Source organism: Niabella drilacis (assembly GCF_900101395.1).
Taxonomy (GTDB): Bacteria; Bacteroidota; Bacteroidia; order Chitinophagales; family Chitinophagaceae; genus Niabella; species Niabella drilacis.
In genome coordinates this window covers 21,339-74,759 of record NZ_FMZO01000020.1, presented here as the reverse complement: position 1 = coordinate 74,759, position 53,421 = coordinate 21,339, and the positions used below count along the sequence as shown (strand labels likewise).

General features: G+C 46.4%; 39 protein-coding genes and 6 tRNA genes. 10 read left to right on the top strand and 35 right to left on the bottom strand.

Features of this window, described 5'->3' with window-relative positions; genetic code table 11:
* Positions 1-422 precede the first annotated feature (422 nt).
* From BLS44_RS23160 to BLS44_RS23135, 7 genes are all read right to left on the bottom strand, one after another.
* Positions 423-878, bottom strand: a complete 456-nt coding sequence (locus tag BLS44_RS23160; RefSeq protein WP_176954526.1) for an RES family NAD+ phosphorylase — start codon at positions 876-878, stop codon at positions 423-425.
* Positions 878-1,333, bottom strand: a complete 456-nt coding sequence (locus BLS44_RS26705) for an antitoxin Xre-like helix-turn-helix domain-containing protein (RefSeq protein WP_176954525.1) — start codon at positions 1,331-1,333, stop codon at positions 878-880. The genes BLS44_RS23160 and BLS44_RS26705 overlap by 1 nt, the downstream gene beginning before the upstream one ends.
* 56 nt (positions 1,334-1,389) lie before the next feature.
* Positions 1,390-2,121, bottom strand: coding sequence for a hypothetical protein (locus BLS44_RS23155; protein ID WP_090392911.1), 732 nt, complete (start codon positions 2,119-2,121; stop codon positions 1,390-1,392).
* 36 nt (positions 2,122-2,157) lie between these two features.
* A complete protein-coding gene (locus tag BLS44_RS23150) occupies positions 2,158-3,147 on the bottom strand; it encodes an aldo/keto reductase (protein WP_090392909.1) in 990 nt (329 codons plus the stop codon).
* Positions 3,148-3,416: 269 nt separating this feature from the next.
* A complete protein-coding gene (locus BLS44_RS23145; RefSeq protein WP_143019898.1) occupies positions 3,417-5,636 on the bottom strand; it encodes a S41 family peptidase in 2,220 nt (739 codons plus the stop codon).
* A gap of 96 nt (positions 5,637-5,732) precedes the next feature.
* A complete protein-coding gene (gene dacB, locus BLS44_RS23140; RefSeq protein ID WP_176954524.1) occupies positions 5,733-7,106 on the bottom strand; it encodes a D-alanyl-D-alanine carboxypeptidase/D-alanyl-D-alanine endopeptidase in 1,374 nt (457 codons plus the stop codon).
* 292 nt (positions 7,107-7,398) lie between these two features.
* A complete protein-coding gene (locus BLS44_RS23135) occupies positions 7,399-8,397 on the bottom strand; it encodes an acyl-CoA synthetase family protein (protein WP_245729373.1) in 999 nt (332 codons plus the stop codon).
* Positions 8,398-8,457: 60 nt separating this feature from the next.
* Here BLS44_RS23135 and BLS44_RS23130 point away from each other — a divergent pair, with 60 nt between their 5' ends.
* The 3 genes from BLS44_RS23130 to BLS44_RS23120 are packed head-to-tail and all read left to right on the top strand — an operon-like array spanning position 8,458 to position 10,383.
* Positions 8,458-9,327 carry a UbiA prenyltransferase family protein gene (locus BLS44_RS23130; RefSeq protein ID WP_090392905.1) on the top strand — a complete coding sequence of 290 codons (870 nt, stop codon included), beginning with the start codon at positions 8,458-8,460 and terminating at the stop codon, positions 9,325-9,327.
* Positions 9,328-9,356: 29 nt separating this feature from the next.
* Positions 9,357-9,629, top strand: coding sequence for a hypothetical protein (locus tag BLS44_RS23125; RefSeq protein WP_090392903.1), 273 nt, complete (start codon positions 9,357-9,359; stop codon positions 9,627-9,629).
* Between the two features lie 22 nt (positions 9,630-9,651).
* On the top strand, positions 9,652-10,383 hold the full coding sequence (locus BLS44_RS23120) for a pyridoxine 5'-phosphate synthase (protein WP_090392901.1): 732 nt from the start codon (positions 9,652-9,654) through the stop codon (positions 10,381-10,383).
* 83 nt (positions 10,384-10,466) lie between these two features.
* Here the strand turns inward: BLS44_RS23120 and BLS44_RS23115 are convergent, their stop codons facing one another.
* From BLS44_RS23115 to BLS44_RS23050, 14 genes are all read right to left on the bottom strand, one after another.
* Entirely contained in the window at positions 10,467-11,015 is a 549-nt protein-coding gene (locus tag BLS44_RS23115; protein WP_245729371.1) for a hypothetical protein, read from the bottom strand.
* Between the two features lie 71 nt (positions 11,016-11,086).
* Positions 11,087-12,607 carry an APC family permease gene (locus tag BLS44_RS23110; RefSeq protein WP_090392899.1) on the bottom strand — a complete coding sequence of 507 codons (1,521 nt, stop codon included), beginning with the start codon at positions 12,605-12,607 and terminating at the stop codon, positions 11,087-11,089.
* Between the two features lie 281 nt (positions 12,608-12,888).
* Positions 12,889-13,491 carry an OmpH/Skp family outer membrane protein gene (locus BLS44_RS23105; RefSeq protein ID WP_090392897.1) on the bottom strand — a complete coding sequence of 201 codons (603 nt, stop codon included), beginning with the start codon at positions 13,489-13,491 and terminating at the stop codon, positions 12,889-12,891.
* Between the two features lie 159 nt (positions 13,492-13,650).
* Positions 13,651-14,244 (bottom strand): transcription termination/antitermination protein NusG, encoded by a 594-nt coding sequence (nusG, locus tag BLS44_RS23100; RefSeq protein WP_090392896.1) that lies wholly within the window; start codon positions 14,242-14,244, stop codon positions 13,651-13,653.
* Between the two features lie 3 nt (positions 14,245-14,247).
* Positions 14,248-14,445, bottom strand: a complete 198-nt coding sequence (gene secE / locus BLS44_RS23095; RefSeq protein WP_090392893.1) for a preprotein translocase subunit SecE — start codon at positions 14,443-14,445, stop codon at positions 14,248-14,250.
* 87 nt (positions 14,446-14,532) lie between these two features.
* Positions 14,533-14,603: transfer RNA gene (locus BLS44_RS23090), tRNA-Trp, on the bottom strand.
* Between the two features lie 123 nt (positions 14,604-14,726).
* A complete protein-coding gene (gene tuf, locus BLS44_RS23085) occupies positions 14,727-15,914 on the bottom strand; it encodes an elongation factor Tu (protein WP_090392891.1) in 1,188 nt (395 codons plus the stop codon).
* Between the two features lie 165 nt (positions 15,915-16,079).
* Positions 16,080-16,151: transfer RNA gene (locus BLS44_RS23080), tRNA-Thr, on the bottom strand.
* Between the two features lie 75 nt (positions 16,152-16,226).
* Positions 16,227-16,299: transfer RNA gene (locus tag BLS44_RS23075), tRNA-Gly, on the bottom strand.
* 130 nt (positions 16,300-16,429) lie between these two features.
* A tRNA-Tyr gene (locus BLS44_RS23070) sits at positions 16,430-16,512 on the bottom strand.
* 32 nt (positions 16,513-16,544) lie between these two features.
* Positions 16,545-16,617, bottom strand: a tRNA-Thr gene (locus BLS44_RS23065).
* Positions 16,618-16,645: 28 nt separating this feature from the next.
* Positions 16,646-16,718 (bottom strand) — tRNA-Thr (locus BLS44_RS23060).
* Positions 16,719-17,585: 867 nt separating this feature from the next.
* On the bottom strand, positions 17,586-17,765 hold the full coding sequence (locus BLS44_RS23055; RefSeq protein ID WP_090392889.1) for a hypothetical protein: 180 nt from the start codon (positions 17,763-17,765) through the stop codon (positions 17,586-17,588).
* Positions 17,766-17,774: 9 nt separating this feature from the next.
* Positions 17,775-18,335, bottom strand: a complete 561-nt coding sequence (locus tag BLS44_RS23050) for a hypothetical protein (protein ID WP_090392887.1) — start codon at positions 18,333-18,335, stop codon at positions 17,775-17,777.
* 275 nt (positions 18,336-18,610) lie between these two features.
* On the opposite strand from BLS44_RS23050, the gene BLS44_RS23045 reads away from it, so the two are divergent.
* Positions 18,611-20,338: a sensor histidine kinase gene (locus BLS44_RS23045; protein ID WP_090392885.1), complete on the top strand. Its 1,728-nt coding sequence runs from the start codon at positions 18,611-18,613 to the stop codon at positions 20,336-20,338.
* The gene (locus BLS44_RS23040) at positions 20,310-21,077 is read left to right on the top strand and encodes a LytR/AlgR family response regulator transcription factor (protein ID WP_090392882.1); all 768 of its coding nucleotides are present in this window, start codon (positions 20,310-20,312) and stop codon (positions 21,075-21,077) included. The genes BLS44_RS23045 and BLS44_RS23040 overlap by 29 nt, the downstream gene beginning before the upstream one ends.
* Positions 21,078-21,138: 61 nt before the next feature.
* Here BLS44_RS23040 and rpoC read toward each other — a convergent pair whose 3' ends face one another.
* From rpoC to BLS44_RS23020, 4 genes are all read right to left on the bottom strand, one after another.
* Positions 21,139-25,434: a DNA-directed RNA polymerase subunit beta' gene (gene rpoC / locus BLS44_RS23035; protein WP_090392880.1), complete on the bottom strand. Its 4,296-nt coding sequence runs from the start codon at positions 25,432-25,434 to the stop codon at positions 21,139-21,141.
* Between the two features lie 163 nt (positions 25,435-25,597).
* On the bottom strand, positions 25,598-29,401 hold the full coding sequence (gene rpoB, locus BLS44_RS23030) for a DNA-directed RNA polymerase subunit beta (protein WP_090392878.1): 3,804 nt from the start codon (positions 29,399-29,401) through the stop codon (positions 25,598-25,600).
* A gap of 298 nt (positions 29,402-29,699) precedes the next feature.
* Positions 29,700-30,713, bottom strand: a complete 1,014-nt coding sequence (locus tag BLS44_RS23025) for a hypothetical protein (RefSeq protein WP_090392876.1) — start codon at positions 30,711-30,713, stop codon at positions 29,700-29,702.
* Positions 30,714-30,739: 26 nt separating this feature from the next.
* Positions 30,740-35,359 carry an Ig-like domain-containing protein gene (locus tag BLS44_RS23020; protein WP_143019897.1) on the bottom strand — a complete coding sequence of 1,540 codons (4,620 nt, stop codon included), beginning with the start codon at positions 35,357-35,359 and terminating at the stop codon, positions 30,740-30,742.
* A gap of 491 nt (positions 35,360-35,850) precedes the next feature.
* Here BLS44_RS23020 and BLS44_RS23015 point away from each other — a divergent pair, with 491 nt between their 5' ends.
* Positions 35,851-36,762: a helix-hairpin-helix domain-containing protein gene (locus BLS44_RS23015; protein WP_090392871.1), complete on the top strand. Its 912-nt coding sequence runs from the start codon at positions 35,851-35,853 to the stop codon at positions 36,760-36,762.
* Between the two features lie 77 nt (positions 36,763-36,839).
* The gene (locus tag BLS44_RS23010; RefSeq protein WP_090392869.1) at positions 36,840-37,238 is read left to right on the top strand and encodes a GxxExxY protein; all 399 of its coding nucleotides are present in this window, start codon (positions 36,840-36,842) and stop codon (positions 37,236-37,238) included.
* A gap of 158 nt (positions 37,239-37,396) precedes the next feature.
* Here BLS44_RS23010 and rplL read toward each other — a convergent pair whose 3' ends face one another.
* From rplL to BLS44_RS22975, 5 genes are all read right to left on the bottom strand, one after another.
* Entirely contained in the window at positions 37,397-37,771 is a 375-nt protein-coding gene (gene rplL / locus BLS44_RS23005; protein ID WP_090392867.1) for a 50S ribosomal protein L7/L12, read from the bottom strand.
* A gap of 117 nt (positions 37,772-37,888) precedes the next feature.
* Entirely contained in the window at positions 37,889-38,482 is a 594-nt protein-coding gene (gene rplJ, locus BLS44_RS23000; RefSeq protein ID WP_090392865.1) for a 50S ribosomal protein L10, read from the bottom strand.
* 50 nt (positions 38,483-38,532) lie between these two features.
* The gene (gene rplA / locus BLS44_RS22995) at positions 38,533-39,228 is read right to left on the bottom strand and encodes a 50S ribosomal protein L1 (RefSeq protein ID WP_090392863.1); all 696 of its coding nucleotides are present in this window, start codon (positions 39,226-39,228) and stop codon (positions 38,533-38,535) included.
* 58 nt (positions 39,229-39,286) lie between these two features.
* The gene (rplK, locus tag BLS44_RS22990; RefSeq protein ID WP_090392861.1) at positions 39,287-39,730 is read right to left on the bottom strand and encodes a 50S ribosomal protein L11; all 444 of its coding nucleotides are present in this window, start codon (positions 39,728-39,730) and stop codon (positions 39,287-39,289) included.
* Between the two features lie 1,632 nt (positions 39,731-41,362).
* Positions 41,363-43,177, bottom strand: a complete 1,815-nt coding sequence (locus BLS44_RS22975) for an ABC transporter ATP-binding protein (protein ID WP_090392855.1) — start codon at positions 43,175-43,177, stop codon at positions 41,363-41,365.
* Between the two features lie 706 nt (positions 43,178-43,883).
* Between BLS44_RS22975 and BLS44_RS22970 the strand changes: the two genes are divergently transcribed.
* Positions 43,884-44,780 carry a glycosyltransferase gene (locus BLS44_RS22970; protein ID WP_090392853.1) on the top strand — a complete coding sequence of 299 codons (897 nt, stop codon included), beginning with the start codon at positions 43,884-43,886 and terminating at the stop codon, positions 44,778-44,780.
* Positions 44,781-44,838: 58 nt separating this feature from the next.
* Here the strand turns inward: BLS44_RS22970 and BLS44_RS22965 are convergent, their stop codons facing one another.
* From BLS44_RS22965 to BLS44_RS22955, 3 genes are all read right to left on the bottom strand, one after another.
* A complete protein-coding gene (locus tag BLS44_RS22965; protein ID WP_090392852.1) occupies positions 44,839-45,960 on the bottom strand; it encodes a glycosyltransferase WbsX family protein in 1,122 nt (373 codons plus the stop codon).
* 92 nt (positions 45,961-46,052) lie between these two features.
* The gene (locus tag BLS44_RS22960; RefSeq protein WP_090392850.1) at positions 46,053-47,021 is read right to left on the bottom strand and encodes a glycosyltransferase family A protein; all 969 of its coding nucleotides are present in this window, start codon (positions 47,019-47,021) and stop codon (positions 46,053-46,055) included.
* Positions 47,022-47,033: 12 nt separating this feature from the next.
* Entirely contained in the window at positions 47,034-47,834 is an 801-nt protein-coding gene (locus BLS44_RS22955) for a glycosyltransferase family 2 protein (RefSeq protein ID WP_090392917.1), read from the bottom strand.
* A 368-nt stretch (positions 47,835-48,202) separates the two neighbouring features.
* On the opposite strand from BLS44_RS22955, the gene BLS44_RS22945 reads away from it, so the two are divergent.
* Positions 48,203-49,075, top strand: a complete 873-nt coding sequence (locus BLS44_RS22945; RefSeq protein ID WP_090392916.1) for a cupin-like domain-containing protein — start codon at positions 48,203-48,205, stop codon at positions 49,073-49,075.
* Between the two features lie 128 nt (positions 49,076-49,203).
* On the opposite strand, the gene BLS44_RS22940 is transcribed toward BLS44_RS22945, so the two are convergent.
* Positions 49,204-49,935 (bottom strand): shikimate dehydrogenase family protein, encoded by a 732-nt coding sequence (locus tag BLS44_RS22940; protein WP_090392846.1) that lies wholly within the window; start codon positions 49,933-49,935, stop codon positions 49,204-49,206.
* Entirely contained in the window at positions 49,935-50,708 is a 774-nt protein-coding gene (locus tag BLS44_RS22935) for a phosphosulfolactate synthase (RefSeq protein WP_090392845.1), read from the bottom strand. The genes BLS44_RS22940 and BLS44_RS22935 overlap by 1 nt, the downstream gene beginning before the upstream one ends.
* Before the next feature lie 204 nt (positions 50,709-50,912).
* Here BLS44_RS22935 and BLS44_RS22930 point away from each other — a divergent pair, with 204 nt between their 5' ends.
* Positions 50,913-53,360 carry a penicillin-binding protein 1A gene (locus tag BLS44_RS22930; RefSeq protein WP_090392843.1) on the top strand — a complete coding sequence of 816 codons (2,448 nt, stop codon included), beginning with the start codon at positions 50,913-50,915 and terminating at the stop codon, positions 53,358-53,360.
* The last annotated feature ends 61 nt before the right edge of the window (positions 53,361-53,421 follow it).

The window sequence follows — 53,421 nt, the reverse complement described above, 5'->3', positions numbered from 1 at the left end:
CTCCCGGTTATAGACTTCAGGTTGAGCCGGGGTAAAAACGCAGATAGTTCATACTCCACAGAATCGGTAAAACCATGAACAATCTTCAGGACAATGGATGAAAAGCTAAGTTTGGTGTTACGGGTAAAATCAACCGAACGGTTAAGATATTGCTTATCCAGAACGGGGCGCTCAACAAAAGAAAAGATTTTTTTTAGAGCCTTCGCTACTGCGCGCTCCTTCAGATTTTGTTACTTTTGACATATATTTTAGTTTTCAAACACAAAATAAGGCGTTTTTCCCCATAAGGTGATTATACGCCTTATTTTAATAGCATTGGTGAGGACACAAACCACTGCCCACGCCACGGTCTGTGTCCTCACTGACTGAGAAAAGAAATAATTTTGATGCCGGCTTATTATGAAACAACCATTGGAATCTGCCTACCCAAACAACCGGTTATCCAATCCATAGGGCCGGGAGTCTGTAATTTTTATTTTCCTGAAATCAGGGTGCTGTGGGTTCAACAGCAGGTTTGATTCTTCGGGGATCACCGCAGAGGGTACCCTTAAAGCAAGATGCGACTGCTGCTGCAGGAACTGGTCGCCCATAAAGCGGGTATATTCAAAATCCTCCGCCCATTTTTCTTTTAATACGTTTTGCTGGATCTGTACCATCCGGCTCTCCGGTACTTTCAGGGTCAGGAGATAGTACTCCGGCAGCATTTTATACAGGCTCCTGTCGTAGTTTACAACAATTTCCAATGCAGCAAGGGAAATATGTTCAGAGGTGTATAATGCATATACCCCTTTTGAGTTCCAGCGCCCTCCGAACAAAAAGGCCCCAAAACCGGATATATCTTCTCTGTAGGGTGCATGCACCAGGCGATAAACAAGCATCAGGCAGAAATTCCGTGTTCCATACGATGAAGCAGACCAATAACCTCCTGGATACCGGTATGAGTGGAGAGCAACTCCTGTACCATTGCCCCGTTTAATGAAAAGGGGTGGCTGTGCAGCCATTGGCGAAAACCATCCTTCCCAAAAAATTCATTGCCGATATCAATGAGCTTTGCAAGTAAAAGGATCCGTTCAATTTGCAAACCATTAAAACCTCCGTCTTCTTTCGCATACCGGTGCAGCGAACGTTCGGAGATATAAAGAAGATCAGCCCACTCATTCAGACTAAACGGTGCCCGGTCCGCTATTTTTCTGAAATGGGCATAGGTAAAATCTTTCACTGCAGGTGCTCTTTTTGTGGCTTTATCCGGCACCTGATAAATAGCCTCAAAATCTGAAACAAGTGAAAGTGGGGGATCTTCTGCAACAGGATATCGCTTTACGTTTTTTTTCATAGTACGACATTTGTCACAAAGGTATGTGTTTTTTGCCGAAATTAAAAATCATTCCCCTACCGCTCGCTTTCCGCAGTTTTGGACCACACTTCATAGATCGGGTCGCCTTTGGAACTCAATCCCGTATGTACCCAGTCGGGGCCATCCAGCCGGTCATTAAATTCCAGCTTCATCCCAACCCTTGAGCTGTCTCTTGAGAAAAAGCCGATCGTTTCGGTATAGACCCCATCCTTAAATGTATAAGTGCCGCCGCCGGTGCCCGAAAATTCTCCCGTCTCCACATTAATAGCAGCCCATTGAAACCGGTCATTGGTGAGGAATTTAAGGGTACGCCTCGGCGCCAGTTTTATGTCCTTAAGATCATTGCCCTCCCTGCGTTTGGTGATACGCCAGATCCCTGTCATCCTATTATTGGCTTCCCCTACTTTAACCCATTCGCCGGTTTCCCCGGATAGATCACTTTGTGCCTTTCCGCCTTTTACATTCCAGGTAAAAACATCCCGGGTACCGGTCTTGCTTTTATCATCCGAATGAAAACGGTAGTTCAGCTGTAGCTTGCCCTTCTCGATACGCTGAAACCCGCCAAAGGTTTTGAAAAACCTTTTCCCGGTAGCGTCATAGTGTGCGATCATGCAGTAATTATCTGCTGCCATCAGTATCCAGGTCTCATTTCCCCGGGTATGCATCCAGCTTCCGGTTACCGGGGTCTTTGTATCCAGCCCTGTAAACCCGGCAAACAGGATCAGGCAAAACATGCTCCATAAAGGGAGTTGATATTTTAATTTCATCAGAAATGATTTTAAAATAAACAGATCCGTCAATACCTATATTTCTCTCAGAATACGCCCGATCCGGCTCAGTTCTTCCTTACTAAAGGTACTGTTTTTCAAGCAACCAACAGAATCCAGCAACTGAGCACTGCTACTGGCTCCTACCAGCACAGAAGTAACTCCGGGATCTTTCAAAAGCCAGGCCAGGGCCATTTGAGCAAGGGTTTGGCCGCGTTCAACAGCCAGCGTATTCAGCTGCTGCACCTGCTGCAGGCGCTCCTTTGTGATCTGGTCCTTCTGAAGAAAGCCATGCTTTTTGGCAGCCCTGGAGTTCCTGGGGATCCCTTTCAGGTACTTGTTGGTCAGCAAACCCTGTGCCAGCGGAGAAAAAGGGATACAGCCTACACCTTCTTTTTCCAGCAGCTCCAGCAAACCATCTTCTACCCAACGTTCGAACATCGAGTACTTGGGCTGATGGATGAGGCAAGGGGTACCCAGTTTTTTTAATATCTTAAAAGCCTTTGCAGCCTCTTCCCTGCGATAATTAGAGAGCCCCACATACAGGGCCTTTCCCTGCCTCACGATCAGGTCCAGCGCCGTCATGGTCTCTTCCAGCGGTGTTTCCGGATCGGGTCGGTGATGATAAAAAATATCGACATATTCCAGCTTCATCCGCCGCAGGCTTTGATCCAGGCTCGAAACCAGGTATTTTTTAGATCCCCAATCCCCGTAAGGACCGTCCCACATGGTGTAACCGGCCTTTGTGGAAATGATCAGTTCGTCCCTGTGCTTTTTGAAATCGGTATGCAGGAGCTTTCCAAAATTGGTCTCTGCAGAACCCGGGGGAGGTCCGTAGTTGTTAGCCAGGTCAAAATGCGTGATGCCTGCGTCAAAAGCGCTGTGCAGGGTTTTGCGGTAAACGTTTTCATCATCTACATCGCCGAAATTATGCCACAAGCCCAGCGAAATAGCCGGCAATTTCAAACCCGATAAACCGCACCTGCGGTATTCCATTTCTGCGTATCTCGAGGGATTAAATTTCATCAGTTTATTATTTTGCTATTATTGTTATCCAACTAAAGTAGTAAAAAAAATGGTTCGGAGGAGCCGCCGTCCGTGAATAGAGCAGGAGGCGTTGTGCGAATTGAATTACCTGCTAACTGTGGTTTCGGATAAAGTCGCAATCTTTACCGGCAGTTTTGAAATGACAGAACAAAAACAGGATTTGTCACCCAGATGAAGGATAATGGCGTTTTTCAAAGAATATTGAAGGGCGGCCTTATAGACCTATACGAGTATCAGATATACGATCTTTATTTCGATAACAGTTGAATGGCTTTCTCCAATACCTCATCTTTATTGCTGATGATTCCGGCTATCGTGGGTTTTACTACTATATCAGGTACGATTCCCGTTCTTTGTGTGGGCGTTCCATCAGGGTAACAGATCCCGATACCGCTGAATCTTGTTTTGATATTGCCCGGGAGCATCATTTCGGATACATTCCCATCTGCACCGGCCGTATTTGAACCCATTACAACGCAATTGGGATAGGTTCTGTATGCCATAGCGTGAAATTCAGAGGAACTTTGGGTTGTTTCATTCACCAGCAGCACTACTCTTCCGGTATAAGGTTTGGTGACAGGTCCTGAAAAGGGGCTGCCTACTTTCATCGGAGGCGCATAATAAAATGAACCCGGTTGGGCAATTTGAGGCATCAGGAATTTTACAAAGGGCGCCTCCTTTGACAAGAGATAATGAGGAATAGTATACGCTAAATTGTCTGAAGGATAATTCCTGAGATCGATTATAATGCCTTTGGCGCTTTTAAATTCGGTAAAAATTTTTTCAACATCATCGCGTTTCAGTTTGCCATTATTAATATACCCTATTCCATTGGCCACCCATTTATAAACAGAGGCCGACACTGCACTAAAAGCCTCTCCAAATTGTAATTTATCGCCCCCATAGCTGGAAACCTTGCGGCTTATTTTCTTCCCGTTTCGTAAAGTTTCCACCTGCAGCGTACTGTCATTTGTCCTGGTGATATTGCGGGCAATATCCCTCAGCTGTGTCCACCGGTTAGATGCGGGCGTATATGTTGCAAGATGCTCAATGACCGCTTCAACCGGCTGGTTATTTATTTTTGTTATTTGATCACCAATCTGAAAGCCGTTTTTTATAGCTAACTCTTTATTAAGATACCCGGCAACTATGGGTTTTTCATCAACAAATTGAACCTTTACGGGTATATACCGGGTACCAAAAAAATGATATAAAGCATAATCTTGATTCACCTGAGCATGGGTATCATGTATTTGCCCGCAAAGTTCAAGCACCGCTAATTTGTATTCCAGTTCATTACTGGCATTCAGGAATTTTGGAATAAATTTTCGCAGGGTATTTTTCCAATCTTCTCCGATCAGATCCCTGTACGGAAAAAAATATTGCACCATGTTCCAGTAGCGGTACAGCGCCAACAGCTGAAACCCGTCGTCCGTGTAGGGGAGGTACTGATACGGTCGTTCATTTTTAAAAACCACGTTGCCTGCCGGTCCTTTTGTTACATAATATTGCTCCGTTCCTGGTCTTTCAGCATTTTTTACGTTCCATAGTGATGCCTGAAGCTTTTCGGAAAAACCAGATTGAGTTATCCATGCCAGGTCTGTTTTTAATATGGAACTGTCAATGGTCTGCTGCTTCCCGGCACTTTTTAAAGCCCCCAGTGTATCGATCCAGTTGCATAAAAGCGCATCTTTTCCTGCTTCAGATGCATTTAATATTTTTGGCAATACCCTAAAAAGTGCATAATCCCAGTTATAATCACCTTTAGCAATGCCGGGATGATAATATTTTAAAAAGCCCCAGATCAGGCCTACCTGGTACAGGGTATTTATCTTATTGCTATCCAAACTGCTTATCTCTATCCGGGAACCGGGGGTATATTCATGATCCTTGTAAGCCGGCGTATTATCAATGGGCTTTAGTTCAGCAATATCCTTTCCGTCAATGGATATTTTAAGGCTGTCCATCCACATTTTCCCTTTTCCCGACAATATGCCGCCAAATAGAATTCTTTCCTGCTTTTCAGGGAATAGAGGAAGTGTTATCTTATATTCTGTCCAGTCGGTGGTGCCTTTTACGCCTTTATTACTCATATTATCGAAAGCCAATCCTCGTTCTACCCCCAAAAACAATCCGGCAAAACCATCTGTTACATTCTCTGTTTTAATAAAGCCGGAGAGTGTAATACTGTCGCCCGCGTATTTTTCACGTATAGCACTCCTCCAGGTGGCAAAACCGGGTTTGCCACCTTTATATCTAATGGACGCAGCATAACGTCCGTCTTTGACGGTTTCAGCATCTAATGCAGCCTCATATATTGAGCTGTCATTCCGGCTATTAGCCTGCCACCCAATGGCAGAATCTCCAGAGACGTTTTCAAAACTAAGGTTGCGGGAGCTTGTTTGGCTTTGTGATTTACAGGAAATTAAAATCGGGAATGATAAGACAACAGATATAAATAATCTCATACGGTTTATTTTGGAAAACAATGTTCCACTAAATCAATGCAAAAAGAGGGCATCCATGATTTCCGCCTCCCTATTCACCATTCCCCGTACACGCCCCTACTTCAGCTCATCCAGCACTTTATACATTTTACGCACCAGGTTATAAGCACTGCCGTTATAATTATTGACGAGGAATGAAAAGATATAATCCTTCCCGTCCTTTGCCTTCTGATACCCGGAAAATCCCTTTACCCGGTTAATGGTGCCGCTTTTCATCTTCATATCATTGTAGAGTGGAAAGCCTTCGTAGTAATCCGCAAACCAGGGTTGCCGGCGGGCATAGTTCAGGATAGTTACCTGTGCTCTTGTGGTGATCCGGTTCTGGGGCGACAGCCCCGATCCATCGTATAAATGCAGTTCATCCGGTGCCACACCTTTATCCTTCCAATGTTCCTGCAACGCGGCAATCCCATTGTCTGTTGTAGCCATCCCCTTTTGGGCGCCACCCACGGTCCGGAGCAATACTTCTCCATAAAGATTTATGCTCTTCCGCAGAAACCAGTAAATGATCTTTGAAAGCTCGGGAGAGCTGTTGGTATAGATCCATTTTACATCCTTCGCCTCTTTATCGGTTGTACTTACTTTATCCCGGGAAAAACGGACCATACCTTTAAGACTGTTGATCACTGTTTTTGCAAACTGGTTGGCCGGATCATAGATCGATCCGGAAACCGCAAAACTGCTTTGCCCGGCAGGAATGGTTCCGGTTAACACACCTGCCTGCCGGCCCATAGAAGGATAGTACAGGATACTGTTATCGCCCGAATTCTTTTCAGCAGCGGTAGCCAGCGATGTGATCCGGTAGTCATACAGATAGGGCACCGTTTTTACCACCGAAACCGGGCTGCCCACCGTGCTGCCGGACTTCAACACCAGATCAAACTGGTTCTCGCGCCAGTTAAGCGCCTGTGCACCTGCGCCGTAGTAGTTCCCCAGGTCCTGCCAGATCCATCCATCCGGGATGGTTTCATTTCCCCATTTGCCGGTATAGATCAGGATACCATTCAGTTCTTTAATACCAGATTCTTTTATGGCCGCTTTCAACCTTGTCAGAAAAGCCATATCCTTTGTTTCCTCCCAACGCCAGCTGGCCAGCGTGGGATCTCCGGAAGGGTCTACATATAAGCTCTTCCCTCCGGGAGTATTAACGATACCGAAACGGGTTTCATACCGGTGGTCCTTTCCTAAAATGTCAAAAGCAGTAGCGGCCGTTACGATTTTCTCGGTAGATGCTGTGGCCATACCTACATTGCTGTTCTGATCAAAAACCACTTTCCCTGTTTCCGCCTCTATTACATAAAGGGAACTTAAAGCATACTTTAGCTGTGTATCTGCATTAAATGTTTCCATTGCAACGGAGAGCCGGGATGATAGCTGGCCCTGTGCAGTCAGCCATCCCAGGGTAAACCATAAAAGAGCAAAAAAACGCATAGAAAATACCATTGAGAAGGGAAAATACAACATTTACCTGAAGTCAGACCGCATTTCCCGTAAACGGGTGCATAACATTTCAGGATCTTTGTTTTTGAATGAGCCGGCTTATAGAATTGGGTACAAAGTCCTGCCGCTTTTTCGCCGATAGCGCGCATAGTAAAAACAGGGCGGGCTGATTGCCTGTACAGTTCTGCAGGATCCGCGAAAGGTAAGCGCTCATGGATTGCCGGGGTAAACACAGATGCAGCAAAGTAATGCCTCTGCCGATATTTCCACCGCCTTTGATGATTCAGAGCGCCAACAGGCTGCAGCCGCGGATATCACTGTTGTCGCGCCGGCCCAGTACTTCAAAGCCACCGTCGGCATGCACAACACCCAGGTCATCGGTTGCGATGAAACTGCAGGAATAAAGATTTGCCAGGTCAACAATATTGAGCACTCCCCGTTCCGGCCGGGTAACTACGGAAAGCGGATCGTCTTCCTCCCGCAGCACCGCACGCATCCAGGGCGGGGTAAAAAAGATACCATCGCCTTTTGAATACGCCTGCGAAAGTAATTCCGTCATGCCATATTCAGAGTGAACGACCGGTACCTCAAAACATTGTTTCAGCCGGTTGTGCACTTCCGCCCGGATCAGCTCCTTCCGCCTTCCCTTCATCCCTCCTGTTTCCATGATAGTGGTATGTTGCAACGGCATCGGGAATTGCTCTGCAAAGTCAAGCAATGCATAGGTTACCCCGATGAGCAGCGTTTTTTGACCGTTTTTTTCCAAAACCTCAAGGGTCCGGGCCAGGGTTTCAAGATCATGAAGATAAAAGCCGCTGCGGGGATGCCGGCTGTCACGGATCAGTTGATCTACCATATAGACCAGTGAAGAGTGCCCCCGCTCCAGGTAGGACGGCAACAGGCCCAGGATACAGTAATTTTCTGCATGCCCGTAAAAAAGTTCAAATGCTTTTGTAAAACTGCTTACATACAGGCCTGCGTCCTTTACCAGGTGCCGGCTGTTGACGGTTTCTGTAGTGCCGCTGCTTTCAAAAAGAACGCCGGGCTCAAACGTAGTAGCCGTAACCGCGTGTGTTTTAAAAAAACGGATCGGTAAAAAAGGGATATCGGACAAACAGGAAACGGCAGATACCCTGCAGCCGATAGCATCTGTATAATTCCTGTAGATGTTATTTTGCTGATACTGAAACAAAAAAACCTCCTTTGCAATGGATTCAAAGCCAGCTGCATCAACCTCAAATATAGCTTCTCTTAACGCTTCCACTTCCATAAGATAAGCCACAAAAATACAAATAGGGCGCAGATAAATAAAGGATTAAGTTTGCAGCAGAATTGGGTTCTTATGGCTACAAAGGGCAAGGTGTTTTTTGATTTTATTATTTTCAGCAACCTGTTTATTGCATGCTGCGCAGTAGCCATGTGTTTGAGTACGGTCGCCTTCTTTAACCTGGGGAAACTGCCCTCCAACTATGTAGCCTTTGTTTTCTTCTCTACGCTTTCCAGCTACAGCATTCACTGGTACCTGACCAACGAGGAGGTAGAAACCACTGCCAGCCGTACCGACTGGCTCCGGCAACATAAAAAAGTTCACGCTTTTTTTTTCCTGGTCAGTGCGATAGGCACACTGATCTTCCTGATCCGGTTAAAGCCCTACTGGATCTATATCCTGCCTGCCGTGGGACTTACCCTTTTATATACAGCTCCAAAATTTCCGCATCGTTTTTTCCGGTCGCTGCAGCGGTATATACTCGGCAAAACCTTTTTGCTGGCGGCTATGTGGACCTATGTAACTACTGCACTGACTTTTTTTGTTCAGCAGGTTGCCTGGCAAACTTCGCATTTCGTCTATGTTGCGGCCCGGTTTGCCCTGATCTTTGCGATTTGCATTCTTTTTGATTTAAGAGACAAACAGTTCGACCGGCAGACCGGCATCAAAAGCCTTGTAACCATACTGCCTCTCGAAAAAATAAAAATAATTTTCACGCTGTTTATTATTGTCAACATAGCAGGCGCTTACATACTATATACTTATACTCAGGACATTATACATTTTGTATTTCTTTCGTTGCCGGCACTGCTCACATACCTCCTATACCCCTTTGCAATAAAATCTAAAAATGATTACCTTTTTTATTTTATTTTAGACGGCCTGATGGCGCTGACATCCGTATTGTACTTTATGAAAACCGTTTTTGAGATGTACATACAATAAGTTAGCACAAAAATTGATAGATATAACTTATGCATACTTCATTTAATAAAATTGTACACTTCACCCGCCTGATAAAGATCAATGGCCGTTTAAGAGAATTCAATTACCGGAAAAATAACAATGCCGGCAGCTATGTTTTTGACGTGGATACCGCAGACGACCGCGGCAACCGCTTATTTTTCAGACTTCTGAAAGAAGATAATGAATGGGCGCTTACCTCCAAGATGTCGATACCGGAATGGGTTACCGACAACAGGGAGTTACTGATTACCGAACTGGAAGAAGGTGTTCTGAACAATTAACGGTCCCCCACCACCTATTGCTATGACAAAATTGTCGGTTAATATTAATAAAATCGCCACCCTCCGCAATTCACGGGGTGGCAACAACCCGGATCTGGTCAAAATGGCGCTGGATGCGGAAAATTTCGGTACCGATGGTATTACCGTGCATCCCAGGCCGGATGAACGGCATATCCGTTACCAGGATGTCTATGACCTTAAGCCCGTTCTTACAACCGAGCTCAATATTGAGGGGAATAGCAGGGAACAAAAATTTGTAGACCTGGTGCTGGATATAAAACCGCACCAGGTAACGCTGGTCCCTGATGCAACGGGGCAGCTGACATCGGACCATGGATGGAATACCATTCAGCATAAAGACTATCTAAAAGATATTATCCGGGTCTTTAAAACGGCGGGCATCCGGGTATCGATCTTTGTAGATCCGGATACCCGGATGGTGGAGGGCGCAGCAGCGGTTGAAACCGACCGGATCGAATTGTATACAGAAGCTTATGCGCGCAATTTTACCGCCAACAGGGAAGCGGCTATCGCCCCTTATGTAAAAGCGGCCGAAAAAGCCCGCGAGCTGGGTCTGGGCCTCAATGCGGGGCATGACCTGGATCTAAACAATCTCAATTATTTCAGCCAGCAGATCCCATGGCTGGATGAGGTCAGCATCGGGCATGCACTTATTTGCGATGCTCTTTATCTTGGTTTTGAAAATACCATCCAATTATATAAAAGACAGCTCATCATGAGAAGCGGTCTTTAGCCGTGCCTTTTATACAAACACAGATGAGCCGCATATTGATTAACCAGTGGTCCTGCAGGTAATCTGCACCCTGATCTCTGTCCTCAATCACCGGCGCTGTCTCCTTTCCCGGATGGTGTCACGTTCGTTTGCTGTAGTGGTGCTTTTTCGAGCATAAACCCATTTTCGGCGGCAAAGCGCACCTGTGTGTCCTGCAGGCGCAGGATCACCTCCTCCTGGGCAACCAGTACCTGGTTCATGCGGTTACTGGCCGTGATGCGGGCCGCTTCATCCGGCGCATCGCCAATCTCCCTGTAAGCCGTATAAAGGCTTTTGAAGTATTCAAAGTAACGCACCGCAACCGTTTTAAAATCCTCTCCCCCTGTAAATGTCGAAACATCAACCTTTTCGATCTGATCGATCTTTTGCTGGATAAGTGTCTCCATCTTCCCGGCAGCTACAGATACATTTTTATAGTCCGCACTGTCTGCATACCTTTTGATCGCGTTCTCTGTTTCCCGGATGGGTTCTGCCAGACTTTGCTCCAGTTGCGCAATTTCATCGCTGTACTGCTTGGCCGTCATGGTGATCTTGCCTTTACAGGCAGCCAGCAAAAGCAGGACCGCTGTACATAATAAAGTGTTCAGTCGCATTCTTGAATTTTGTTTTAGCACCCCTTATAGCCAGGACACAAGGATCCTCCGCCACTGCAACCGGGCCGTTACTACGCCTCCGATTCCCCCTCAGCACGCCCACGGGTCTTCCGGGCATAGTAATAATAGATGGGCACTCCAATAATAACAATAACCAGGCCTAATAATGAGGTAAAGGTCTTTGCATATAATAACCCTATGCCCAGGGTACCTGCCATCAGCAGGTAAATAACGGGGATCACCGGGTAACCAAATGCTTTATACGGACGTTCAGCATCCGGCCGGCTGCGCCGTAAACGGAACACGCCTATAATGGTTAAAATATAAAATACCACAGTGATAAATACTACGTAATCCAGTAAAACGCCATACTGGCCGCTCAAACACAAGGCGCTGGCCCAAATGCACTGGGCCCACAATGCCCATTGAGGTACCGCATTCTTATTAAGCGTACCGGCCTGCGGAAGAAACAGTTTGTCCTTGGCCATCGTATAATACACGCGTGCACCCGATAAGATCAGTCCATTATTACATCCAAAAGTGGAGATCATGATCATTACAGCGATAATTGCAGCGCCATAATGACCAAATATGGAAGACGCTGCGGCAGTGGCCACACGGTCCTGAACGGCAAAGGCAATATTAGGGCCGGCCACCTCCGGGGCATAGGCCACTTCCGTACCGGAAGCAGGTGGGAACATTGGCAAAACAGCCAGGTACATCAGGTTCGCCAGCAGGTAAACGACCGTCACTACCAGGGTGCCTAAAAAAAGGCTCATTCCTACATTGCGTTTGGGATTCTTTATCTCACCTGCTATAAATGTAACATTTTCCCAGGCCACACTACTGAAAACAGAACCTACCATGGCTCCGCTGATCAGTCCCAGGGCCACCATCATACTGCCGGGCGACTGAAATACAGACCATCCCAGCTTGCCCCCGGCCGTATCGTTCACAGGTGTTGTAAATTTCATATCAAATCCGGTGGCCCAGTTTGTATTCCATATATCGGCTTTTGCCGCGATCAGCAGTCCAAAAACGATCAATCCAAAAAGGGAAAACAGTTTTACGATGGTAAAGACCGTCTGGATCATTTTTCCATCTTTTACCCCCCGGGTATTTACATAAGTAAGAAATACGATCAACGCAATGGAAACCAGCTGCGCCGGAAAGATCCGTATTCCGCCCAGCTCAAAAAGAAGGTTCTTTTCATCCATGGTCAGCGCCGGGATAAAATAACCTGCAAACTTGCTGAAGGCAACACCCACAGCAGCAATTGTTCCGGTTTGAATAACGGAAAAAAAGCTCCACCCATACAAAAAGCCCAGCATGGGATTATAGGCCTCTTTTAAATATACATATTGTCCTCCGGCCTTGGGAAACATAGACGACAACTCCCCATAGGTGATCGCGGCAAAAACCGTCATTAAACCGGTGATCACCCACAAGGCTACCAGCCAGCCAGCCGATCCCACCTGCCGGGTCATGTCTGAAGTCACTATAAAAATACCGGATCCGATCATGGACCCGGCCACGATCATCGTTCCGTCAAATAAATTGAGCGATTGTTTAAACGCAACTTTCTCGGCCATGGTTTTAATTTATAAGCTCAAAATAAGATTTTATTGGAAATAAATGGCCACAGAGGTTCAGAAGCACAAAAATTTCCAGGAAGGCTACAGCGCCACTGAACACTGAGTTTATTCCCAGCCCTTTGATTTTATACTTTAGCCGCCGGTCTTTTTCTGTCCCTGTGGCTAAAGCACATTTTCTTTATGCCCGGTATTGGAAGCAGTTTGTTCCGGTATTCAACAAACACGGAGGCTCAAAGGAAAAAGCAATCGATCTTCGTTTGGTATTTTTACAGCATCGTTTATTTCTTTTCCTTCCCGTATTGCTCATTGAGCCCCTTCACCACTTCCCCTGTAATATCATACGCAGTATCTTTGTAGTAGAACAAACCCGGATCATCCGCAAAAATGAAAGAAAAGTTCTTTTCCGCATTAAAGGTCTTCAAAAACTCCTCGATCTTTTTTTTAACGCTCATATTCTTGCTGGCCAAAAAATTGTTGTATTCCTCCATCAGGCTTTGCCGTTTTTCCATCATTTGTGCCTGGTTTGCTTCTACGTCCCGCTGGGCCGACAGCGCCTGCTCCTCCGTCATGGAATTGCTCTGCTGCTGATACGCCCCAACCTTGGCTTTAAAAGCCTTATCCATCCTGTCGAGCTCAGCGGTAATAGCGCTTTTTTTTCTTTCAACTTCCCGCTCTACATTCTTTGCCAGCTCATAATGCTGCTGAATAGAGTCCATATCAATATAGGCAAATATAGCATCATGACGCATCATTGAATCTTTTCCCTTTGAAAGCACCATACCGGCATGCGGAGGCGTGGAATTTCCGTTAAGTTGTTTGTACAACAAAAAAGCTACAGCTACTACCAGTAATGCATTTACAACAAGGAGCGCATTCTTCATTTCCCAGATTTTTACAATAAATATAAAACAACTTGCAATATACCAATGAATTAAACAAAAAAAAAAGCTGTCGGCTATCTTATGAAAGCGTTAACAGGACAAAAAAGCCGCCCCAATGGATTGGAGCGGCCTTTTTAATAAAGCTGGCAGGTCAACATTTTATACAATTTTCTCAACCTGCATATAATTCAGTTCCACCGGTGTTGATCTGCCGAAGATCTTCACGGTCACTTTCAGTTTTTTCTTTTCATCATTCACTTCTTCGATCACACCATTAAAATCATTGAATGGCCCTTCCACAATCTTAATGGTTTCTCCCACGATAAACGGCTCAACCATGCTTACACCACCCGCTTCAGCCATTTCATCCATCCGCCCCAGCATCTTATTCACCTCCGCTTTGCGAAGTGCAATCGGGTTATCCTTACCCAGGAAATGGATTACGCTGTTCGTATTCACAACCAGGTCCCTCAGGTCATCGCTCATCTTACCATCCAGCACCTCAACCATTACATAACCGGGATAATAGTTACGCTCACGCATCACCTTCTTCCCATTCTGCACCTTGTATACTTTTTCTACCGGAAGAAATACCTGCTTCACTACCTTCTCAAACTCACTTCTCGAGATCTCCTTATCCAGATACTCCTTCACCTTCCGCTCTTTACCACTAACGACCCGCAGTACGTACCACTTGGTATCCTGCTGGGGCGCTTCGGGAGTTACGTTATCTGTTGTGTTTACCTCTTCCATTATTTAACTATAAAGGATTTTGTATAAAAAATTCAGCCCACCGCCGGCAATAAAATCCATCAGCCAGATCATCACAGTGATCAAAACTGTAGCGCCCAGCACAATCATAGTAGACTGCTGCAGTTCACTCCAGGTTGGCCAGGTCACTTTTTCTGCCAGCTCCTTATAGCTGTTTTTTACATAATCTGCGAACTTGCTCATCTTAATAGTTTATGGTTCATAGTTTATGGTTCACGGTTATGTAACATTACTATGAACTATTAACGAATAAACAATGAACGTGTTTAGCACGGGCACAAGGATTCGAACCCTGATCAAAGGTTTTGGAGACCTCTATTCTACCATTGAACTATGCCCGTGTATAGCCGGGATATACCCGGCTTAAGAACTATTTTTAAATATAAAGTACTTAGACTGTACCGCCCAAGTACTCTATATAAATATTAGCCAGCGTCCATACTCCCTTTCGGGGGGATGGTGCCTTATTTGATGATCTCGGTTACCTGACCTGCGCCTACTGTACGTCCGCCTTCACGGATCGCAAACTTCAGACCTTTTTCCATCGCGATCGGAGTGATCAGTTTTACAGTCAGTGAAGTGTTATCACCAGGCATGATCATTTCAGTACCTTCAGCCAGCGTACACTCACCGGTTACGTCTGTAGTACGGAAATAGAACTGCGGACGGTATTTGTTAAAGAACGGAGTATGACGACCACCTTCATCTTTGCTCAGTACATAAACCTCAGCTTTGAATTCAGTGTGCGGAGTGATAGATCCGGGTTTGCAGATAACCATACCACGACGGATCTGGGTTTTCTCAATACCACGCAACAGCAGACCTGCGTTATCACCAGCTTCACCTTCGTCCAGGATTTTGCGGAACATTTCCACACCTGTTACAGTAGAAGTCAGGGGTTTTTCCATCAGACCTACGATTTCTACAGGCTCACCGGTTTTAACTTTACCTCTTTCGATACGACCTGTAGCAACAGTACCACGACCAGTGATTGAGAACACGTCCTCAACACTCATCAGGAACGGAAGATCGATCGGACGGGGAGGCAGCGGAATGTAGCTGTCTACAGCATCCATCAGTTCAGTGATGGCGCCAACCCATTTTTCGTCACCAGCTAATGCGCCGGTTGCAGAACCTTTGATGATCGGAGTGTTATCACCGTCGAAACCACGCTTAGTTAACTCATCGCGTACTTCCATTTCAACCAGGTCTAACAGTTCAGGATCATCAACCAGGTCAACTTTATTTAAGAAAACCACCATTTTAGGTACACCAACCTGTGCAGCCAAAAGGATATGTTCTTTTGTTTGAGGCATCGGACCATCAGTAGCAGCTACTACCAGGATGGCTCCATCCATCTGAGCAGCACCAGTGATCATATTTTTAACGTAGTCAGCGTGACCGGGGCAATCTACGTGTGCATAGTGACGGGTTGCAGTTTCATATTCTACGTGAGCGGTATTGATTGTAATACCTCTTTCTTTTTCCTCGGGTGCACCATCAATATCATCGTATTTTTTTGCCTGAGCTAAACCTTTTTTAGAAAGAATATCGGTAATAGCGGCAGTCAAAGTGGTCTTACCATGGTCAACGTGGCCAATGGTACCAATGTTTACGTGGGGTTTCTCCCTCTTAAAGGTCTCTTTTGACATTGTTATCTTTTTTTAATTGTTTTTACTAAATTTTTATTATTCACAAATCCAGCCAAAGCTGGATTGCAACGCTTTAGCTGAATCGCTGTATAAACGCAATTCATCTAAAATACCAAAAGAAGCGCCCGATATCCCGGATGAACCGGAATGGTTGCTTCTGCGAAGAGCCGTTGATGAGAATTGAACTCACGACCTCTTCCTTACCAAGGAAGTGCTCTACCCCTGAGCTACAACGGCGATCTCAGTTGATAGCTCCGGGTTTTTGTTACAAAAAACCCGCCTGCAAGGGCAGGTACACTACAAACGAAACGGAGCGGGAGACGAGGCTCGAACTCGCCACCTATAGCTTGGAAGGCTATCGCTCTACCAAATGAGCTACTCCCGCTTATCAATTTGAAAATTTGAGAATACGCTAACTTTAAAATTAACCTACCTGCAAATATTCAAATTCAAAGAACTGTTAATAATTGCCAAATGTGTCATTTTCAAATCAGCACATTTTGCAAATTCAACTGTGGGCAGTGAAGGATTCGAACCTCCGTACTCCGAAGAGAACAGATTTACAGTCTGTCGCCTTTAACCACTCGGCCAACTACCCAAACCAAAGCCACTCCCGAAGGAATGCTTTTGAGCCGAAGAAGGGAGTCGAACCCGCGACCTGCTGATTACAAATCAGCTGCTCTACCAACTGAGCTACTTCGGCTTGTTTTGTTTCCGTTTTACTCGTTGGACAGATCAAAGACCGGGATTGAATCCGCGACCTTCCCGCTACAGGCGGGATGCTCTACCAACTGAGCTACTTCGGCTTATAAAAAGAACTAATTTTCTGATCGTTAGGTACTCCTGTGAGCTACTCAACCGCCCCAAAAATTTGGAAAGCAAAGGTAAGGTTTTTTTGCAATTCAATGAATTTTGTTAGCTACTTTTTTTATATTTTTTTATTCCGGAAATAAAAGCTCTAAATAACGCAATTCCCGGGGATTTTATTCCGGTTTCTGCGCAGCTCTCAATATTAAAACAGGTCGTCGTGCTTCATCCCTCATACCTGTATGCCGGTCAACCAGCGCCGGATCAGGCTGAGGCACTGCAATTTTACGGGGTACAAACCCCGAACATAGAAGCGTATTTACCCCTGTTGCCATCGTCCGGTGCTATTTGATCACTTCATGATCCGGGAAACGGGTCACCCTTCTTCCCTCTTCCGGGTAACGATCCACCGGCCAGCGCACCCGGTTTCCTGCGGCATTATAAAACCAGTCCTGTGCTGCCTATACAGTAAATGTGGGGGCTCCGCCAAAAAACCCGGCAATCGCCTGGCGCCTGCATCTCATAATGAACCGGAATCAATTTTATTAAAATGCGTAATTACTAGTGGTTTGTGAGGACACAAACCACGGCCCACGCCACGGTCAGTGTCCTCACTGACCGTGAAAAGAAATAATTTTGATGCCGGCTTATTATCAAATATCTTTTCACAAACAGCCTCATAGTCTGCTACATAATGCAGTGCAGGCGAACTGATTACCACGTCAGAAAAGTCCGGCGAAAAATTAATCGCTTCAATCAGGCAACTTCAGGTAACGGATCCGGGAATACTCCTCGTCGATTTCCGCCCGTTCGAGCATTTCGGCAGACAGGTCTATGCCTGTTACCTCCTGTGTCCCCTGCTCTTCAGTATAATGGCAATGCCATCCAAACCACGCCCAGGTCCGGCACCCGCTTCCCCTTCAGACCTGGTAGCATGACGCGTAACACCGGCCGCCCTCCTGCTGCGCTCAACCCTTCCTGTGAACGGGGCATGCGACTATCACTTTCAAAAAACGCGGAGTCGTCGTATTTGTTTTGCTCCATGCTGCAAAATTACCAATCGCGTTTTTTAATTACGGTTCTGAAAAAACCACGGGCTTTGTTGCCGGAGGGATACCCGTATTTATCATAAAAAACGGACCCGAAGGAAATATAGCCATACAGGCTGTCCCCTATCCGAATGTTCAGGGTGTCATTTTTTAAATATGCCTGGCAATTACTATGCGCCCCTATATTATTTTGGAAATACGGTTCCTTTCCTTCAACATAATTTCGTGTGGTAATATAATAATCTACTTCGGTGGAACCTCCTTCCGGAAGGGAATGGTCACCGGCCTCTTTAAAGGAGTTTAAAAGAGGTTCCTCTTTGCCATTCATTCGCTGATAGGCCGCATCAGCAGAAAGCTGCGGATTCACTTCAAAAATGTTCCAATAACGATCATCCCCGGAAGGAACGGCAAACCGCTGCAGATTACGCGTGTCATACTTAGACACACTATCCACGATCATTTCCATCCGGTAGCGCGGCAATTGAAGGTACGTACTTTCAACTGGCTTTGACCGGCATCCGCTCAAGGCCCCGGCCAACAACAGCACAAGGTATCTGGTACGCATAAAAATTTCATTTTACCAAGGATGCTTTTGCCAACAAATTACATAAAAGGCCTGCGGCAACTCTTCCCGGAACAGCCAGCACATCAAATACATGTATACAAACGCTTTTATAATTTTTAAAAAGCAGTATCGTATCTGTTCTGTTCCATACGCTAAAACCACTGCAAAGGCCAAACTCAGGATCAACCCGGCCAGATTCAGGAACCCGGATCCGGCTCCGGCTCCGGGGACAGATCTTTGAGTTTCATAAGATCATCAACATAAAAAATATTTATATGAACAGAATGGCTTCGGGCATCTCCCCGGCTCAGCATCGGTTAAGCATACTTGTACTGCTCTCCCTATTTCTGTGCTTTACAGCGGATGCGCAAACAAAATACGGCTCAAGAATGCTGTTCTTCAATGATTCAACAGCTATTTTTATCGGCAATAATTATATCCGCAATAATGATAACATCCAATACCAGCCTTTTGATGTAAAAATGCCTTTTAGGGACTTTTATTTTACGATCTACGGCAGCCGTGTCATGATCACCACTTATAATATGCAGGACCTGCTAAAAAAAGGCGGCTATACAACACAAAGCGCTATCCGGGATACTGTAAAGGCGGATATTCCCTACTTCAACTTAGCCACTCTCGAATATCATCTGGATAAAAAGGGAACTGCGGATACCCAATGGAAGCCGGTTCTGAGCAGTAATGCATACCCCGACACTGTTGTACGTTCCATTCATGCCCGGAAAACCATCTTTTACAGAAGCGGGTATCTGCTCTGTGATGACAGCCTGGCAAATGGTGAAACAATAACGCTTTCCTTTCGCCAAAGGAACGACAATACAGCTTTCCTGAAGATCCATTTAACAAAAAAGTCGGCTCTGGAATCTCCACCCTGCCTGATGGGTGTCCTGGAAAATCACAATAAAAACACCGGGCTGGTGCCATTCATTCGTCAGGCGTTGGAACAGTATCAATCCTGGAATACAAAATTCTACGAAGACCGGCCGGGACAAAGCGACACCGGCAACATTACACTGTTACCCGATACGAAAGCGGCATATTATTTCCGGGAACGGGATGATATTGCCAACGATTCCATATTTGAATACCGGTTACTGACAGGCAATGATCAAACGGCCCCATGGAAGAAATCGGATCATATCATTTTTATAACCCAGCTGAAGGCAGGCCGGCAATACGAGCTTCAGGTAAGATATGCTGATAAGCCGCAATACATTTATACAAAAAAATTTCATACCGCCCGCCTGTGGTACCAGGCACTTTGGTTTAAGGGGGGCATTGCCGCTTTTAGCCTGCTGGCGCTGCTGTTGTTGCTTTCGTACGCCAAACAAAAACGCCAGCAAAGACTACAACGGGAACAAAGCAATAAAATTAAAATGCTTTATGCCCAGCTCAATCCTCACTTCATATTTAACGCTTTGGGATCGATCCAGGGCTTATTAAACAACAGCCGGATAGAGGAAGCCAACCAGTACCTTTCAGGTTTTGGCAGCCTGTTGCGGGCCACCTTCGATGGCACCAATAAAAGATATATTACTTTAGAAGCCGAATTAAAAAACCTGAAGATCTATACTAACCTGGAGCAACTGCGCCAATTTTTCCGATATACCACAACCTTTGATCCCGGTATCGCCCCCCAGGAAATAGAAATGCTGCCCCTGCTCTTTCAGCCTCTTATTGAAAATGCCGTAAAGCATGGCCATAAAAACGACAGCGGCACATTGGTAGTAACCCTTTCTGTGAAGAGACAAAAGAATAATATACGCATCCTGGTCGAAGACAATGGCTGCGGGTTCGATACCAGCCGCCCGCATGCCGGCAATGGGCTGCGCCTGGTGCGGGAGCGGATCTCATTGTTCAATAACACATCAGCCATAAGAAAAATTAAGTTCCATATAAAAAGCGGGGCAGGCGGAACTTCAGTTATATTAGAGTTTGTAAACTGGATTGAAAATGATCAGGACACTTATAATAGAAGATGAACTTCACAACCGCAATAATCTGCAGTATTTATTAGAAAAATATTGCAGCGGCATCGATATAGTGGCTACAGCCAGGGATGCAGACGAAGCCATCAGCCAGATCCATACCCTTCAGCCACAACTCCTGTTTTTAGATATTCAGCTGCCCCGGAAAAACGGATTTCAGTTACTGCAGGAATTAGGTAAGTATGATTTTGAAGTTATATTTGTTACGGCCTTTAGCGAATACGGGATCCAGGCAATAAAATTTTCGGCCATCGATTACCTGCTGAAACCGGTGAACATTGAAGAATTGGTCCATGCGGTAACAAAAGCCACGGAAAGGATCCATCAGAAACACGAAAATAAAAATTTAAAAAACCTCCTGCACTATTTGCGGGACATCAGTGACAAAGCGAATCACCGGATCGCAGTTTCTTCGATCAGGGAAATACGGCTTGTTCCGGTTCAGGAAATCATCAGGGCAAAAAGCGAAAATTCCTATACTTATTTTTACCTGTCGGGGGGAGAAAAACTGTTGTCAACCACTCCTATTGCCACCTATGAAGAATTACTGGGCTCTTATGGCTTTATCCGGTGCCATCAATCGCATCTTGTTAATAAGACATTCGTGAAAAGCTTTTTAAAGACCGACGGCTATTCCCTGCTCATGACAGATAACGCCATCGTTCCCGTCTCAAAGCAAAAAAAGGACTTTACAAAGTCAGCGCTTCTTTCCCTAAACGAAAAAAACGTATAAGATTCTATCTTATACGTTTTTAAAAATAAGTCAATAAGGTTTTTTATCCTATTGGCCCGGATTATTCTTCTTCGTCGAATGACATCGCCTCACGTGCAGTCTGCAACAACTCGTATTCTTCCTTGCTTCCTACGATCATGTTCTCAAACTCACGCAAACCGGTGCCGGCAGGGATATGGTGACCTGTGATCACGTTCTCCTTCAGACCGAGCATTTCATCGGCTTTACCATGAATAGCCGCGGAGGACAGTACCTTGGTGGTTTCCTGGAAGGAAGCCGCCGAGATCCAGCTTTGTACACCCAGAGAAGCCTTGGTGATCCCCAGCAGCGTAGGTGCTGAAGTGGCAGGCTGCGCATCGCGGAACTCCACTGTTTTTTTGTCGTTACGACGCAGTACGGAATTTTCTTCACGGAGCTCTCTCAGGCTGATGATCTGACCCGCACGCAGTTTACCAGAATCACCCGGATCGGTGATCACTTTCTTCTCGTATACGAAATCGTTCTCATCCACAAATTCAAACTTATCTACCAGGTCATCTTCCAGGAAACGGGTATCACCCGGATCCACGATGCTAACCTTACGCATCATCTGGCGAACGATCACCTCAATGTGCTTGTCATTGATACGTACACCCTGTAAGCGGTATACCTCCTGGATCTCATTTACCACGTACTGCTGTACGGCGAATGGTCCCTGGATCGAAAGAATATCCTGCGGAGAGATCTGTCCATCGCTCATCGGGCTACCCGCTTTTACAAAGTCGCCATCCTGTGCCAGGATCTGTCTTGTAAGCGGCACTAAGTATTTACGGGTTACACCGTCTTTTGCTTCGATAATGATCTCCCTGTTACCCCGTTTAATGGCGCCCATAGAAACCACACCATCGATTTCCGATACCACAGCCGGGCTGCTGGGGTTCCGGGCTTCAAACAGTTCGGTTACACGAGGCAGACCCCCGGTGATATCTTTCAGTTTACCTAAGATCCGCGGTATTTTCACCAGTACTCTACCGGCTTTTATCTCATCACCATCGTCCAGCATCAGGTGGCTGCCTGTTGGTAAGTTATAGGATTTATTTTCCTTGCCCTCCACAACAATCGATGGGATCTTTGTTTTATCACGGGTTTCAATTACCACTTTTTCACGGTGACCGGTTTGCTCATCCGCTTCTTCACGGTAGGTGATACCCTCGATTACATTTTCAAATTTCAGTACACCATCGGTTTCTGCAATGATCACATTGTTATATGGATCCCATGAACAGATCGCATCACCCTTAGTGATCTTCTGGCCATCTTTTACCAGCAAGGTAGATCCGTAAGGAATATTATTGGTAATTAACAGGCGGTCATTTTTGGTGTCGATGATACGGGCTTCACCGGTACGGCCGATCACCACACGTACATCATCACCTTCAGCATTGGTGGTTATAACAGAACGAACCCCGTCAAACTGGATGGTTCCGTCAAACTTGGCCAGCAAAGTAGAATCTACAGAAGCAGATCCGGCCACACCACCCACGTGGAAGGTACGCAGGGTTAACTGTGTACCCGGCTCACCAATGGACTGGGCTGCGATGATACCCACAGCGTCCCCTTTCTGAGCGAGGATACCGGATGCCAGGTTCTTACCATAGCACTTTACGCAACAGCCACGCTTGCTTTCGCAGGTAAGCACAGAGCGGATCTCGATGGATTCGATACCGGCAGCTTCGATAGCACGGGCTTTTTCTGCAGAAATTTCTGTACCCGCTTCCAGCAACAGCTCGTCGGTCTGCGGATCATAGATATCATGCAGGGAAGTACGGCCTTCGATACGATCAGCCAGCGGCTCAATCACGTCTTCATTGTCTTTTAACGCAACAATGGAAATACCTCTTAATGTACCACAATCTTCTTCAGTAATTACTACATCCTGTGCTACATCCACCAAACGACGGGTCAGGTAACCCGCATCCGCCGTTTTCAACGCCGTATCCGCAAGACCTTTACGCGCACCGTGGGTAGAAATGAAGTAATCCAATACATTCAGTCCGCCTTTAAAGTTGGAAAGGATCGGGTTTTCAATGATCTCAGATCCAGTAGAACCTGATTTTCTTGGTTTGGCCATCAATCCCCTGATACCTGCCAGCTGTTTGATCTGCTGCTTGCTACCACGGGCTCCGGAATCCAGCATCATGTATACAGAGTTGAACCCTTGTTTATCGGTGCTCAGTTCACGGATCAGTGTTTCTGTAAGACGGGTATCCACACGGCTCCAGATATCAACGATCTGGTTATAACGCTCGTTATTGGTGATCAATCCCATGTTGTAGTTATCCCACACTTCATCAACCTCACCCTTCGCATTATCCAGCAGTTCCTGCTTGATATCCGGAATGATCAGGTCATTGATGCTAAAGGACAGTCCACCCTGGAAGGCCGTACGGAATCCTAATTGTTTAATATCGTCCAGGAACTTCGCAGTCTTGGGAACATCGGTGATCTCGATGATATCACCGATGATCTCCCGCAGGTTCTTTTTAGTCAGCAAGGCATTTACAAAACCTACTTCTTCCGGTACATTCTGGTTGAAAATAACCCGGCCTACAGTGGTTTCAATTAATTTCTTTTCCAGCTCACCGGTCTTCTCATTCCGCACAATGCCTTTAACCTTGATCCATGCATGAAGATCGATCTGCTTTTCATTGTACGCAATGATCACTTCTTCTGCAGAATAAAAGGCTTTTCCTTCTCCGCGTACTTTTTCAGTATCGGTAGATTTCTTTCCTTTTGTGATGTAGTACAGTCCCAGTACCATGTCCTGAGAAGGCAGGGTGATGGGCGTACCGTTCTGTGGGTTCAGGATGTTGTGGGAGGCCAGCATCAGCAGCTGGGCTTCCAGGATGGCCGCATTGCTCAGGGGCACGTGTACCGCCATCTGGTCACCATCAAAGTCGGCGTTGAAGGCCGCAGTAACCAGGGGGTGCAGCTGGATCGCTTTACCTTCGATCAGCTTCGGCTGGAAGGCCTGGATGGACAAACGGTGCAGCGTTGGGGCACGGTTTAACATTACCGGGTGCCCTTTTAAAATATTTTCAAGGATATCCCAAACCACCGCTTCTTTTTTATCAACCAGTTTACGGGCAGATTTTACGGTTTTTACGATACCTCTTTCGATCAGTTTACGGATGATAAATGGTTTGAACAGCTCGGCTGCCATGTCTTTCGGCAGACCGCATTCATGCATTTTCATTTCGGGTCCTACCACAATTACCGAACGGCCGGAGTAGTCCACACGTTTACCCAACAGGTTCTGACGGAAACGGCCCTGTTTTCCTTTCAGCACATCACTCAATGATTTCAGTGCCCGTCCGCCTTCCGCCTTAACGGCATTGGATTTTCTTGAGTTATCAAACAAAGAGTCGATCGCTTCCTGGAGCATCCGCTTTTCGTTACGCAGGATCACTTCAGGCGCTTTGATCTCCATCAGACGCTTCAGACGGTTGTTCCGGATAATTACCCGGCGGTACAGGTCGTTCAGATCCGAAGATGCAAAACGGCCGCCATCCAGGGGCACCAGCGGACGCAGTTCCGGCGGAATAACCGGGATGTACTGCATGATCATCCATTCCGGACGGTTGGTGATCCTTGTATTGGCATCGCGGAAGGCTTCGACAACGCTCAGCCTTTTGAGTGCGTCCGCTTTCCGCTGCTGGGAGGTTTCGGTAGCCGCGGAGTTTCTCAGATCAAAGGATAACTGATCCAGGTCGATGCGCTGCAACAGGTCATGCACCGCTTCAGCACCCATCTTCGCAATAAATTTCTGCGGATCATCATCGGGCAGGTACTGGTTATCTTTTGGCAGCGTATCCAGGATATCGAGGTATTCTTCTTCTGTTAACAGGTCACCATAATTTTGACCTTTATCTTCACGCACACCCGCCTGGATCACCACGTATCTTTCATAATAGATGATGGTCTCCAGTTTCTTGGAGCTCATTCCCAGCAGGTAACCGATCTTATTAGGCAGGGATTTGAAGTACCAGATATGTACCACCGGTACCACCAGTTTGATATGTCCCATGCGCTCACGGCGTACTTTCTTCTCTGTAACTTCCACACCACAACGGTCACACACGATGCCTTTGTAACGGATGCGTTTGTACTTTCCACAGGCACATTCATAGTCCTTTACCGGACCAAATATTCTTTCGCAAAACAAACCGTCACGTTCCGGTTTGTAAGTACGGTAGTTGATAGTTTCAGGCTTTAATACCTCACCATGACTTTTTTCCAGGATGGTATCCGGGGAAGCCAGACCGATGGTGATTTTTGAAAACGCTGCCTTTGGGCGATTGTCTTTTTTAGTAGCCATAATCTTATTGAAGATTTGAGATCCGGGATTTTGAGACTTGAGATCGTCAGCATCCTTTTCTCTATTTTAATTATCTTTTTTGCTTTGTTATTGATTCCGATTTGATGATCAATAGTGAAAGCCAACAGTAGATGCACCATTGACTTTTCACTATTCACTTTCTCTATTCAAAGGTCAGGTCTAATCCCAAGCCTCTTAATTCGTGTATCAATACATTGAACGACTCCGGTACTCCCGCTCTTGGAATATTGTCGCCTTTTACAATGCTCTCATAGGTTTTTGCACGGCCTATGATATCATCGGATTTGATGGTCAACAATTCCTGCAGGATGCTGGATGCTCCGTAGGCTTCCAGTGCCCATACTTCCATCTCACCAAAACGCTGACCTCCAAACTGGGCTTTACCACCCAGCGGCTGCTGTGTAATGAGACTATATGGCCCGATAGAACGTGCGTGCATCTTGTCATCCACCATGTGGTGCAGTTTGATCATATAGATCACACCCACGGTTGCTTTCTGGTGGAAGCGCTCCCCGGTTTCACCATCGTACAGGAACGTGTGGCCAAACTTCGGAATCGTCGCATCCGCACAGTATTTCTCAATCTCTTCCGGCTCGGCACCATCAAAGATCGGAGTAGCAAATTTCACACCCAGTTCTTTACCGGCCCATCCCAGTACGGTTTCGTAGATCTGGCCCAGGTTCATACGGCTTGGTACCCCCAGCGGGTTCAATACGATATCCACCGGGCTCCCGTCTTCCAGGAACGGCATATCTTCCTGCCGAACGATCTTGGCTACGATACCCTTGTTACCATGACGGCCCGCCATTTTATCCCCTACTTTCAGCTTACGCTTTACAGCCAGGTATACTTTTGCCAGCTTCAATACACCCGCGGGCAACTCATCCCCGATGGAGATATTGAATTTCTCGCGTTTGTATCTTCCCAGCTCTTCGTTGAATTTGATGTTGTAGTTGTGCAACAGCGTATTGATCTGGTCATTGATCTTGTCGTCGCTGGTCCAGCCCAAAGGATTGATGTTGGCATAATCCAGGGAGCCCAGGTTTTTGGCATGGAACTTCGATCCCTTGCCGATCACGATCTCATCAAAGCTGTTCATTACACCGGAAGAAACCTGGTTTTCCAGGATGGTAGCCAGTTTTTCCAGCAGCACATTCAACAGGTCCTGTTCGTTCTTTTCGTGTGCCTTGTCCAGTTTTTCGATCGCTGCTTTCTCCCGAACTTTTGCATTCTTATCTTTCTTGGCGCGCTGGAACAGTTTCTTACCAATCACCACACCTTCTACCCCGTTGGGCGCTTTTAAAGACGCATCTTTTGCATCGCCGGCTTTGTCACCAAAGATGGCACGGAGCAGTTTTTCTTCCGGGGTCGGATCGCTTTCCCCTTTCGGAGTGATCTTACCGATCAGGATATCGCCTTCCTTCACCTGGGCGCCGATCCGGATGATACCGTTTTCATCCAGGTCCTTTGTCGCCTCTTCAGAAACGTTCGGGATATCCGAGGTCAGTTCTTCCTCACCCAGTTTTGTATCCCGTACTTCCAGCTCATATTCGGAAATATGGATGGAAGTGAACATATCTTCTTTTACCACGCGCTCGCTGATCACGATCGCATCCTCAAAGTTGTAACCCTTCCAGGGCATGAATGCCACTTTCAGGTTCTTACCCAGGGCCAGCTCACCGTTGCGGGTAGCATAACCGTTGGTGAGGAAATCGCCCAGCTTCACCTTCTGCCCCTTCTTCACAGCGGGGTTCAGGTTCATACAGGTTTCGTGGTTGGTTTTGATGAACTTGGTCAATTTATAAACCTTCAGATCTTCTTCAAAGCTTACCAGTTTCTCATTCACATCGCGGTCATAACGCACATGAATTTCGTTGGCATCCACAAATTCAACCACCCCGTTTCCTTCAGCATGGATCTGGATCCGGGAATCCCGTGCCGCCTTGCCTTCGAGGCCGGTACCCACGATCGGCTCGTCGGGACGCAGCAGCGGAACGGCCTGGCGTTGCATGTTTGATCCCATCAGTGCCCGGTTGGCATCATCATGCTCCAGGAAGGGGATCAGGGAGGCGCTCAGTCCCACGATCTGGTTGGGCGCCACATCCATATATTCTACTTCGCTCTTGTCTAGGATCGGGAAATCGCCGGTTTCGCGGCTTTCCACGCGCTCATTCACAAAGTTGCCCTGCTCATCCAGCTTAGCGCTTGCCTGCGCAATCTTTGCAGTATCCTCTTCTTCTGCACTCAGCAGTTCCAGCTCCTTCATATTTACCTTACCATCGGTAACCTTGCGGTAAGGGGTTTCGATAAAGCCCATTTCATTGATCTTGGCATGTACGCAAAGCGTAGAGATCAGACCAATGTTCGGACCTTCCGGAGTTTCAATGGTACAAAGACGGCCATAGTGCGAGTAGTGTACGTCACGCACTTCAAACCCGGCACGCTCACGGCTCAGACCACCTGGCCCCAGTGCAGAGATACGACGTTTGTGTGTGATCTCTGATAAGGGGTTGGTCTGATCCAGGAACTGCGATAACTGGGAAGTTCCGAAGAACGAGTTGATCACAGAAGACAGGGTACGGGCATTGATCAGGTCAACCGGTGTAAACACCTCGTTGTCCCGCACGTTCATACGCTCACGGATGGTACGGGCCATACGGGCCAGACCAACACCGAACTGCGCATATAATTGTTCTCCTACGGTACGTACACGACGGTTGCTCAGGTGATCGATATCATCGATCTCCGCTTTACCATTGGTTAAACGTACCAGGTATTTAATGATCTCAATAATATCTTCCTTGGTAAGGGTCTTTTGCGTTACAGGTGCATCAATGTTCAGCTTACGGTTGATCTTGTAACGGCCTACTTCACCCAGGTCATAACGCTTGTCGCTAAAGAACAGTTTGTCAATGATACCGCGGGCGGTTTCGTTATCCGGTGCATCTGCGCCTCTTAACTGGCGGTAGATGAACTGAACGGCTTCCAGCTCACTGTTGGAAGTATCTTTATTTAATGTATTGTAGATGATGGCATAATCTCCACCCACATCTTCACGCTGTACAAAAACGCTCTTCACATCCATATCAGCAATGATATCGATCGCTTCCTCATCCAGCACCACATCGCGCTCCATTACGATCTCATTCCGCTCAATGGAAACCACCTCACCGGTATCCTCATCCACAAAATCTTCCACCCAGGTACGCAATACACGTGCCGCCAGGCGTTTGCCCAGCTGTTTTTCCAGTGATTTGCGGTCGCCGGGAACCTCATCGGCCATACCAAAAAGTTCAAGGATATCCTTATCCGTTTCATAACCGATAGAACGCAGCAGGGTCGTTACCGGGAATTTCTTCTTCCGGTCGATATATGCGTACATTACGTTGTTGATATCGGTAGCGAACTCCATCCAGGATCCTTTAAAAGGGATCACACGGGCGGAGTAGATCTTTGTTCCGTTGGGGTGTACCGACTGGCCAAAGAATACGCCCGGGGAACGGTGCAGCTGGGATACTACCACACGTTCTGCCCCGTTGATCACAAAGGTACCACGGGGGGTCATGTACGGGATATTACCCAAAAATACGTCCTGTACAATGGTTTGAAAATCTACGTGCTCTTCGTCATTACAGCTCAGCCGCAGCTTTGCTTTCAAGGGTACAGCGTAGGTCAGGCCCCGCTCCATACACTCATCGATCGAGTAACGGGGAGGATCGATAAAGTAGTCCAGGAACTCCAGTACAAAGATATTGCGGGTATCGGTGATCGGGAAATTATCCTTAAATACCCGGAACAGGCCCTCAATATTGCGTTTGTCTGGTGTGGTTTCTAATTGGAAAAACTCCTTAAAGGATTGAATCTGAACTTCCAGAAGATCCGGTGTTTCCGCTAAATGCTTGATCTTTCCGAAATTTACTCTTGAATTCACTTTTGTAGATGACATATGTTATAAACCCGGTTTTTTAATGATTGATCTGGTACAAAACAAGAACAGGATTACTTTTATTGCTAAAAGAAATCCATTGAAATTCAATTACATGAACTTATTTTGTTTAATCAATTTTTTATTGGCCAAAATAAAAGGAAGGCAAAGTTAAGGAAAACTTTGAAAAGAAGAAAACTTCTCACAAGAATATTGCCAGAGTTTTCCATTTTTGAAAATTTATTACAAAAAAGGAACCCGGAACCGATACCGGCTCCGGGTTCTGTGCCGGGTTTCCCCGGCTATCTTATAATGCAACTTACTGACGTATTGCAACAGCAATTTTGGAATAGGCTTTCAGACCTTCCTTATCTACCTGCACAACCCGCACCATTTGCCTGTCTGGCTGCCGGTTTTCCTTATCCTCCGCGTTTTTGCGACAGGAAATAGCGGACACACTCATGCCACATACGATGAGGAAGGTATACAGTAATTTGTTTTTACGATTGAACAGCAACAGGATAAATCCTGCCGCAAAAATGGCGATACCCATATAGGCAGCACCACCGGCGCCCAGGTCCTTTTCAAAACTGTATTCAATAGCCTTTTCAGAGTTCCCGTTCTCGGCTTTGCTGGCTACCCGGCCCACGGTCTTATAGCTGGAATCCGCGCCCATTACCTGTATATCAAAAAAATCATTATTGGTTTCTGAAGCGGTGGTCCAGTTCACCACCAGTTTGTTCCCCACCAGTTTGGCGTCGTAGGATTGGAAGGTAACGGGCATGGCAGCAGTATTTGTGCTAACCGTATAGTCGGTATTTGTAGGAACCGGGTCCGTCGCCTGTGTTGGCGTTGTAAATATACCATGAACACCTATATTGTTTTCCTGGGCTGTGGCAGGATAGGTTACCGGAACCTGGAGAAATGTGATTTTATACTTTGAGCTCATTCCTGAAGGGGATTGATATTCAAGCATGGTAACCGCTTTTGTAGTGCCGGTCCAGGTGTAAGTTTGCCCTACCCCGGTTCCGGAGGTTGATAATGTCCAGTCAAACAAAGCCGACCCATCCCCTGAAGGGGCCGGGGTAATAACGGATGCATCCAGCTTGGTGAAACTAAACTTAATTGTTCCACTTTTATTTCCACTGGTGGTAAAAGTATATCCATTGCCACCAGGAGTCCCGGTCACAAAAAAATCAAAAGAGATATCCACCTTTCCATTGGGATAAGATGCAGCAGACATGGTCCCATTATTTAACACCCAGTCATCTGCCGAAGCAACTATGGAGAGAAGGAAAAGAAAGGTACTTAACAGGGTAAATTTAATTTTCATTGTATTTGGATTTAAAATATTTATTATTAGGGAGCTATAAATGAGAACACGATGCTTGTTGAGTAACTATTGTTGGCGTTATTTTTTTCACCACCGGACCCGGTCTTTACAAACACCGTAAGAGAGCCTTGTCCTGCGGTTGTTTTCGGATCTGCCTTTACCTTAAACGTAACCCATTTCATATCATCCTTGATGCTCGAATTTGTAGTAATAACATAAGAATCAGGGTTACTGACAGCATCAACCGAGAACTCGTTATTATTCACCGGCTGATTTGCGGCATCCTTTACTGCATTATTATCAAAAGAGAAATCACCAAAGAGATTTGATTTATCTACATACAGGGTAATAAGGCCATTCGTTGCAATATTATTGATCTCAGAGATTCCCACTTTTATTTCAACATCGCTCTTCCCTATAATATTATTGGGAGTCATGGTAATGCGTGCAACCAGGTCCGGAGATTCCTCCTTAACCGTTACATACAAGGTAGCCTTGGTACAGGAGCTGCCGTCCTGGGTGCAGGTAGTATATTCAAATACTGCCGTACCGGTGAAGCTTGCCGATGGTGTAAACTTGTAATCACCATTGGCATTGGTTATTTCAAGTTTATTGTTGCTAGCATCCATAAACGTGCCGGTAGTTACATTCTGATTGGGTCCGTCATTGGTACTTACATTGCCTGCAACATCTGCAGATCCTTTTGCTGCGGTCATATAATCATCGGCTGCACTGGCTGTTACAGTACCGGCAGGTATCACGGTTACCACCACTTCGGCAATGCTGCATTTGCCGCCCGGCGTTTCACAGCTCTCATAAGTAAACATATCCTTGCCTGTAAAACCTGCATCAGTGAGGGTATAGGTCACAGAACTATCTGCCGCGTTCACCACTACGTTACCATGGGCGGGATTGGTTTTAATTTCCGGAGGACTTAGCTTGCCGCCGGTATTACCGGGTTTATCGTTATCATTTACCTGGATCGCAACCGGAGTAGTTCCTGTGGTTTTTGCCACATCATTCATCACTACCGGGGGGTTGGTACTAATGGCCGGATCCAGTATAGTAATGGTGAGCAGCTCGTTTACAGTAATACCATCGTTTGTTACAGGCACGTTGTATTTGTACACACCTATTGTACCGCTTTTGAACGTATACACCCCATTCGTATTCATGCTAAAGGTAGTGGGCGTACCCGGCGGTGTTCCTATTGCTACGGGTGTGCCATAGGTAGTACCCGATGGCACATGATCATTAGTGCTCACATTGCCTTTAATATCCAGGTCTTTAAACCCAACATTGTTGTCCGGCAGGGTATTTAAACCCGAAGGAATCACGTAGACGTATAAAGTAGCATAGGCAGATCTTGACCCGCTACCGGAGACCCTATAGGGGAACACAGCTGTTCCTGAAAAATCAACGGCAGGGCTAAAGGTAAATGTACCGTCACTAGCCAGGCTGAACGAACCGTAAGCGTTACTGTTTTGGGTGGTCACTGTTAAGCTGTTTCCAGAGGGATCTAGAGGATCACTGTCGTTTGTTTTAACATTGCCCGTTACCGTCTTGCCTCCCTTGATTTGCGTATAATCATCGGCCGCAACAATATTCCCATCCGGCGCATCCGGCGGAATGGCCCTCGGGGTCACTTTTACTTCCACATAGGCAGTACCACAGGGGCTGCCATTGGGCTGTTCGCATGTTGTGTAGGTAAAGATATCCGTACCCACAAATCCCGGATCTGGCTTATAGGTAATGGTACCATCAGGATTAACCTGCACCGTTCCATGCTGTGGCCCTCCGGTTGCACCTGCAGCAGGTACCGTGGGATTGCTCAGGCCTGTGGCGCCCGCATTACTGGGCTTATCGTTCGCCAGTACTGGTATGATCACACCTGCATACCCCGGCGAACCGTCATTAGACAGCACAGCCGCCACATCCGTGTTTACAACAGGAGGATTGGTAGTTATAGCAGGATCGGTTACAATAATCGTCAGGTTCTCTTTATGATCGGTTGCCGGATTCGTATTCGCATCACGCATAGTCGTTGAATAGCTATATACACCGGGCTTATCCGTTACAAACGTATAGTCACCACCGGACTGCAAGGTCAGTTGCGGGTTAGATCCTGCGGGGCTGGTTTGCCCGTTAGCGCCGGCAACCAACGTGCCCCCCAGGTAAGTAATATTATTAGCCGGTTTTACATCATTGGTAGCCACCGACCCTTTTACCGACTTATTAATAGTAGTATAATTAATATCCGGCAATGTATACACCAGGGAGCAGGACATACCGGCAGCCTGCTGTTGTGCGGAAGACATGTAACGGGTATCCACTGTTGCATAAAATATGTCCAAATCCTTATCGCCAATTACGCCGGCCCCAACCACATTCGTGGTTGAAATTCTGATTTCATCATAGGGCATGCTTGTTTTAAACCCAATATTATACATGCCCGCATTCGAACCTCCTATTATAGGCAAGGTAAGCAGATCAAGCCCAAGCAATTCCCCTCCTGTCCTGCTCTCGGCCGGCATACCGTTATTAAACGTTTCAATCTTCAGGTATTTAAGCAGGTCCAACCCAACCAATGAAGTATTATTGGTCCGGATACGGAAACCGGCAACAGTCCCTGCGGGGAAGGTATTCCCCGGAACCTGCACCGCTATCCCGTAGGTGCTAAGCGCTCCGGCCGTAACAAATATTTTAGCGGCGCTGGTAGCGTCATCGTCCACTACGTTACTAATGTTCTGTATATTACAATTAGCACACACAAGCCCGGTAACACCGGATCTTTCATTGTCAATAATGGCCCCAAACCCTGAAGGCGAATTCGTAATCACATTGGTCGTATTACAGTCAAGCGAATGTGTGCAAAGATTTTCCACCTCTATCCCGTATATATTAACATCACCCAATGAAGCATTTATTGGCTGGTTGAATGTAAGCCGCACTTCGTCAAACTGAGACGTGGCTACCAGCCCGATCTTTTGCCGGTTCGGCGTACCTGAACCACTGATTAACGTAGACTTTGTTCCAATCAGCAATCCTCCTCCTGTGCTGGATTGCTGCGGCGCGCCATTAAGATAAGTGGTTACTGTAGCTGTTGATAATACAGCCGCATCCAGCAACACTGCCTGGGATTCCACATCAAAGGCTACATAATAGCCGTTCGAACCCGGTGTATAGGGTGCTAATGCCTTTTTAACAGACACACTCGTTTGAGATAAAACACTCGTATTGTTTACAAGCAGGCTCTTAATAGTTGCAGCAGTGTTGGGATTACCGTCTATAAGCTGATCAAGGTTTGCAATATTATTGTTAAGGGAAACAGCACCGGTAACCTTAGTATTCGCCATGTTAATATATACCGGGTCAATTTTACTATCCAGTTCATATAGCGTATTGCAGCTAAAACCAGTGGGCCTTTCACAAAAATTCCTGATAACAGCCCTGTATACATTTACCGTACCTAAATTAACATTGACCCCCTGGTTCAATGTATAACGGACCTCATCAAAGTCCTGTGTGGTTACAAACCCTATTGTAGACTTTCCCGCAGCCGTTAAAACAGGTGCAGATACCAATAATGCAGCCCCGGAGAAGCTCTCTTTTGGCTGACCTTTAAGGTATGTTGAGATCGTTGAATTAGAAAGTACGCCTAACCCCAGCAAGCTGGCCTGCCCTATTTCAAAGCCCGCATATAAGCCCGCATGATGGTACTGTGTGGCTCCCCCTGCTTCTCTTACACTGATATATGCTGTTGTAGCAAAGTTTACAAGCGGTAACGTAATAGTGGCTGGGTTAGTTGCACTTCCATCCACCACGTTGCCCGTTGCGTTAAAAACACCTCCAAGTAAATCAACACTAAGTGCGCCAGTTGTCCCGGTTGTTACTACTGATGGATAATCAGATTGCACAAGCGGTTTAGTCGAACAGGAGGGGTCAGAATAGGCACCCGCTCTCACCAGTTCTCCATAGTAAATTCTCCAGGTCGGAAGAAGTCCGGCACCATTTTGTATCGTAATCCGTACCCTGTCAAAAGGCAGGTCTGTAACAAACCCAACTTTAATCTTACCACTACTACTTAAAAGAGATATAGCTAATGCAGCGTCTGAAGCGGTATACGTATTTTGCAACTGTTGAGCATTACTTGGTCCCTTACTGGTCAGGTACGTAGTAATTGTAATAGAGTTACCCGTAATATTCGCCAATGAACCTGCACTGACTACAAAGCCCGCATAAGTGCCTGCAGGATACCCCGCAGTGCCAGCATTTCCGTCCTTCACCTCTAACCATGCCGATCCTCCTCCAGCAAGTGCGGTCCAGGAGGCGGAATTGGGGTTATCTGCATTGGCATCATTGTCAATAACATTACCCTTAAAGAGAAATTCATCAAACCCTGCAGCCTTGCTGCTGGTTACCGTAAGCGCTGAAAATTTATCCGAAGTCCATGGCTGATAAATATTTGTAGGTGCACCAGTTATCTGCCCCTTAGCGCTGAGCACACTTAAAAGCATCACCGCAGCGATCTGCAAAGAAGTTAGGGTTTTGTTCCTCCTGAATCCAAAATTCAGGCTCAGTTCTTTCATGAATACACATAAGCCAGCCCGTTTAAAGGCAGTTCCAAAAGGTTGATTGGTTCTCATAATAGATATATTTTACACCCCCGGGATACACACATACCTCCCGGGTGTTTTACAATACAGAAAACACCGGTTACGTACCCGGAAACATCACAATAGATCGCCGTTAAGCAATATATCATCGCCGGATACATCACATACCTATGCAGTTACCCTGGTAACAGGACAATACTGCAATACTATAATTCTTATGTATTCACGCCAGCTGGTTTTGAGCAATCCAAAAACACAGTGCTTTGGTGCAACACATCTGCAAAACCATTATGAAGAGGAGCATATCACTAAAGGACTCTCTTCATTTTTAAGCTATCACGTTGTGAGTTATATTTAGTAGTTTTTTTAGTTCAAAGTAGGTTTACAATGCAATAGCTGAGGATAAAGATAGGCTTCCCCATAACAATAAACTAAATTTTAATGATTTTTTTTTTATGATTTTATTTTTCTTTATATTTAGTCAACACCTTTTTCTTTAACCACCGCTCAATGATCAACCTATGAAAGCGTATTTAAAATTCTCTAAAAAAGAGTTATTGGGTTTATGCCTGCTGCTGTTCGTTATCCTGTTTTTTGCTGTTGCTCCTTTTATCAGGCAACATACCAACATGCCCCTGGATGAAAGAGACCGGGCTGCACTCAACGCGCTCACAACAGCCCCAAACACTTCTTCAGAAAAAGATTCCCTCGCAGAACCTGCACGTACCGGGCATTACAAGTCTCATCAATATCCTGTTCCTGCTTCAAAAGTGATCCTCTTTAATTTTGATCCTAATACTTTGAGTGAAGAAGGATGGCTGCAGCTGGGTCTCCGGGAGCGGACGATCCGGACGATCATAAACTACCGGAAAAAAGGAGGACGCTTTCGCAAAAAGGAAGACCTCCAAAAGATCTACGGACTGCACCCGGATGAATTTGAACGCCTCAGTCCCTATATCCTGATCACCGGGCCCACATATCCTGTCCCGGCACAAACAGGCGCACGCAAAGCACCACAGACCATTGATGTGAATACGGCAGATATCCTCGCTTATAAAACGCTTTATGGTATCGGCAGCAAACTTGCTGCAAGGATCGTGAATTACCGGGAAAAGCTGGGCGGGTTTTATACTATCAGCCAGGTTGGAGAAACCTATGGTGTTCCTGATTCTACGTTCCGGAAAATAAGCCCCCTGCTCCGTTTAAATACCCCGGGGGTCCGGCAGCTCGATATCAATACCGCTTCCTATGAAACCCTCAATGCGCATCCCTATATCAGCAGCAAGCTCGCCTATCTTATCACTAAGCAACGAAGAACCGCGCCGATCACCTCCCCGGAAGCATTGCGGGTACTGGTAGCTCAGACAAATGATGTATTTGAAAAGCTGGAGCCGTATATCCGGGTTGAAGCCACTGAAGCTCAGAAACACTGATCGCTTTTTATTTCCGTTTGCAGTGCTATCAAAAAATCTGTGTTTCAGCGTCTCTATGGCAACTAAAAAATACCGTTATGTCAAACAAAAACTTTGATCCCGAAAATTATCCCCTTCAAAGGGAAACTGACACGATCATAAAATACGGCATCGAAATTCATAAGACCCCTGGCCCTGGCTTCCTCGAAATCCTTTATAAAGACGCCTTTGAATACGAGTTTGGAAAAAACGCCATCTGGTATGACCGGGAAAGAAGGTATAAAATACAGTATAAAGATGTCGTTTTACCACACCAGTTCCAGGCAGACTTCGTTGTCTTCGACACCGTGATCCTCGAAATAAAAGCAAAAGAAGGCGGTGTAGCAGAAGAAGACCTGGCGCAAACAATCAACTATCTTAAGTGCTCCGGCTGTAAGGTTGGATTGATCCTGAATTTTGGGAAAATGAAGCGGCGGATCAAGCAGGTTAGCTTCTGAGCCGCGGCCCTTTATTGCCACTGAAGCACAGAAATACTGAAGACTTTTATTTCCCTTTGCAGTGGTATCAAAAAATCTGTGTTTCAGCGTCTCTGTGGCAAATAAAAAGTCCTGTAAGATCCACAGACCTTACAGGACGCCTATTCTTTACAACAGGATTAAGCTACTTCTACTTCAGCACCTGCTTCTTTCAGTTTAGCAGCGATGTCTTCAGCTTCAGCTTTAGAGATACCTTCTTTCACCGGTTTCGGAGCTCCGTCTACCAGTTCTTTTGCCTCTTTCAGACCTAAGCCGGTCAGATCTTTAACGATCTTCACAACGTTCAGTTTAGAAGCACCTGCGCTCTTAAGGATCACATCAAATGCTGTTTTTTCTTCAGCAGCGGCTGCACCACCGTCGCCGCCACCAGCTACTACTACTGCAGCTGCAGCAGGCTCAATACCGTACTCGGTCTTTAAGAAATCTGCTAATTCCTGTACTTCTTTTACAGTTAAACCTACCAGGCTTTCTGCTAATGTTTTAATATCTGCCATTTTGTTTTAATTTTTACCGTCTTCATTTCCTGTCCAGATCGGGACCGATCCGACGGCGGGTTTAAAAAAATTGTTTGTTTATTAAATATAGGTCGTGACTATATTGCAATAGATTAATTACTCAGCTGCCGGAGTAGTATCCGCTGCCGGAGCATCTGCTTCGGGAGCTGCTGCACTTTCCGCTTCAGCAGCAGGTGTCTCAGCAGCTACGGCGGCCGCCTCACCTTCCGGTCTGTTCTGTAATGCACCGATCACGCGCTGGATCGGAGACAGTAACAGGCCAATCACTTCACCGATCAGCTCATTCTTCGTTTTGATCTTAACCAGGGTAGCCAGTTGGTTATCTCCGGCATACAGATCACCGTTAATGAACGCCAGTTTCAGTTCCGGCTTTTCTTTCTTGGCTTCGGTACGGAAAGAGCTCAGGATAACGGCCGGCTCTTTGGGGTTTTCCGAAAACATCAGGGCTGTTACCTTATGCAGTGAGTCATATACGCCTGCATATTTTTCAGCATCCAGTGATTCCAGTGCCTTTTTGATCAGGGTGTTCTTGGCCACTTTCATTTCCACATTCTTGTTGAAACAAGCGCGGCGCAATTTGCCTACCTGTTCTACAGTAAGCGACTCCGTATCTGTTATATAAAAGTTGCTGTATTGAGAGAATTTCCCCTTCAATACCTCAATTACTTCATTTTTTTGTTCTTTAGTCATTTTATTGCGGTTTGACTGATTTTAAAATTAGAACCGGTAGTGCCGGGTGATTACTGTACAAAAGATTTTGTATCCAAAGCAATGCCGGGGCCCATTGAGCTGGCCATGCTGATTCCTTTTAAATAGGTTCCTTTTGCGGTAGTGGGTTTTGCCTTGATCAATGCATTTAAAAGCTCCTGGCCGTTTTCTGCGATCTTTTCAGGGCTGAAGCTTACGCGACCGATAGAAGCGTGCACGATACCGGCTTTATCTACCTTAAACGCGATCTTACCGCCTTTTACCTCGGTAACAGCAGCTGCCACATCATTGGTTACGGTTCCTGTTTTAGGGTTGGGCATCAGGTTACGCGGCCCGAGGATCTTACCCAGTTTACCGATCTTGGGCATTACAGCCGGAGTAGCAATTACTACATCCACATCGGTCCAGCCACTTTCAATTTTCTGAATGAACTCATCTAAACCTACATAGTCAGCACCTGCAGTATTTGCATCCGCTTCTTTATCGGGTGTGCACAATACCAATACTTTTTTTGTTTTACCGGTTCCATGAGGTAATGTTACGGTACCGCGAATCGCCTGGTCTGCTTTTTTAGGATCCACACCCAAACGTACGTGCAGATCAACAGAAGCATCGAATTTCGCTACGCTTGTATCTTTTACCAATGCAGAGGCTTCTTTCAGGGAATACGCCTTATTAGCGTCTACCTTTGCATTTGCAACTTTTCTTTTTTTACTAATGAATGCCATTTTAAATTCTTTTAAAGTTTTAAGAAACTTCCCCGCTCAGGGGAATTCAAAGGGGGATTTAGTTCTCCCACGGGGCTTTTCCTTCAACATTCAGTCCCATGCTGCGTGCTGTACCGGCAACCATTTTCATGGCGGCATCAACGGTAAAGCAGTTCAGATCGGGCATTTTGTCTTTCGCAATAGCCTCCACCTGCTCCCAGGTAACTTTACCTACCTTGGCGCGGTTGCTTTCCTTAGAACCTTTTTGAATTTTAGCGGCTTCCATCAGCTGAATGGCTGCGGGAGGGGTTTTGATTACAAATTCAAAACTTTTGTCACTATAAACGGTGATTAATACGGGAAGTACTTTTCCCGTTTTGTCTTGCGTACGGGCGTTGAATTGCTTGCAGAATTCCATGATGTTCACACCTTTGGAACCTAACGCCGGCCCGATGGGGGGTGCAGGATTGGCCTGACCGCCTTTACACTGTAGCTTTACAAAGCCAGAGATTTCTTTTGCCATTTTATTCGATTTATTGGTTCAAACGTACCCGAAAATTTCCGGGTACTCCCAATCCCGGCCCGACAGCGATCGGACAGCGGGACCTTCTGTTCCGGCCTTTACCGGAACCTGAAAAGAACTGATTGGGGGTGCAAAGGTACGGGAAAACGGGAAATCTAAAATGCAGAATACCGAATTTAAAATTTCAAAGGCGTGCAGGTACTGTAATCCATTGATAAACAACGAAAAAATGCTTCGAAGGCAATATCCAACCAGAAACCTTCCTGTTGCCTCTTGACTATTGACACCGGTCAGATCTATATTTCACACCGCCCCGAAGCTTCAAAATCCACCTTCCCACATTACCGCTCCCGATAGCCATCGCATATGTGTCAGGTTAATTTTAGGAATAGTGGTCAAAGGCAAAAGCTACAGCGCAGCGTTGCGCTTATTAGCAACGAACATAAGATGGAACAGAGGTGCAAGCGCACCGGTACTATAAGCCTCCCCCGAAAAGATTCCCGCCGCGCTGCGGCTACGGGTAAGTCCCTGGAAGTTCTGGTTACCATTATTTGCGGCGCGCTGCGCCTGCTATCAAAAGATCAGGTCTTTTTTGGCTTCCAAAGGCTTATTCATACTACACTTTACGGCCATAGACCTGTTTTTTATCTTGACGCGCTCCCGATAGCCATCGCATGCGCATCAGGTTAATTTTAGGAATTTAGTGGTTAAAGGCCAAAGCTGCAGCGCAGCGTCGCTCTTATTAGCAATGGACAGGAGACGGAACAGAGGTGCAGCGCACCGGTAATATAAGTCTCCCCCGAAAAGATTCCCGCCGCGCTGCGGCTACGGGTAAGTCCCTGGAAGTGCCTGTTACCATTATTTACGGCGCGCTGCGCCTGCTATCAAAAGATCAGGTCTTTTTAGCCTCCAAAGGCTTATTCATACTACATTTTATGGCGATAGACCTGTTTTTTATCTTGATGCGCATGCGATAGCCATCGCATGCGCATTAGGTTAATTTTAGGAATAGTGGTTAAAGGCAAAAGCTGCAGCGCAGCGTCGCGCTCATTAGCAACGAACAGGAGATGGAACAGAGGTGCAGCGTACCGGTACTATAAGCCTCCCCCGAAAAGATTCCCGCCGCGCTGCGGCTACGGGTAAGTCCCTGGAAGTTCCTGTTACCATTATTTGCGGCGCGCTGCGCCTGCTATCAAAAGATCAGGTCCTTTTCGGCCTCCAAAGGCTTATTCATACTACATTTTATGGCGATAGACCTGTTTTTTATCTTGATGCGCATGCGATAGCCATCGCATGCGCATCAGCAGGTTAATTTTAGGAATAGTGGTTAAAGGCAAAAGCTGCAGCGCAGCGTTGCGCTTATTAGCAATGGACAGGAGACAGAACAGAGGTGCAGGGCACCGGTACTATAAGCCTCCCCCGAAAAGATTCCCGCCGCGCTGCGGCTACGGGTAAGTCCCTGGGAGTTCTTGTTACCATTATTTACGGCGCGCTGCGCCTGCTATGAAAAGATCAGGTCTTTTTTGGCCTCCAAAGGCTTATTCACGCTACATTTTATGGCAATAGACCTGTTTTTTATCTTGATGCGCTCCCGATAGCCATCGGGATTCAATCCTTAAATTTTCAAATTTCCTAAACCATCTCCTGCATATCCACCAGTTTCCGGTAAATGCCCCCTTCGATCTGCATTAGTGTTTTATGGGATCCCCGCTCAGCGATCTCCCCTTTATTGAGCACAATGATCTCGTCTGCATGACGCACCGTACTCAGACGGTGGGCTATGACCAGTGAGGTCCGGTTCTTCATCATATTATTGATAGCATCCTGTACCAGGCGTTCACTTTCCGTGTCGAGGGAGGAGGTTGCTTCGTCCAGGATAAGGATGGGCGGGTTTTTCAGCACCGCCCGGGCTATTGTGAGCCGTTGTTTTTCTCCTCCGCTCAGTTTAGCACCCCTGTCGCCAATATTGGTATCAAATTGCTCCGGCTTATGCTCAATAAACCGCCAGGCATTCGCGATCCGGGCAGCGCTTTCTATTTCACTCAACGGGGCATCCGGGTCTGAAAGGCTGATATTATTACCAATAGTATCATTGAAGAGAATGGGCTCCTGGCTTACAATACCAATCTGTTTCCGGATGGATTCGATGCTATAGTCTTTAATATTGACCCCATCAAAGAGGATCTCACCCGCGCCTACATCATGGAAACGGGGTACCAGGTCGGCCAGCGTGCTCTTACCCGCTCCGCTGCTGCCCACCAGCGCTACGGTTTTCCCTTTGGGAATAAAAAGATTAATGTTTTTCAGGATCGGGGTTTCGTTGTAAGCAAAGGACACATTCCTGAATTCAATGCCCTCATTGAACGCTTCGAGTTTCCGGGTTCCGGTATCTTCAACGGTTTCCGGTGTGGTTAATAAGGCTTCGATGCGTTCGATAGCCGCAGCGCCTTCCTGCACCCTGAAGAAAGAGGCCGCCAACGACTTGGCCGGGTTGATCATCATGGCAAACATGGCGATAAATGCGATCAGTCCTCCGGGATCCAATGTATTTCCATTGAGAATAAGATTGGCGCCAAAATAAATGATCACACAGAGTACGGCTACGCCCAACAGTTCTGTCAGGGGCGAGGCGAGATCCCTGCGGGCCGCCATCTTTTTATTGATGCCCAGCAAGGTATTATTAAGGCTAACAAACCGGTTGTTCAGGATCTTTTCGGCCGTAAATGCTTTAATGATCCGGATCCCCGTTAAGGTTTCATCCAGTATGGACAGGGTATCGCCCACCCGCAGCGATGCGGCATTGCTTTGTTTTTTAAGCGTACGGCTGATGCGGCCTATGATAAAGGCCGTTACCGGCAACAGGACCAGTAAAAATACCGAAAGACTGGGGCTGATGCCCACCATTGCCACAAGATAGCTAACAACCATTACCGGATCCTTGATCAAACCTTCCATGGTATTCACAATAGAGCTTTCCACAAGTCCGGCATCATTGGTCATGCGGCTCATAATATCGCCCTTTTTCTGTTCGGAAAAATAGCCCACCGGCAGATGCAGCACTTTGGCATAAAGATCATTTTTCAGGTGAATAATGATCGAGCTCCTCACCGGCACCGAAATCAGCGAAGACAGGTAAAGCAGCAGGTTTTTCAAAAAAACAGAGATGACCACCAGCAGGCAACAGAGGAACACGGCATGCATCTGCTGGCCGCTGCTCACCAGTCTCGATAATTCTGTACCAATATAACCTCCGCCCGGGATTTTGTTCAGTAAGGCCTGGCCACCAAAACCGTCCACTTTAAAAATGAGCGACATCAGGGGCGCCAGCATCGTTAAAGAGACCACCGACAACGAAGACGCGATGATGGTAAGCGAAATATACAGGATGATCTTTCCCTTGTAATAGCCAATATACTTAAATAGCCGACTGAATTTTTTTTGCCTCATCCGCGTTTATAAATTAAAACGCGCAAAGTTACGAGAAAAAGGTTGCGTATCTCCCCGGTTTTTTTCCTTGCCAGGCTAAATTGGGTGAAAAGAGTGCACCAGGAGCATTTGCAGGCACTGTAAATGCCTGGTGCTTATAGCCAGGTATTTAAAGAGGAACCTCCGGCTCCTGTGGGAGCCGCGTAAAATTTCACGCCAAACAAACACGTGGCTCCCACAGGAGCCGGATAAATCAAAACAACACATAGCTATAAACGCGCTGCTCCTCCGGAGCTGAACAATGCTGAAATCAGAGGCGCTTGCCTTGCTTTCCCTGTGCAATCTGACCATTAAATTGCGGTTAACCATGTACCCCGGGTTTACGCGGAGCAAAAAAGGGCCCGCTTACCGGAGGTAGCAGTCCATTTTCCAGTTCCGAACGATCGCATATGTCTTGCGTAAGCCCCAACAGGGTTTAACCCGAACCCGTTGTGAACGAACCTACGACTCCATTGCCCATCCTTAAGATAAACCCCTAAGGGCGATAATGTTATCGTAAAAAGAGATAAAGAGCCCGTTTAAAATTGAAAGGGTAAAACCGGGATAAGATGCTCCCGGTGCCGCATAGATACAGAGGGCCCTGATCCCAAAGCTATGTTTCCTCCCCGGCTGTTTTTTTTAAAGAAAGAGATCTTCGTATTTTGCAGCATCTAACTGTTATTAGATTATGTTGTCGATCGTCATTTCTTCATACCGGGAAGCCTTTTATGCAGCAATAGAGAAAGATATCGCTGATACGATAGGCTCCGGGATTATTTATGAGCTTATCCAGGTCAAAAACCCGGGGCTGATGGGAGTATGCGAAGCTTACAATAAAGGACTGGATCAATCTCAATACCCTTATGTACTTTTTCTGCACGAGGACCTCCTATTTAATACAAAGGGCTGGGGCTATGTTTTGCTGGATATTTTTAAACAAAACGAAAAAACAGGGCTGGTTGGAGTGGCGGGCGGGCAATATAAATCAAGAGCTCCTTCGGGCTGGTGGGGTATAGATGACAATGCCAAATATGTTTATGTTCGTCATGGGAGCAAAGAAGAAAATGAACTCATGCGTTATGGATTTGGAATACAAACACAGGAGCATTTGATCAGGGTTCTGTCGCTGGATGGCCTGTTTATTGCACTGAGAAGATCAACCGGTTTGAGATTTAATGAGCAGTTAAAGGGCTATCATCAATATGACCTCGCCATCTCCATCGATGCGCACCTGAAAGGCTATGAAGCGGTTTGTACCGACCTGATCGATATAACCCACTACTCCATGGGAAACCCGGACAAAAGCTGGGTTGAAAGTGCTGATCTGTTTTTTGACCTTTATGCCCCCTACCTGCCCTTGTATATCACTCCGGGTATGACCCAATTGGAGAAAACACAGCTGGAAAAGAAAAATTACATTGAATTTATTGCGAATGCCTGGAATGTAGGATTCGATCGCATGGCCTGGAAATACTGGTGGCATTTTTTCTGGCTAAAGCCATTCTCCAGTAAGCCATTTAAATTGCTCAAAAAAATGAGGCAGGCGCGACGCGTTTCTCAAACATCCGGACCGGCGCTCCATTAATGGTCTCCTATCAGGTTGCGACTATAATAACCCGCCGGTATAAAATTATGCAAATACATTATACACCCGCCCGCGTAAGATATTTTTTCAAAACATCAAGATAGACATAACCATTCCGGGAATCGGGTTCTACATAATTTCCCTCTGCCCATTCATTCCAGGATTTAAGGATCATAAACCGGTCACTCATCTCCCGGCTATTGATATAATCAATCGCATTACGAATCTGTGTTTCAAACAGCTCAGGACTGGTGTTTTGAATCACAACGCCATTATGAGCGCTTCGCGGCGTGTTATCCCAGTTGGGTAGTATCATCGGATAGATATCGCCCGGCTGATCTTCAAAAATAATGTTTTCTACCAATGTACGCTGGTCAATACGGGTAACACGAGGGGCGTTGTTCTTTGAAAAAATCTTTCGCAAAAAACGATCTCTTGTTTTTTGCTGTTGTCTTTTTGCCTCCCACATTAGCTGGTACTGCACCTTATTATAAGCGTAAGAAACTCTTCCGTCAAACCCTGCGGCCTCAAAATCCCAACTATCCGGATGCAGATTTGATCCCATAATATACAATCCGCCCAATCCTCTTTTTACAGCCTCTTCCCTGAGTTTATCTGTATAAGACTTACTATCGGGCAGATTTAAGCCATTATAGATCATAAATAGCGGAAGCCCATTTACCCGGATGTACCGGGGGTCTTCAAAGATTTTTACCAGATAATCGAAATGCATAACGATATCCTCATTCCCGGGGTATTCCTGTCGGATCAATGTCTGATCAGGCGCTCCATACCAGATACCGCTCCAGGTTTCATTGGCCCAGCAGATGCAAAAGGGGAAGTCAGGCTTTTCTAACGCTACCATATCATTAAGCGGCCGCTCTAAAAGCTGCTTCCCGTTACCAAACCAGTAATGATAATAGATGAACCCATGCACGCCATGCGCCTTTGCCATCTTCGCCTGCGCCTCTCTTACCTCCGGCACTCTTAGATCGTAATAGCCCAGATCTGCGGGAAATACGGGTTGCTGATGCCCCCTGAATAAGGGCTTTGCCCTGGTTACATTCGTCCACTCCGTAAACCCTTTTCCCCACCATTCGTCATTCTCTGGTATGGGGTGGTATTGTGGCAAGTAAAAGGCCAGGCATTTTATATCTTTCCTACCATCCTTATTGTTCATATTATTTTTTTAACGCCTCCCTAAAGCAAAAACCGAACGTATGATTAAAGTGTAGGAGCAACGTTCCATTCCGAACTTATCGTAATAATAAATTACGTTTCAGCAAACTCCTGTATTTGTTCAATTATGATATCCCTGCCGTATAAACCGGGATACAGATATTGTAATAGTTTCCGGTACCGTGTCTTCGATTTCGTATTACTGGTATACCACATTCGGAAGGGAACTATAAAAAAAACTTTTAGCTTATAAGGCCATTTGATTTTTTTGAATCTTACTTTGGTTACGATGCGATACCGTTCCATTACTGTTCCAGAAGCATCATGTATACAGCGGAGATTATCGCGATGCGTTGTAGTCAGCTTTGTATGGTCCAGCATATGATGCAATACCAGACCTTCATCATAATACAATTGATACCCCTTTAGAATAAGACGGGCGCAGAACTCGGTATCCTCTGAGATCAATGCCTTTTTATCCGGTAATTCGATAAGCAAAGAAGGAATTGTTGCATATAGCTTCTTATATAAATCCGTCCTGGAAACCAGCCCTGCCCCCCAAAGTCTTCCCTTCACCATTGGTATATACCCGGTACGGTCGGCCTGCCGGCCTAAAGCAAAGGGTTCATAGTCCTCAGGTAACCATTCAGGAGCTTTTATTCCATCTGGCAGCTTTAACAGTGAAAGCCCACCGGCTGCTCCTACTTCCGGATGCGCATTCATCAGCTCAAAGGCCCGTGATAAATAATCCGGGTGAAAACCGGTATCATCATCGCAAATGATAAAATAATCGTAATGAGCCCTGGCAATAGCAGTCTGCAAGGCATAATATTTTCCGGGGGTGGTTTCGGTATAGGTAAATAGAGGGGCCGGGCTTTTATGTTGCCTCCATGTTTCCTCAACTATCGATGTGGAATGATCATGGGAGTTATTGTCCACAAATATGATCTCCCACTCCAAACGCTGATCCGTTTTTTGACGGGCAAGGTAGCCCAATGTTTCAGGAAGTTTCAGTGCCCCGTTATAGGTGCAGAGTATTATGGAAATACCGGGTCGCATCATATCCTACCTATCTCAGGCCTCCATATATCCATTTGGCCGGTAACTATATTTATATCGTACTGTTTCCCTGTAAATGAGCTCATTGGGCACAAAATTAGCGCGGGAACTTAAGGGATGAAAAATATGGTACCCGATGGCGGCCATTTTCAGGCGCTTCTTTTTTACTCCTACATTAATAAGACGCTCGCCAAATTCATAATCCTCCCATCCCCAACCTTCAAACCCGCTATAATATCCGTTCACCTTTACATAATCAGCCTTCCAGAAAGCCAGGTTGCAGCCTTTTACATTATGAGAGCTGCAGGGGTCCACTTTAAAAAAAGAAGAGAACAAAGGCGCTCTTACGGCATTAAACCTGCTGTACAGCCCTCTCATAAGCGGGTGAAGCGCGTCTATATTCTTTGTTTTCAGCAATCGCTTACTCTTCCATTCTGTAAGCATGGTTCGACTCCCCTGTACAAAATACCCTTCCCTTGCCGCGCTTACATGATCGGCAATAAACTCCCGGTGCATCACAATGTCGCCATCGATCTCAATGATATAGTCCGATTCGATCTCTTTTATAGCTTTGTTCAGGATCAGGCTTTTACGGAAACCACGGTCTTCATGGTATACATGCTTTACCGGGATCCCGTGGATCTTTTTAAAGTCTTCGATACACCATGCGGTACGGGTATCATCACCATCCTCCGCAATGATGATCTCATCCGGCCTCCGGCTCTGGTGCAATACACTTTTTAATACCAACTGGAGTGCTTCCGGCCATTTATAGGTGGAAATCATCAGTGCTACCGTAAAAGGAGTTTTTTTCATATACATTCTGTCTTTCTGCTTTTTGGTTTAGACCGGTCGTCCGGAACGATCATATCCTGATAACGTAAAAAATGGTTGCAACGCAACATTTTTGTCAGTTTGATTTATACCGGATGCCGAATTTTATCAATTCTTTTACAACTTACGGATCTTATCATTACCCAAAGGGGGGCAATTGAATCGTTTTCAGCCTGCACCTTTCCGCTGCACTCCTGTTTTAAGGTTGCAAAGATAGTTTTTTTACCCTATCAGGCACAGAATTCCCCAATTCCGGTAAAACAGGCTTACAGCAGCCCCCATTCCTTACCTTCCGGCGCCACCTTATTTATCAAACTATTATTAAATTTGTCCTTCTTATTTCAATGATTATGCGCTTAACAACTTTAGATAAGTTTGATCATATCAGCCCGGAAGATTTTAAAAAGAACTATTATCAAAAGAACCAGCCCGTTGTCATCCGCGACCTGGCCCGCCAGTGGCCCGCTTTCTCCCGGTGGAACTGGGATTATTTTATTGACATCGTTGGTAATAAAGAAGTAGGTGTTTACAATAATGTAAAAAGCGATTCCTACACTCCCATTAACACAGCAGACGCCTATATGAAATTTGGAACATACCTGGAAATGGTCAAGAGAGGTCCGGTAGAACTAAGGATCTTTCTCTTTAACATCTTCCAGCATGCGCCCCAGATCGTTTCCGATTTTTCCTGGCCGGATACCTACATGAAGGGATTTGTAAAAAAATTCCCCATGCTTTTTGTTGGCGGCCAGGGGTCTGTAACCCATATGCACTTTGATATCGATCTCAGCCATATCCTCCATACCCAATTCATCGGAAAAAAAAGGGTGCTGCTTTTTCCTTTTGAGGAACAGCACAAATTGTACCGGAAGCCCTGGGAAGTGCTGAGCCTGGCAAATTTTGCCCAATATTATGATAAATTTGACTATGAGAAGTTCCCGGCCACCAAAAGTGCAAAGGGATATGAAGTGATACTGGAACACGGGGACACCCTGTTTATGCCGGCCGGCTACTGGCACCATATGGAATATATTGATGCGGGATTTGCAATGAGCCTGAGGGCATTACAAAGCGGCATTACCGGCAAACTGAAGGGCGTATGGAACCTTTTTGGTATGCGTAATATTGACACCCTGATGAAAAAAACATCCCCAAAATGGTGGTATGACCGGAAGGTGAAGCAGCTGTATGCAGATGCGGAGCACACAATGAAAACAATGTGAAAATGTGGGAATCCCGTTTCCGCTTGGTGCTGCGTGAATCAGAAATCAAAATCTGAACCATGAATAAAAAAAGTACTTCAAGCATAAAAACGGATCCAACCTGAAACTTTAAACCTCAAACCTGAAACTTAACTATTCCAGATATTCCAGCTCAGTTCAGCCTGGGCAACCAGCATATCATATCCATTCTTGATAAGAGCCCCCCGGTCCTTTCCTTCGCTTAAAAAAGCCGTTAACGGGGGATTGTACACCAGGTCGTATAAATAATGCCGGGACGTGATGAGGGCATAGGGCAAATCCGGCTTCCCTTCTGTTTTGGGGAAACTTCCCAGCGGAGTTGTATTAATAATCAGCGGGTAAGCCTCCATTATGGCTGCATCCAGCTCTTGATAGCTCCATGCATTTTCCCCCGGGGTCCTGGAAACATACCGGTAGGTAATACCCAGTTTTTCCAGCGTATAACGCACCGCCCGCGCCGCACCGCCGGTACCCAGGATCAGGGCCTGCGTATGATGAGGCTGCAGCTGCTCCAGCAGGGTGGTTTCAAAAGCAGCGGCATCCGTATTATATCCTTTTAACTGACCATTCGTGATCCTGATACAGTTACAGGCGCCAATAGATTCCGCCTCACCATCCAGGTCCTGCAAAAAAGCCATCACCTCCTGTTTATAAGGTATCGTAACGTTGAAGCCGGCCAGCCCGGGGTTCTTTTGCAGCAGCTCCGGCAGGTGCCGGATGGAGGGAATTTCGAAAGCCTCATACCGGCAGCCCTCAATCCCCTCTTTTTCAAACTTTTCTGTGAAATAACGTTTGGAGAAAGACTGGCTCAGCGGAAATCCTATCAAACCGTACAGACGCATTAAAATGCAGTTTTATTATCGAGGTATAAACTGAATGAATCGCCCCGCAAACCAATACGCATCGCTTCCAGTGCGATCACTTCATTCGGCGGAATATTACCCAGGTTTACATTACACCCGATCAGTTCCAGAAAATACAGCTGCTGGGCTTTCTGCGGTGCCTCCCATATGATCTTTTCAGAAGGTATCTGGGTCAGGATCTCCTGTACCAATCCCTCCCGCACTTCACCGGTTCCCCGGTAGATACCCACATTTCCTGCTTCACGTGCCTCGGCGATCACATAGGAAGAGCCGGCTTCCAGCTCCGCTTTCATCAGCTCGATCCATTTGTAGGGAGGTATGATATGGGTAGCGTCCTTGCTTCCTACCTCGCTTAAAACCGTTCCATGCTGTGTCAGCTTCTCAATATAGCCACATTTCTCCGCATGGGGAATACTGATGGAGCCATCACTGACCTCCATGTAATCGATCCCGAAATGTTTGCAGATGGCAATATAGTCATCCACCTGGTTGCGCACCAGGTATGCTTCAAACAAGGTACCCCCAAAATAAACAGGAACATCATAGGAGCGGTATACTTCAATCTTTTGCTCCAGGTTGGGGGTTACCACCGCAGTGCCAAACCCCAATTTCAATACATCTACGTGGGGATAAGATACACTCATAAAACTCTTTGCCTCATCAATACTCAACCCCTTATCCATTACCATGGTAATGCCGTTTGTACGTGGACGAACGTACCGTTCCGGCATTTGCGTCAAATTAAACTTCATTCGGTATCAGTTATTAATCGTCGCAAAAGTAACCATTTTGCATAAGTTTATGCCAATCATAAAATATCTGCCGTAGAAAAAGCATTGGAAATGAGCATTCAATTGATAAAACCACCTTAAATTATCAGGGGTTTTTCCGTTTATAGAAGGGCATTTACTTATTTTTGGTACCGGATTTAATTATAAACACTTTATCATTTATATATGAAGCGGTCGGTTCGTATTTTCTGGCGGATTTTTTTCATTTTGTTTGGCCTGGGTATATTAACGGTACTGCTTGCCAACTGGGGCGTATTCGGGAAAATGCCGTCGCTGGCAGAGCTGGAGAACCCGACCATTACACAGGCATCGGAAGTACTGGCGGCCGACGGCACACTGATGGGTAAATATTACCTGCCCAACGGAAACCGGTCCATTGTGAAATACCGTGATATTTCCCCTAATGTCATCAATGCCCTGATCGCCACGGAAGACAAACGGTTTTATGATCATGCCGGCATTGATCTGAAAGGAACATTGCGGGCTATTTTTTTACTGGGAAAAGAAGGCGGCGGCAGTACCATCACACAGCAGCTGGCCCTGGCCCTGTTTAACCAGCGGGCCAGCAATAAGGCCGTGCGCGTCATTCAGAAATTAAAAGAATGGATCATTTCTGTAAAGCTGGAACGGAATTTTACCAAGGAAGAGATCGTAGCCCTGTACCTTAACGCAGTTCCCTTCAGCGATAATGTATATGGTATCCGGAACGCCGCCAGGACCTGGTTCCAGAAAGAGCCCGACCGCCTGAGCGTGGATGAAGCGGCATTGCTGGTAGGCATGATCAACGGCCCCGGCATCTATAACCCGCGGAGAAATCCCAAGCTGGCCATCGACCGCAGGAACCTGGTAATAGCCCGTATGGTAGACAACGGGAACCTGTCGGCAGCCGAAGGGAGCCGTGTTGCCGCCATGCCAATGAGGTTGAATTATAAAAAGATGGACGAGAATACAGGGTTTGCCCCCTACTTCCGTGACGTGCTGCGCGATGAGTTAAAAACGATCCTCAAAGACCCCGGTCTCAAAAAATCGGACGGGTCATCCTATAGTCTTTATGAAGACGGCTTAAGGATTTATACAACCATTAACCCGCTCATGCAGCAATATGCAGAAGAAGCCGTTTATACGCAGGTACCCAACCTGCAGCGCGCGCTGGTGCGCCAGTCCTTTATAAAAAGCGGGGCTGTTTGGAAGGGAAGGGATAACATACTCCTCCGCGCCATGAAAGAAAGCGACCGCTGGAAAAATATGGCCGACGACGGATTCTCCGATAAAGAGATCAAAGCCAGCTTTTATAAAAAAGTGCCCATGAAAATATTTGCGTGGGACGCCAAATATAAAGGCAAAGACACTGTGATGACCCCCTATGACTCTATAAAATACCACCGCACCATGGTGCAATCTGCCTTTATGGTGATGGATCCCGTAACCGGTGAGGTAAAAGCATGGGTGGGCGGTATCGATTTTAAGACCTATAAATACGATCACGTAAACCTGAGGACCAAACGCCAGGTAGGTTCTACCATTAAACCGCTGTTATATGCCGAAGCGATTGAAGAAAGAGGTATGACACCGGAATCGATGGTGGAAGATGTGCAGCAGGATTTTGGCAACGGTCAGCTGGTGCCCGCCACCGGGCGCACCTGTTCCGGCAGAACCATGACCATGGCCTCGGCGCTGGCATGGTCCAAGAACTGTGCCACGGCCTATATTATGAAACTGGTAGGCCCGGCACAATTTGTCAAATTCCTGCAACAGATCAATATCCCTACCAAGATACAGCCCTTCCCTTCCATTGCGCTGGGATCCTGCGAGCTTTCCCTGTTCGAAATGCTTTGGGGCTATTCCATTTTCGGAGGAAGGGGTTTTTCTACCAAACCCTATTTTATCAGCCGGATCGAAGACCGGAACGGCAACGTGATCAAACGTTTTGACTACAGTGTGAACCGAAAAGAAGCCATCAGTGAAGCCACGGCTTACACTATGAGCCGGATGATGCAGGGTATTGTGGATAAAGGAACGGCTGCAGGGCTAAGAGCCCGCCTGGGCGCAGCGGAGATGGCCGGCAAAACCGGTACCACCAACGATAACAGTGATGCCTGGTTTATGGGCTTTACCCCCCAACTGCTGGGCGGCGTTTGGGTAGGCTGCGATGACCGTTTTATCCGCAACGAAGGCAGGGGCGGTTTTGGAGGAGAAGCAGCCCGCCCGATATGGGAAGCCTTCTTTAAGAAGGTATATGCCGATAAATCGCTGGGGATAAACAGGGATGAAAAATTTGCAGAACCGGCCACTATGGAAAACGAAATATTAAGCGCCGACCCATCCCAGTTTGTAACTTCTGAAAATGCGGAACCCACCGCCGAAGGTGAAGATGCCGGTGTTGGATCCGAGCAGGATTATATGTCCAATACCAATGAATACATAGGGCCCGAATCCAAACCGGTAACCGATGAAAATAAAGGTCCGGTAAAGGATACCACCCAAAAAGAGCCCAAGGCTGTTCAGGGAAAACCCATCGGTTCCTCTGATGAACCCAAAAAGAAAAAAGGATTCCTGGGCGGACTTTTCAAGAAAAAAGATAAAAATAAAAAACAGGAGCCGGAGAAACAGTGAAGGGGCCACTGAAGCGCTGAAACACCGACAACTACGATCTCTTTGCATTTATAGCCACTGA

Coding starts and splice junctions, on each gene's coding strand:
- BLS44_RS23160 (WP_176954526.1), bottom strand. CDS start 878: ATGCTTGTTTATCGCCTGGTGCATGCACCCTACAGAGAAGATATATCC.
- BLS44_RS26705 (WP_176954525.1), bottom strand. CDS start 1,333: ATGAAAAAAAACGTAAAGCGATATCCTGTTGCAGAAGATCCCCCACTT.
- BLS44_RS23155 (WP_090392911.1), bottom strand. CDS start 2,121: ATGAAATTAAAATATCAACTCCCTTTATGGAGCATGTTTTGCCTGATC.
- BLS44_RS23150 (WP_090392909.1), bottom strand. CDS start 3,147: ATGAAATTTAATCCCTCGAGATACGCAGAAATGGAATACCGCAGGTGC.
- BLS44_RS23145 (WP_143019898.1), bottom strand. CDS start 5,636: ATGAGATTATTTATATCTGTTGTCTTATCATTCCCGATTTTAATTTCC.
- dacB (WP_176954524.1), bottom strand. CDS start 7,106: ATGCGTTTTTTTGCTCTTTTATGGTTTACCCTGGGATGGCTGACTGCA.
- BLS44_RS23130 (WP_090392905.1), top strand. CDS start 8,458: ATGGCTACAAAGGGCAAGGTGTTTTTTGATTTTATTATTTTCAGCAAC.
- BLS44_RS23125 (WP_090392903.1), top strand. CDS start 9,357: ATGCATACTTCATTTAATAAAATTGTACACTTCACCCGCCTGATAAAG.
- BLS44_RS23120 (WP_090392901.1), top strand. CDS start 9,652: ATGACAAAATTGTCGGTTAATATTAATAAAATCGCCACCCTCCGCAAT.
- BLS44_RS23115 (WP_245729371.1), bottom strand. CDS start 11,015: ATGCGACTGAACACTTTATTATGTACAGCGGTCCTGCTTTTGCTGGCT.
- BLS44_RS23110 (WP_090392899.1), bottom strand. CDS start 12,607: ATGGCCGAGAAAGTTGCGTTTAAACAATCGCTCAATTTATTTGACGGA.
- BLS44_RS23105 (WP_090392897.1), bottom strand. CDS start 13,491: ATGAAGAATGCGCTCCTTGTTGTAAATGCATTACTGGTAGTAGCTGTA.
- nusG (WP_090392896.1), bottom strand. CDS start 14,244: ATGGAAGAGGTAAACACAACAGATAACGTAACTCCCGAAGCGCCCCAG.
- secE (WP_090392893.1), bottom strand. CDS start 14,445: ATGAGCAAGTTCGCAGATTATGTAAAAAACAGCTATAAGGAGCTGGCA.
- tuf (WP_090392891.1), bottom strand. CDS start 15,914: ATGTCAAAAGAGACCTTTAAGAGGGAGAAACCCCACGTAAACATTGGT.
- BLS44_RS23055 (WP_090392889.1), bottom strand. CDS start 17,765: ATGGAGCAAAACAAATACGACGACTCCGCGTTTTTTGAAAGTGATAGT.
- BLS44_RS23050 (WP_090392887.1), bottom strand. CDS start 18,335: ATGCGTACCAGATACCTTGTGCTGTTGTTGGCCGGGGCCTTGAGCGGA.
- BLS44_RS23045 (WP_090392885.1), top strand. CDS start 18,611: ATGAACAGAATGGCTTCGGGCATCTCCCCGGCTCAGCATCGGTTAAGC.
- BLS44_RS23040 (WP_090392882.1), top strand. CDS start 20,310: ATGATCAGGACACTTATAATAGAAGATGAACTTCACAACCGCAATAAT.
- rpoC (WP_090392880.1), bottom strand. CDS start 25,434: ATGGCTACTAAAAAAGACAATCGCCCAAAGGCAGCGTTTTCAAAAATC.
- rpoB (WP_090392878.1), bottom strand. CDS start 29,401: ATGTCATCTACAAAAGTGAATTCAAGAGTAAATTTCGGAAAGATCAAG.
- BLS44_RS23025 (WP_090392876.1), bottom strand. CDS start 30,713: ATGAAAATTAAATTTACCCTGTTAAGTACCTTTCTTTTCCTTCTCTCC.
- BLS44_RS23020 (WP_143019897.1), bottom strand. CDS start 35,359: ATGAGAACCAATCAACCTTTTGGAACTGCCTTTAAACGGGCTGGCTTA.
- BLS44_RS23015 (WP_090392871.1), top strand. CDS start 35,851: ATGAAAGCGTATTTAAAATTCTCTAAAAAAGAGTTATTGGGTTTATGC.
- BLS44_RS23010 (WP_090392869.1), top strand. CDS start 36,840: ATGTCAAACAAAAACTTTGATCCCGAAAATTATCCCCTTCAAAGGGAA.
- rplL (WP_090392867.1), bottom strand. CDS start 37,771: ATGGCAGATATTAAAACATTAGCAGAAAGCCTGGTAGGTTTAACTGTA.
- rplJ (WP_090392865.1), bottom strand. CDS start 38,482: ATGACTAAAGAACAAAAAAATGAAGTAATTGAGGTATTGAAGGGGAAA.
- rplA (WP_090392863.1), bottom strand. CDS start 39,228: ATGGCATTCATTAGTAAAAAAAGAAAAGTTGCAAATGCAAAGGTAGAC.
- rplK (WP_090392861.1), bottom strand. CDS start 39,730: ATGGCAAAAGAAATCTCTGGCTTTGTAAAGCTACAGTGTAAAGGCGGT.
- BLS44_RS22975 (WP_090392855.1), bottom strand. CDS start 43,177: ATGAGGCAAAAAAAATTCAGTCGGCTATTTAAGTATATTGGCTATTAC.
- BLS44_RS22970 (WP_090392853.1), top strand. CDS start 43,884: ATGTTGTCGATCGTCATTTCTTCATACCGGGAAGCCTTTTATGCAGCA.
- BLS44_RS22965 (WP_090392852.1), bottom strand. CDS start 45,960: ATGAACAATAAGGATGGTAGGAAAGATATAAAATGCCTGGCCTTTTAC.
- BLS44_RS22960 (WP_090392850.1), bottom strand. CDS start 47,021: ATGATGCGACCCGGTATTTCCATAATACTCTGCACCTATAACGGGGCA.
- BLS44_RS22955 (WP_090392917.1), bottom strand. CDS start 47,834: ATGAAAAAAACTCCTTTTACGGTAGCACTGATGATTTCCACCTATAAA.
- BLS44_RS22945 (WP_090392916.1), top strand. CDS start 48,203: ATGCGCTTAACAACTTTAGATAAGTTTGATCATATCAGCCCGGAAGAT.
- BLS44_RS22940 (WP_090392846.1), bottom strand. CDS start 49,935: ATGCGTCTGTACGGTTTGATAGGATTTCCGCTGAGCCAGTCTTTCTCC.
- BLS44_RS22935 (WP_090392845.1), bottom strand. CDS start 50,708: ATGAAGTTTAATTTGACGCAAATGCCGGAACGGTACGTTCGTCCACGT.
- BLS44_RS22930 (WP_090392843.1), top strand. CDS start 50,913: ATGAAGCGGTCGGTTCGTATTTTCTGGCGGATTTTTTTCATTTTGTTT.